The 57671-nt window shown below is 37.5% G+C and carries 51 protein-coding genes (1 of these 51 only partly in view); 39 read left to right on the top strand and 12 right to left on the bottom strand.

Annotation, left to right across the window (positions count from 1 at the left end; genetic code table 11):
- The first annotated feature begins 112 nt into the window (after positions 1 to 112).
- The 11 genes from rpsT (at position 113) to Q4534_RS19110 (ending at position 13433) form a co-directional block, all read left to right on the top strand.
- A complete protein-coding gene (gene rpsT, locus Q4534_RS19160) occupies positions 113 to 364 on the top strand; it encodes a 30S ribosomal protein S20 (protein WP_041934949.1) in 252 nt (83 codons plus the stop codon).
- Between the two features lie 174 nt (positions 365 to 538).
- Complete coding sequence (gene radC, locus Q4534_RS19155; RefSeq protein WP_303614763.1) at positions 539 to 1234, top strand: DNA repair protein RadC; 696 nt, start codon at positions 539 to 541, stop codon at positions 1232 to 1234.
- Between the two features lie 6 nt (positions 1235 to 1240).
- The gene (locus Q4534_RS19150; RefSeq protein WP_303614762.1) at positions 1241 to 1858 is read left to right on the top strand and encodes a DUF1684 domain-containing protein; all 618 of its coding nucleotides are present in this window, start codon (positions 1241 to 1243) and stop codon (positions 1856 to 1858) included.
- Positions 1859 to 1912: 54 nt separating this feature from the next.
- Positions 1913 to 4324 carry a phenylalanine--tRNA ligase subunit beta gene (pheT, locus tag Q4534_RS19145; protein WP_303614761.1) on the top strand — a complete coding sequence of 804 codons (2412 nt, stop codon included), beginning with the start codon at positions 1913 to 1915 and terminating at the stop codon, positions 4322 to 4324.
- Between the two features lies 1 nt (position 4325).
- Entirely contained in the window at positions 4326 to 4613 is a 288-nt protein-coding gene (locus Q4534_RS19140; protein ID WP_303614760.1) for a hypothetical protein, read from the top strand.
- 1 nt (position 4614) lies between these two features.
- On the top strand, positions 4615 to 4899 hold the full coding sequence (locus Q4534_RS19135) for a cell division protein ZapA (RefSeq protein ID WP_014018888.1): 285 nt from the start codon (positions 4615 to 4617) through the stop codon (positions 4897 to 4899).
- Positions 4900 to 4970: 71 nt separating this feature from the next.
- Positions 4971 to 6536 (top strand): ribonuclease Y, encoded by a 1566-nt coding sequence (rny, locus tag Q4534_RS19130; protein WP_149393957.1) that lies wholly within the window; start codon positions 4971 to 4973, stop codon positions 6534 to 6536.
- 514 nt (positions 6537 to 7050) lie between these two features.
- On the top strand, positions 7051 to 10152 hold the full coding sequence (locus tag Q4534_RS19125; protein ID WP_303614759.1) for an efflux RND transporter permease subunit: 3102 nt from the start codon (positions 7051 to 7053) through the stop codon (positions 10150 to 10152).
- A gap of 171 nt (positions 10153 to 10323) precedes the next feature.
- A complete protein-coding gene (locus Q4534_RS19120; RefSeq protein ID WP_303614758.1) occupies positions 10324 to 11517 on the top strand; it encodes a hypothetical protein in 1194 nt (397 codons plus the stop codon).
- A gap of 542 nt (positions 11518 to 12059) precedes the next feature.
- Positions 12060 to 12638 (top strand): hypothetical protein, encoded by a 579-nt coding sequence (locus tag Q4534_RS19115; protein ID WP_303614757.1) that lies wholly within the window; start codon positions 12060 to 12062, stop codon positions 12636 to 12638.
- Between the two features lie 246 nt (positions 12639 to 12884).
- Complete coding sequence (locus tag Q4534_RS19110) at positions 12885 to 13433, top strand: AraC family transcriptional regulator (RefSeq protein ID WP_303614756.1); 549 nt, start codon at positions 12885 to 12887, stop codon at positions 13431 to 13433.
- A 13-nt stretch (positions 13434 to 13446) separates the two neighbouring features.
- Here the strand turns inward: Q4534_RS19110 and Q4534_RS19105 are convergent, their stop codons facing one another.
- Positions 13447 to 14040 (bottom strand): porin family protein, encoded by a 594-nt coding sequence (locus Q4534_RS19105; RefSeq protein ID WP_303614755.1) that lies wholly within the window; start codon positions 14038 to 14040, stop codon positions 13447 to 13449.
- A gap of 333 nt (positions 14041 to 14373) precedes the next feature.
- Here Q4534_RS19105 and Q4534_RS19100 point away from each other — a divergent pair, with 333 nt between their 5' ends.
- A complete protein-coding gene (locus Q4534_RS19100) occupies positions 14374 to 15417 on the top strand; it encodes a ParM/StbA family protein (protein WP_262485333.1) in 1044 nt (347 codons plus the stop codon).
- A 4-nt stretch (positions 15418 to 15421) separates the two neighbouring features.
- Positions 15422 to 15982: a polymer-forming cytoskeletal protein gene (locus tag Q4534_RS19095; protein WP_303614754.1), complete on the top strand. Its 561-nt coding sequence runs from the start codon at positions 15422 to 15424 to the stop codon at positions 15980 to 15982.
- A 182-nt stretch (positions 15983 to 16164) separates the two neighbouring features.
- Here Q4534_RS19095 and Q4534_RS19090 read toward each other — a convergent pair whose 3' ends face one another.
- From Q4534_RS19090 to Q4534_RS19050, 9 genes are all read right to left on the bottom strand, one after another.
- Complete coding sequence (locus Q4534_RS19090; RefSeq protein WP_303614753.1) at positions 16165 to 17556, bottom strand: sodium-dependent transporter; 1392 nt, start codon at positions 17554 to 17556, stop codon at positions 16165 to 16167.
- A gap of 41 nt (positions 17557 to 17597) precedes the next feature.
- Positions 17598 to 18545: an SDR family oxidoreductase gene (locus tag Q4534_RS19085; RefSeq protein ID WP_303614752.1), complete on the bottom strand. Its 948-nt coding sequence runs from the start codon at positions 18543 to 18545 to the stop codon at positions 17598 to 17600.
- Positions 18520 to 19371 carry a peptidylprolyl isomerase gene (locus tag Q4534_RS19080; RefSeq protein WP_303614751.1) on the bottom strand — a complete coding sequence of 284 codons (852 nt, stop codon included), beginning with the start codon at positions 19369 to 19371 and terminating at the stop codon, positions 18520 to 18522. Before Q4534_RS19080 ends, Q4534_RS19085 begins: the two co-directional genes overlap by 26 nt.
- Entirely contained in the window at positions 19364 to 20302 is a 939-nt protein-coding gene (gene hemC, locus Q4534_RS19075; RefSeq protein WP_303614750.1) for a hydroxymethylbilane synthase, read from the bottom strand. The genes Q4534_RS19080 and hemC overlap by 8 nt, the downstream gene beginning before the upstream one ends.
- On the bottom strand, positions 20302 to 21210 hold the full coding sequence (rimK, locus tag Q4534_RS19070) for a 30S ribosomal protein S6--L-glutamate ligase (RefSeq protein WP_303614749.1): 909 nt from the start codon (positions 21208 to 21210) through the stop codon (positions 20302 to 20304). The genes hemC and rimK overlap by 1 nt, the downstream gene beginning before the upstream one ends.
- Positions 21207 to 21635 carry a RimK/LysX family protein gene (locus tag Q4534_RS19065; protein ID WP_303614748.1) on the bottom strand — a complete coding sequence of 143 codons (429 nt, stop codon included), beginning with the start codon at positions 21633 to 21635 and terminating at the stop codon, positions 21207 to 21209. Before Q4534_RS19065 ends, rimK begins: the two co-directional genes overlap by 4 nt.
- 56 nt (positions 21636 to 21691) lie before the next feature.
- Positions 21692 to 22813: a hypothetical protein gene (locus Q4534_RS19060; RefSeq protein WP_303614747.1), complete on the bottom strand. Its 1122-nt coding sequence runs from the start codon at positions 22811 to 22813 to the stop codon at positions 21692 to 21694.
- A gap of 11 nt (positions 22814 to 22824) precedes the next feature.
- Positions 22825 to 24030 carry a putative sugar nucleotidyl transferase gene (locus Q4534_RS19055; RefSeq protein WP_303614746.1) on the bottom strand — a complete coding sequence of 402 codons (1206 nt, stop codon included), beginning with the start codon at positions 24028 to 24030 and terminating at the stop codon, positions 22825 to 22827.
- Positions 24031 to 24102: 72 nt separating this feature from the next.
- On the bottom strand, positions 24103 to 24348 hold the full coding sequence (locus Q4534_RS19050; protein ID WP_014018871.1) for a type B 50S ribosomal protein L31: 246 nt from the start codon (positions 24346 to 24348) through the stop codon (positions 24103 to 24105).
- Positions 24349 to 24560: 212 nt separating this feature from the next.
- On the opposite strand from Q4534_RS19050, the gene Q4534_RS19045 reads away from it, so the two are divergent.
- The 5 genes from Q4534_RS19045 to Q4534_RS19025 all read left to right on the top strand — a co-directional run bounded on the left by Q4534_RS19045 (position 24561) and on the right by Q4534_RS19025 (position 30898).
- Positions 24561 to 26231, top strand: coding sequence for a hypothetical protein (locus Q4534_RS19045; protein WP_303614745.1), 1671 nt, complete (start codon positions 24561 to 24563; stop codon positions 26229 to 26231).
- A 261-nt stretch (positions 26232 to 26492) separates the two neighbouring features.
- Complete coding sequence (locus Q4534_RS19040) at positions 26493 to 28325, top strand: ABC transporter ATP-binding protein (RefSeq protein ID WP_303614744.1); 1833 nt, start codon at positions 26493 to 26495, stop codon at positions 28323 to 28325.
- A gap of 34 nt (positions 28326 to 28359) precedes the next feature.
- Complete coding sequence (locus tag Q4534_RS19035; protein WP_303614743.1) at positions 28360 to 28713, top strand: hypothetical protein; 354 nt, start codon at positions 28360 to 28362, stop codon at positions 28711 to 28713.
- A gap of 50 nt (positions 28714 to 28763) precedes the next feature.
- Positions 28764 to 30302: a YifB family Mg chelatase-like AAA ATPase gene (locus Q4534_RS19030; RefSeq protein WP_303614742.1), complete on the top strand. Its 1539-nt coding sequence runs from the start codon at positions 28764 to 28766 to the stop codon at positions 30300 to 30302.
- A gap of 134 nt (positions 30303 to 30436) precedes the next feature.
- On the top strand, positions 30437 to 30898 hold the full coding sequence (locus tag Q4534_RS19025) for a polymer-forming cytoskeletal protein (protein ID WP_303614741.1): 462 nt from the start codon (positions 30437 to 30439) through the stop codon (positions 30896 to 30898).
- Between the two features lie 2 nt (positions 30899 to 30900).
- Here Q4534_RS19025 and Q4534_RS19020 read toward each other — a convergent pair whose 3' ends face one another.
- Entirely contained in the window at positions 30901 to 32016 is a 1116-nt protein-coding gene (locus Q4534_RS19020) for a PLP-dependent aspartate aminotransferase family protein (protein ID WP_303614740.1), read from the bottom strand.
- A 54-nt stretch (positions 32017 to 32070) separates the two neighbouring features.
- A complete protein-coding gene (locus Q4534_RS19015) occupies positions 32071 to 32550 on the bottom strand; it encodes a DUF4293 domain-containing protein (RefSeq protein ID WP_303614739.1) in 480 nt (159 codons plus the stop codon).
- 23 nt (positions 32551 to 32573) lie between these two features.
- Here Q4534_RS19015 and truA point away from each other — a divergent pair, with 23 nt between their 5' ends.
- The 21 genes from truA to Q4534_RS18910 form a co-directional block, all read left to right on the top strand.
- The gene (truA, locus tag Q4534_RS19010) at positions 32574 to 33407 is read left to right on the top strand and encodes a tRNA pseudouridine(38-40) synthase TruA (RefSeq protein ID WP_303614738.1); all 834 of its coding nucleotides are present in this window, start codon (positions 32574 to 32576) and stop codon (positions 33405 to 33407) included.
- Positions 33408 to 33418: 11 nt separating this feature from the next.
- Positions 33419 to 35194 (top strand): ABC transporter ATP-binding protein, encoded by a 1776-nt coding sequence (locus Q4534_RS19005; RefSeq protein WP_303614737.1) that lies wholly within the window; start codon positions 33419 to 33421, stop codon positions 35192 to 35194.
- A 210-nt stretch (positions 35195 to 35404) separates the two neighbouring features.
- Complete coding sequence (locus Q4534_RS19000; protein WP_303614736.1) at positions 35405 to 35995, top strand: hypothetical protein; 591 nt, start codon at positions 35405 to 35407, stop codon at positions 35993 to 35995.
- Positions 35995 to 36513, top strand: coding sequence for a hypothetical protein (locus tag Q4534_RS18995; protein ID WP_303614735.1), 519 nt, complete (start codon positions 35995 to 35997; stop codon positions 36511 to 36513). The genes Q4534_RS19000 and Q4534_RS18995 overlap by 1 nt, the downstream gene beginning before the upstream one ends.
- A 129-nt stretch (positions 36514 to 36642) precedes the next feature.
- Positions 36643 to 37173 carry a hypothetical protein gene (locus tag Q4534_RS18990; RefSeq protein ID WP_303614734.1) on the top strand — a complete coding sequence of 177 codons (531 nt, stop codon included), beginning with the start codon at positions 36643 to 36645 and terminating at the stop codon, positions 37171 to 37173.
- A gap of 142 nt (positions 37174 to 37315) precedes the next feature.
- Positions 37316 to 37864 carry a hypothetical protein gene (locus Q4534_RS18985; RefSeq protein ID WP_303614733.1) on the top strand — a complete coding sequence of 183 codons (549 nt, stop codon included), beginning with the start codon at positions 37316 to 37318 and terminating at the stop codon, positions 37862 to 37864.
- 115 nt (positions 37865 to 37979) lie between these two features.
- Entirely contained in the window at positions 37980 to 39017 is a 1038-nt protein-coding gene (gene hemE / locus Q4534_RS18980) for a uroporphyrinogen decarboxylase (RefSeq protein WP_303614732.1), read from the top strand.
- A gap of 224 nt (positions 39018 to 39241) precedes the next feature.
- Entirely contained in the window at positions 39242 to 39934 is a 693-nt protein-coding gene (locus Q4534_RS18975) for a sugar transferase (protein ID WP_303614731.1), read from the top strand.
- 322 nt (positions 39935 to 40256) lie between these two features.
- Positions 40257 to 40964: a sugar transferase gene (locus tag Q4534_RS18970; protein WP_303614730.1), complete on the top strand. Its 708-nt coding sequence runs from the start codon at positions 40257 to 40259 to the stop codon at positions 40962 to 40964.
- A gap of 448 nt (positions 40965 to 41412) precedes the next feature.
- Complete coding sequence (locus Q4534_RS18965; RefSeq protein ID WP_303614729.1) at positions 41413 to 42213, top strand: polysaccharide biosynthesis/export family protein; 801 nt, start codon at positions 41413 to 41415, stop codon at positions 42211 to 42213.
- A gap of 68 nt (positions 42214 to 42281) precedes the next feature.
- Positions 42282 to 44648, top strand: coding sequence for a tyrosine-protein kinase family protein (locus Q4534_RS18960; RefSeq protein WP_303614728.1), 2367 nt, complete (start codon positions 42282 to 42284; stop codon positions 44646 to 44648).
- A 35-nt stretch (positions 44649 to 44683) separates the two neighbouring features.
- On the top strand, positions 44684 to 46060 hold the full coding sequence (locus tag Q4534_RS18955; protein ID WP_303614727.1) for an MATE family efflux transporter: 1377 nt from the start codon (positions 44684 to 44686) through the stop codon (positions 46058 to 46060).
- The gene (locus tag Q4534_RS18950) at positions 46048 to 47337 is read left to right on the top strand and encodes a glycosyltransferase (RefSeq protein ID WP_303614726.1); all 1290 of its coding nucleotides are present in this window, start codon (positions 46048 to 46050) and stop codon (positions 47335 to 47337) included. Before Q4534_RS18955 ends, Q4534_RS18950 begins: the two co-directional genes overlap by 13 nt.
- A gap of 77 nt (positions 47338 to 47414) precedes the next feature.
- Positions 47415 to 48608, top strand: a complete 1194-nt coding sequence (locus Q4534_RS18945) for a hypothetical protein (RefSeq protein WP_303614725.1) — start codon at positions 47415 to 47417, stop codon at positions 48606 to 48608.
- Between the two features lie 33 nt (positions 48609 to 48641).
- Positions 48642 to 49679, top strand: a complete 1038-nt coding sequence (locus Q4534_RS18940) for a hypothetical protein (RefSeq protein ID WP_303614724.1) — start codon at positions 48642 to 48644, stop codon at positions 49677 to 49679.
- 42 nt (positions 49680 to 49721) lie between these two features.
- The gene (locus Q4534_RS18935) at positions 49722 to 51053 is read left to right on the top strand and encodes a glycosyltransferase (protein WP_303614723.1); all 1332 of its coding nucleotides are present in this window, start codon (positions 49722 to 49724) and stop codon (positions 51051 to 51053) included.
- Position 51054: 1 nt separating this feature from the next.
- Entirely contained in the window at positions 51055 to 52062 is a 1008-nt protein-coding gene (locus Q4534_RS18930; RefSeq protein WP_303614722.1) for a hypothetical protein, read from the top strand.
- Positions 52063 to 52089: 27 nt separating this feature from the next.
- Positions 52090 to 54252 (top strand): bi-domain-containing oxidoreductase, encoded by a 2163-nt coding sequence (locus Q4534_RS18925; RefSeq protein ID WP_303614721.1) that lies wholly within the window; start codon positions 52090 to 52092, stop codon positions 54250 to 54252.
- A 222-nt stretch (positions 54253 to 54474) separates the two neighbouring features.
- Positions 54475 to 55563 (top strand): glycosyltransferase, encoded by a 1089-nt coding sequence (locus Q4534_RS18920; RefSeq protein ID WP_303614720.1) that lies wholly within the window; start codon positions 54475 to 54477, stop codon positions 55561 to 55563.
- A gap of 280 nt (positions 55564 to 55843) precedes the next feature.
- Positions 55844 to 57043: a delta-aminolevulinic acid dehydratase gene (locus tag Q4534_RS18915; RefSeq protein ID WP_303614719.1), complete on the top strand. Its 1200-nt coding sequence runs from the start codon at positions 55844 to 55846 to the stop codon at positions 57041 to 57043.
- Between the two features lie 78 nt (positions 57044 to 57121).
- Positions 57122 to 57671, top strand: partial view of a WecB/TagA/CpsF family glycosyltransferase gene (locus Q4534_RS18910; protein ID WP_303614718.1) — the 5' portion only. The gene runs 212 nt beyond the window's last position; 550 of the gene's 762 nt are visible here — the first part of the coding sequence; the start codon lies at positions 57122 to 57124; the stop codon falls past the right edge of the window.

The following is a 57671-nucleotide window of genomic DNA, read 5'->3' as shown; positions in this document are numbered from 1 at the left end:
GTAAAATCTTCTAATTCTTCATATTTAAGTAATTGTTTTGCAATTAAAAATAAAACAGCTAAATTTGCGATCCAATATTAAGCAAATAAGGAAAAAGTTAATTATATATAGTATGGCAAATCACAAATCGGCTTTAAAGAGAATTCGTGCAAATGAAGCCAAAAGGTTAAGAAACAGATACCAGGCCAAAACCACCAGGACTTTCATCAAGAGATTGAGAAATACTGAAGACAAGGCGGAAGCTCAGGAGCTCTTAAACCAGGTTAATTCCATGTTGGACAAACTGGCTAAGAAAAACGTTATTCATAAGAATAATGCAGCTAACAAAAAGTCCAAATTGACCAAGTTTGTTAACGCACTATAAGGTCTGTTTGCATTAGATATTTAAACCCTGCTTTTAAGTAGGGTTTTTTTTATGCCTATTTTTTTATATTTTTAATAGTATTCCCAAATAAATCAGGTGGTTAGCGTTTTTTTAGAAGCAGGGAATGGATTCTTTAAATGATTTTTGTGTCAATTTTATGTATTCTTTTTGCCTATGGATGATTACCGGTCAATAAGGATATCTGCCTTAGCTGAGGAGGATAGGCCTAGAGAAAAACTGCTACTTAGAGGTAAAGCCCAGCTTTCAGATGCAGAATTAATTGCCATTTTAATAGGTTCTGGTTCAAGAAATCTTAGCGCTGTAGATCTTTCCAAGTATATTTTGCAAAGTGTGAACAACGACTTGGCTCAGTTAGCAAGGTTGTCCGTAAATGATTTAAAGAAATTTAAGGGCATAGGTGAGGCCAAAGCTATAGGTATTGTAAGTGCCTTAGAACTGGGGAGAAGGAGAAAGGAATCTGAACCCCAAAAGAAAACAAAAATCACCTCATCGGCAGATGTCTACGCCTTAATGCGGCCGGAATTGTTAGATGAAACTATAGAGTTTTTTTACGTTTTGTTTTTAAATCGCAGCAATGTGGTTATCAAAAAGCAATTGATAAGTCAGGGAGGTACTTCAGCTACCATTGCAGATCCTAAATTGATTTTTAAATATGCCATGGAAAATCTGGCAAGTGCCATTATATTAGTTCATAATCATCCTTCTGGGAATTTGAAACCATCCGGTGCTGATATAAGCCTTACTAAAAAATTATCCTTGGTAGGTAAAAATTTAGAGCTTCCGGTCTTAGATCATGTGATTTTCACAGATGTTGGCTATTTTAGCTTTGCAGATGAAAGTTTGATCTAATTAACTATGAATAAAAAATCTTTATTGTTGGCCTTCGTTGGGGTGGTAGTCCTTGGTTCCCTGATATATACCTTTACAGGAACCACTGATCCTAAGCTGTATTTAGAGAATATTGCCGCAGAAAGAGAGCGACAGTTTAAGTTCTTAAAGTATAATATTGATTCACCATTAGAAGAAGACCAAAAAAAGGAACTTGACTCCTTGGATTTCTATCCGATAGACCCATCCTATAAGGTTAGGGGAAGAATAGTGCCGGTGCCAAACAAAAGGATAGTTGAGATCCCTATGACTGATGGCACTTTAGAAAGATATATCAGGCACTCATTTGTAGAATTCGAATTGCAAGGGCAGTCCCTTGAATTACTATTGTTGCAGGCAGAAGACGAAGTGGATTTGAGAAACTTTTTTTTGGCCTTTGCCGATGGGACAAGTGCGGATGAAACCTATGGTGGAGGACGTTATATCAATCTTCGTCAGGATGGATCCAATTCCATAACCATAGATTTTAATCTTGCATATAATCCATATTGTGCTTATAACCCCGATTTTGCATGCCCTATTCCACCAAGAGAAAATATTTTAGAAATCCCCATTAGGGCAGGGGAGAAAAATTACAATAAATAACCTTTAAGTAGAGGGCAATTATTGTAAATTTGTATCTTAGTCAAAACCGTAATAATGAAAATTTCGATCAATCGACTCAAAGATTATATACCGTTCAATCAATCTACTAATGAAATTGCCGCCCTGTTAACTGCCGGAGGCTTAGAAGTAGAAGGAATAACGACCTACGAATCAGTAAAAGGAAGCCTCAAAGGCATAGTAGTTGGAGAAGTGTTGAGCTGTGAGCCGCACCCCAATGCAGATAAACTTAGACTCACAACTGTAGACCTAGGGGTTGAGGTAGTGCCCATCGTCTGTGGAGCACCAAATGTTGCCAAAGGGCAGAAAGTGCCCGTAGCCACAGTTGGAGCCACCCTATATCCTTCCTCAGGCGAACCTTTTGTAATTAAAAAGGCTAAGATCAGAGGCGAAGTGTCTTTAGGGATGATATGCGCCGAAGATGAGCTTGGGCTGGGAGAAGGGCATGAAGGAATTCTTGTCTTAGATACCACGCTCCCAAATGGCAGTCCGGTTGGTCAGTTGTTTGATGTCAAGGAAGTAGACGTAATTGAAATTGGCTTAACCCCAAACCGAGCGGATGCTGCTTCCCATCTTGGAGTGGCCAGGGATTTGAAGGCATTGTTAAACAAAGAGCTGGAATTAAAAGGAGTAGAAAGTTTTGCTGTTGACAATGAGGAAAAAATTATTCATGTAAGCGTAGCGGACAGTAAAGATTGCCCAAGGTATGCAGGCCTGACGTTAAGCAATGTAAAAGTAGGGCCTTCTCCTAAATGGCTTCAGGATTACCTTAAAGCGATAGGCTTGGAGCCAATCAATAATGTGGTAGATGCTACCAATTATATTCTACATGATCTTGGGCAACCGCTTCACGCCTTTGATGCTGATAAAATTCAAGGAGATGAAATCCAGGTGAAAAGAATGCCTGAGGGGACAAAATTTGTTACCCTAGATGGTAAGGAAAGGACCTTGTCTGGGAAAGAGTTGATGATTTGTGACAAACAAGAAGGGCTTTGCATCGCAGGGACCTTGGGTGGGCTGGAATCAGGTGTAAGTAACGGGACAAGTACCATTTTCTTAGAAAGTGCTTGTTTTGGTATGGATGTCGTTCGTAGAGGAGCCCAATTTCATGGGATCAAGACTGATGCTTCTTTCCGTTTTGAAAGAGGTACAGATCCCAACATGCCTGTTTTTGCGCTGAAAATGGCTGCCATGTTGATCAAAGAGCTTACGGGAGCCCTTATTAGTTCTCCAATTGTTGATATCTACCCGGAGCCGGTAGCGGATTTTGAAATCCCTGTAAGTTATCGACATATTGATAGGTTGATTGGGGAAGAAATTGGCAAAGACCGGATTAAGCAAATACTGGAGGCATTGGAAATAAAGGTTATCAATGAAACAACATCCGGATTTGTGGCCATAGTTAAGCCCTATAGGGTGGATGTAACCCGGGAGGCTGATATCATTGAGGAGATTTTACGAATTTATGGATTTGAAGCAATCCCGCTAAAGGAAAATTATCAGGCAGACTTCTTGGCTGAGCATCCGGCAAAGGATGCCAATAAATTACAGTACCGAATTTCTGAAATGCTTGCAGGTATTGGTTACAGTGAAATGGTGACCAATTCTCTAAGCAAGTCTAGCTATGCGGAAAAAGCGACTTTCCTTGCTCCGGAAAAAGATGTCTTGATTTTAAATAAATTAAGTGAAGATTTGGGTGTGCTTCGCCAAAGCTTGGTATTTACAGGTTTAGAAGTATTGGCGCACAATATCAACAGGAGACAAAAAGACTTGAAATTATTTGAGTTTGGCTCGGTGTATGCTAAAGCATCCGAAGGATATGAGGAAGGGAAAATGTTGTCTATTTTTCTTACCGGTAATGCAAGTCATGAAAACTGGATGCATGCGGTAAAACCTGTTTCATTTACAGATTTGTACGCTGTGGTTGAAGGATTGTTAACAAAACTAAACATTCCACAGCCTGAAGTAAATGTCATAGAATCCAGCCCATTTTCTTTCGGCTTAACCTTAAAAGTTAACCAGCAGTCCGTAGGTGCAATAGGTCTATTATCTCCGGAGATTTGCAAGTTGGCTGATGTGAAGCAAGCCGTTTATTTTGCTGAATTAGACTGGAACAGGCTTAACAAATTGGCCAAATCTCAAGGGAAATTTCAGGAAATTTCGAAATTTCCTGAAGTTAGAAGAGATTTATCTCTTGTAATCGATCAGGAAGTCACTTTTGATCAGATCAGACAAATGGCTACTAAAGTAGGAGGTAAGTTATTGAAAAGAATCAATGTTTTTGACATGTACAAAGGGGATAAGTTGGATGAAGGAAAAAAGGCCTATGCGATGAGCTTTTATCTTCAGGACAATCAGCAGACCCTCACTGACAAGGTGATAGACAAGACCATGAGCAAATTAATGCATACTTTTGAGAAAAATGCCGGTGCTTTGATAAGGAAATAATATGAAGGTTTACGAGGAGCTTCAGCGGTTAGAAAACCTGGCAGAACAGGTAGAAAATAAAGTAAAATTACTTGAACAGGAAAATACTGCCCTCAAAAATCAACTTTTGGTCTATCAAAAGAAACTTTCTGACCAGGAAGAAGCACTCGAAGATTTTAAAAATCAAATTAAAATTAGTAAAATTGTAAGAAACATACCGGTAGAAAATAAAGCGTCTGCTGAATTGAGGGGGAGAATTGATGACTATATAAAAGAAATCGATAAAATTATTACTTACCTGTCTGAATAATATGGATACACTTTCGATACGAATAAAAATAGGGGATAGAGAATACCCAATGAAAGTGAAAACCGATGAGGAAGCCAGAATCAGACGGGTGGGTAAATTAATTAACGATAAAATAAAAAAGTACAGAGAGGAATTTGGACTGGAGGATCGTCAGGACTTGCTGGCAATGGTTGCTTTCGATTGCATGGTAGAGTTCCTGGAAATTAAGGAAGACCATACGGAAGGTAGCGAGCAGGTAAAGCAGGTACTCCAACATGTCAACAAAAACCTTGAATCATTGCTTTGATTCTTTTTAGTCTCTTTTGCCCAAACAAGGCAGTTACCCATTCTATCCGGTAGATAAACTCAAATAAATCTATGGGAATTTCAATATACATTATTATATCCGGCGCAATTGGCGTCTTGATCGGGGGACTCCTGGCAGGATTATTTATTAAAAATAACAGTAAGAAAATTGAGGAAGAGGCTCGGGAAAGAGCCAAAAGTCTTATCCGAGAAGCTGAAATTACAGCAGAAGGGACTAAAAAAGATAAAATTCTTGAGGCCAAAGAAAAATACCTTAAGCTAAAATCCGATTTTGAAGAAGAAGTAGGTAAGAAAAAGAACATCCTTATCACCAATGAAAATAAGCTTAAACAACGTGAACAGATCCTTTCCAAGGAAATGGAGCATGTTAAACGCAAAGAAGCGGAATTGGACAGCAAAAAGGAAAACCTCAATGCCCAACTTCATGCTGTACAAATTCGAAAAGATGAACTTGACAAGGTAACACACCAAAGGATTACTGATCTTGAAAAAGTAGCCTTGCTTACCAGAGAAGAGGCGAGAGAGCAACTGATTGAAATGCTTAAAGATGAGGCTGCCACCAAGGCTTCCTCTCACATCAAAGATATTTTGGATCAAGCGAAGCTTAGTGCGACCAAGCAGGCTAAGAAAATTGTCTTGGATACCATTCAGCGAACGGCTACTGAACATGCCATTGAAAACTGCGTATCTGTCTTCAATATAGAAAGTGACGATGTCAAAGGTAAAATTATCGGTAGAGAAGGACGGAACATCAGAGCGTTGGAAGCTGCCACCGGCGTGGAGATTGTGGTAGATGACACTCCTGAAGCCATTATTATTTCAGGTTTTGATCCGGTTAGAAGAGAGATAGCTAGGTTAGCCCTTCATAGATTGGTGCAGGATGGACGTATACACCCTGCCAGGATTGAAGAAGTGGTGGCTAAAACTGAGAAGAATATCGATGAGGAAATCATTGAAATAGGAGAAAGAACTTGTATTGACCTTGGGATTCACGGCCTACACCCTGAACTGATTAAGATGGTGGGAAGGATGCGTTTCCGTTCTTCTTATGGGCAAAACTTATTGCAACACTCCAGGGAAGTTGCTAAACTTTGTGCGACAATGGCGGCCGAGATGGGCTTTAATGCCAAATTAGCTAAGAGGGCAGGTTTACTTCATGATATTGGTAAAGTATATCCTGAAGAAGCAGAATTGCCACATGCCATCCTCGGAATGGAGCTGGCCAAGAAACACAAGGAGCATCCAGAAGTAATCAATGCCATAGGTGCTCACCATGATGAAATAGAAATGACTTCCATGTTATCTCCGATTGTCCAGGCATGTGATGCCATCTCCGGATCACGTCCGGGAGCACGTAGAGAAATTATGGACAGCTATATAAAAAGGCTTAAAGACCTGGAAGATTTGGCCTTGAGTTTTGAGGGAGTCAACAAATGCTTTGCCATGCAAGCTGGAAGGGAATTGAGAGTATTGGTGGATGCTGACAATGTGAATGACAATACTGCAGGTAATTTGTCTTTTGAAATATCTCAAAAGATTGAAAAAGAAATGCAGTATCCGGGCCAGATTAAAATTACTGTAATTAGGGAAATGAGATCAGTGAATTATGCCAAATAAAGGCATTTGACTGAAAATTAATATTGTGGTTTAAAAGGCAATTGTTCACTATGAATAATTGCCTTTTTTTTTAGTGTGGGTGATCAATGCGTGCGGATTTTTTAATTTTTAACCTCATACCGATTTCGGGTTAAATCATATTTTTTAGTAGGGAAAGGGTGGCAGCCGGTTAAACCTTAGATCTTGAATGCTTCCCAATTATCGCTTTTAGTTTTATTAATGAGCTAATATTTTTGATTCTGAAATTATTTCTTTAGTTTTAATAGAATAAGCTTTAAAGACTTTGTTGGAATGAAAACTATTCAGGCTGCTTAAGTAGAGCTGGGAAGCACCTGTTGAAGGTCGATTTAAAGATATGGCTGGGCATCTTTTTACCGATAGGAATATTCAATAACATGAAATAGAAGGGGGGAAGGCACTTTTATGCTATATTTCTATAAAATTGAATTGGAACAATTAGGAACAAATGGCACATATCAAATATTAGGTTAGGAACTTTACATAAAGGAGATAAATGACACCTTTTCGATTAGTAATCATCTTTTTTGTGGCCTCTATAATTGGGATTGCCTTAATCCCTAAATTATCTGTAGACCTAAATCCTCCGGAAAAAGAGCCTGTATTGAATATTAGCTTTACTGTTAGCAATGCTTCTCCGGAAATGGTTGAAAAACTAGCGACTTCTCCTTTGGAAGGGGCATTTACCCAGCTTTCTGAACTTAAAAAAACTACATCCACATCCAATTATAATAATGGTAATATTCAGTTACGTTTTGACAAGCGTACAGATATGGAGTATAAGAAGTTTGAGGTGGCAGCTTTAATCCGGCAAGTTTCCCCCTTACTTGACAGCAAGGTCAGCTACCCAAATGTAACCCAATCTTCTCAGAGAAGTATTCAAGAGAAAAAGCCGGTGTTAACCTATAGTATCAATGGCCCTTTCGCTTCTTTTGAAATAAAAAAAATAGCAGAAGATGTGTTGGTAACAGCGCTTAATGAAGTTGAGGAGATTGAAACCATAGAGATTAGAGGAGCAAATGACCTGTACCTTTATGTGGTATATGACATTCAAAAATTGCAGGCCTTAAAATTTTCAAGGGCTACTTTAGAGAATAGGATTAGAAATGCCTTTGGGCGGAATTATCCCGGCTTGGCCATGAATGTTTTAGGGGAGTCCATGTTTATGGAAATTGATCGATCCATTAAAGATAAAAGTGCATTGGAAAACCTTTTATTGGGGAGGGTAGAAGGAAAAGCCGTTTACTTGAAGGATGTGGCAACTTTAACTCTAGAAGAGTCAGCACCTCGGAGCTTTTACAGGATCAATGGCAATAACTCTGTAAACCTCACCATTACCAATAGGGACGGTGTAAACAAGGTCTTACTGGCACAAAAGATAAAGGAGATAATGGCTGCTTCTAAAATAAACCTTCCTGAAGGCTTTGATGTAAGACTAGAGTTTGATGACACTTCCTTTTTAGATAAGGAGCTCAATAAGATCTATAAGCGGTCAGGTTTGTCCATTTTGATTTTGGTGATTTTTATTTTCTTAATCAATAGGAATGTTAAGTACCTGATTACTCTGTTTTTAGGTATAATTGTAAATGTTAGTTTAACTGTGATTATTCTTTACTTGTTAAAAGTAAATATTCACATGTATTCATTGGCAGGCTTAACGATTTCTTTTGGTCTGATTGTGGACAACGCAATCATTATGATTGATCATTTGCACAAGCACAAAAACAGAAAAGTGTTTTTAGCCTTGCTGGCTGCATCATTGACCACAATTGTGGCCTTATTGATGGTCTTTTTATTACCTGAAGACGATAGGAGAAATTTAGGAGAGTTCTCAGTGGTTGTTGCTGTCATGCTTGGGGTTTCACTATTAGTGGCTTTGCTTTTCACTCCTGCCATGTACGATTTGCTTTTTGGAGAAAAGCAGAAATCCGCGAAGAGACTTACCGTTAATCAGTTGAGAAAAAGGGTAGTGGCTTTTTCCAAGTTTCAGCAGATGATTGGGTTTACAGCAAGATTTAGAAAAACCTTTATTGTCCTCCTTATTTTGTTGTTTGGCTTGCCGGTGTTTTATCTTCCTTCCACTTGGGAGGGGCAGGACTGGTACAACAAGACTGTAGGGAATAGCTTCTACCAAGAGGAGATCAGGCCTTATATAGACAAGTCTCTAGGAGGCTCTTTTCGGATGTTTGTTCGCGGAGTGTTTGAAAAGTCATCCTATCGAGAAGCAGAAAGAACGAGGCTGTATGTAAATGCCTCCTTACCATTTGGGAATACTTTGGAGCAAATGAATTTCATCATAAAGGAGTTTGAGGTATTTCTGAAAGGTGTGGAAGGTGTGGATAAATTTGTGACTACGGTAAGTTCTGGTCAAAACGCGCGCATAGAGATTACCTTTAAAGAGGAGCATGAAGCTTCTGCCTTACCCTATAGGCTTAAAGGCAAACTTGCCATGAAGTCTACTGATTGGAGTGGTGTACGTTGGGGGATATATGGCGTTGGTCAGGGTTTTTCGACAGGACCGGGAGGTGAGGGGATTCCTTCTTTTAGAGCAGAAATGAGGGGTTATAATTATGCGGAATTAGAAAAACAATCGGAAGTCTTGGCTGAGAAATTATTGGCACACCGCAGGATCCAAGAGGTGAATACCAATGAGCGTCGAAATTATTATGACAAGAAGACTGAGGAATATGTTTTAAGGTTTGATCAGCAAAGACTGGCCATGGCAGGTGCCAACCAATATGAAGTTGTTACTGCACTAAATGATTTGTCCCAACACGAGCAGCCATCCCTATCCTTGGAACTTGATAATGATAAATTTGGAGTCGTTGTTAAAGAGAAAAATTCCGATCGATTTTCAAAATTTGATCTTGAAAGGAGTAGTTTAATATCCAGTGATAATAAGATTTTTAAAGTTTCGGGTTTTGGTACTTTGACCAAAGAAAGCACCACCAATGCCTTACATAAAGAGGATAGGCAATACATTAGGTTGGTTTCATTTGATTATATGGGCTCAGCCAAGTTTGGGGGAGAATACCTGGATGAGGTGATTGAAGAAATGAAAGCTTCCATGCCTATTGGTTATTCGGTTAGCAGGCAATCCTATAATTGGAATTGGAACCAAGCCAAAAGGCAATACAGTTTGTTGCTGGTGTTAATCGTGGGTATTTTCTTCATTTGTTCAATTCTGTTTGAGAACTTTAAACAGCCTTTGTACATTATTTTTATTATCCCCATTTCTTTTATTGGCCTGTTTCTAATTTTTTCCCTGTTCGACTTCTATTTTGATCAAGGAGGCTATGCAGCTTTTGTTATGCTAGGAGGTTTGGCAGTAAATGCAGCCATATTTATAGTAAACGATCTCAATAATCGAAGAAAAGGCAACTACAACCGGAATGTTTTGAAAGCCGTGGGGGGAAAAGCAACTCCGATTTTATTGACAGTTCTTTCAACATGTTTTGGATTAATACCTTTTGTAATGGAAGGACAGGGAGAGATTTTTTGGTTTTCGTTGGCTATTGGCACCATTGGAGGCTTGGTGTTTAGCATGGTAGGGGTGTTCTTGGCCTTGCCTGTGTTTTTGTGGAAGAAAAATATTTAAAGGTGCCTGATTGTTCCAAAATTGGTAGAAATTTACTTTTTCCTGTTATGACTCTATCTGATTATCGTTATATATAATATAGTAGGCCTTGTCTTATTAGAAAACAATGAATTCATTGGGTATTTCAGGGTTATTTATACTGATAAAAATTTAAACCCATACGATCACAAAATGATAAAATTCCGCCATTGCTTAGTTTCTGCATTTATTCTGTTTAGTTGTTCTTCTGAAAACAAAGATCGAGGGCAAGGCCCGGAGCGTAAAATGGCATTTGTTTTAGTGGATAGTGTTGTAGTAGATGTTCTAGAACCCTTAGTTATTGACGATCAACAGCTAATGGGTGGAGCGTTTTTAATGAGAGGGAGAAATAGCAGAAATCCATATCTCGTGAATAAGAATGGTAAAGTCATTAAGGCCTACGATTTACTAAATGACAGTCCAAATGGAATTGGGTTCAATGGTGCATTTGGCTATAATTTTTTGGGAGTAGATAAGTGGGTGGGATTGTCTCAGTCTTTTTTTAAGCAATTCCACATCTATAATCTTGAAGGCGATAAAATTAAGGTGTTGGATACGATTGATTTAGGTGTTTTTAAACTGACGTTGAGTTTTTATCAATCCTTTTTTAGGGGATTGATAAAAGATGGAGAAGAAATTCTTTTTGGGATTGAGGATAATTTATTTGATCCAAATTCTTTGTCCAAAGAGAACAGAAATCAACCTATGTATTATGATTCCGTAAAAACGATTTTTTCCTATAGGGTAAAAGATCAATTTCTTAAGCAGTTTAATGCCTACCCTGAATCATGGGGTCCAAGGAAAGAGCGAAAGTATGTAGGGAATTCAGCCCCATTCATTGCTTATCATAGAAGCAAGCATCTGATGGCCGTACTCCCTAAAGTGAGTAATCAATTGTTTATTTATGATTTTTCCGGAAATGAACCTGTCCTTTTACATGAGGTAACCCTTACGCATAAGTATAGGCCTCAGATAATTCCTGAAATCGCTGAAGAAGCAGCGTATACATCATCTTACCCTCGGTTTACAGGACTTTGGTTTGTAGGGGACAGGGTTATTGCGGAGTTTAAAACCAGAATTCCCGAAGATATTTTGCAAAGTTTAATGGCTAAATCCCCGGTGAGGGTTGATGAGTTGCCGGAGTTCCAAGAAGCGAAAAAGAAATTTGTGAAGACTTTTTATCTGGTAATTGAGGATGGCAAGCAAATAGGCATGGTGGAAGGGTTGTCTGTTCCCGGTATGTTGGATTATACCTCAGAATCAGGTGAAATTTATGTAAATGATAACATAAATCCTGAGGTGGAGCGGGAGTATAATGTGTTTTATCGGTTGAAATTTGAATATTAGGTGTAAAAAATAACCTCATATTTTGAAAATCCTGTTAAAAACGGTTTTATCGGTGTAAAAAATAATTAAAAAAAATTAAATTTTGCTTTTTGGGTAAAATATGGTTGAAATCATACCTGATGCTTCATAGTATGGCTTTGTTTTTAGATTTTCCAAAATTTATAAATACATAATATTTTAAGTTTTTGTTATGCATAAGTTAATCATTGTATATTTTTATTGAAATATTTGCAATCTATTAATTGCTCAATTACATTTGTGTCATACTTACGTAAGTCATAAACATAGGAAAAACAAAAGGGATCAAAAGAAGGGGAGAACAATTTAACTCAGTTCAATTAAATGCAAAAAGCAAAATACTGCCGGCCAGGGGCTGAAGTGGTATCCGAAACTGATGTTTAAATAAATATAGCCTTCCGGAGATTATCGATTGCAATTTCTAGCTCAATTACCTGCCCAAAGTAATTAGCCTCAAAAAAGAAATGTTAGGAAGTTCCTGGCAGAGGTTTTTAAAGTTAACATACCTTTAAAAATTTACGATCATGAGATTAATTATTGCAACAATTCTCGCTTTTACAATTACGTCATCAGTGTTTGCTACTGCACCTGTTGAGAATCCAATTGTCACCCTTGAAAAAGTAGGGGATAACAAGTTTCAATTGAAATATATGGAAATTCCTGAGGGAAAGGTAACCGTTGCTATTAAAGATAAGTCGAATAGAATTATCTTCAGGGATGTAATCGAAGCTGAAAAAGTTTTTTACAAAAACTACAACCTCAACAAACTTGATATTGGAAATTACCAATTAGAAGTTTTTAATGGGAAAGATGGAAAATTGTCTGGTTTTGACATTGTTTTAGGAGACCAAATAGAAGAGAAAACTTTTTATGCTAAAATGATGGAGGTTGATGAAAAAACATTGGCACTTACCATGAGCAACTTGAATGGTAAAGAAAAGACACTTGAAATTTATGACAATGGAAGTTTGATCCATGAAGAAGCCATCACCGGCTTAACTTTCGGAAAGAAATTCAAATTTACTAACCTTGAATCTCTGGAAAACATTGACATTAAAATCGTAGAAGGAAACGGAGTAGGTAAATACATCTTCGCGAATTAATAAAATATTACTAACCACTAACTATCCAAAAGAGGCTGACACATCAGCCTCTTTTTTTTTTGTTTTAGGACTACTAATATTTCTTAGTAGTCTTTTTTGGTTTGGAAGCTAAGCTTGTTGTTAACTAAACCTTTATAGAATGGGCTTTAAACACTTGGTGAAAGAATTCTAGGACATTTAATATTTTTGAAATTTATTAAGGCGAAGAATTGTTGTAAGAGAATGGTTACAATTCCGATTACAAATATGGTTTGTCCCAGGTGTATCATGGCTGTGGAGGCAGTGCTAAATGAAATGGGAATTTCTTATCGTCAGGTTAGACTAGGTGCAGTAGAGTTTGCACGGGAATTTCCACCAAGTCGGATCAAGCAATTCGAAAAAAAGCTTTTGGAACTGGGCTTCTCTATAGCGAAAAGCAGGGAATTGGTATGGGTGGAGACAGTTAAATATACTTTGATTCAGCTTTTTGAGAATGAATCTTTGGAATTGCATGTTCCTATTTCCGTTTTACTTTCTGAGAAGACTAATGTTGACTATAGTCGTCTAAGTCAATTGTTTAGTAATTCTCAGGGTAAAACAATAGAGCAATATTTTATTGAGTTAAAGATTGAGAAAGCAAAAGAGTGGCTTAGCTTAGAGTTGTATAATATAAGCCAGATAGCTTGGAAACTGGGTTATGGCAGCGTTCAATATTTTTCCGCTCAATTCAAGAAAGTAACCGGGCAAACCCCAAGTGAATACAAGAAGTTCTCAAAAAAAGACCGTAAATCCTTAGATAGTTTGGGACAGCAATAAAGCCGGTAGTTTTTTAGAACAAGCGTATGCCAAGGGAAAGCATCAGTTGGTTTTGCCGCTGATCGGTCGGGAAACCAACATAGGATTCTCCCAATCTACCTAGAGCTCCTTCATATTTAAAATCTATGATTAGATTGGCAAGGTCAAGTCCCAAGCCTGCCTGATAGGCAATGGTGGCTTTGTTGTAATCAGGGGCTGCTGTTGTAGTGGCAGTGGAGCTCAGGTCACTATCAAGAATAAATGCAAGGGTAGGGCCTGCTTGCAGCCTAAAGAAATTGGCGATTTTAAATCCTGCCATAATCGGTACATCGATTTTGTCGAATTGAGCCGTGTAACTTACCGTGCTGTTGCCTTGAGTGCTTTTAAATTCTCCTCCTGTATTGGTATAGAGCACTTCAGGTTGGATAAAAATATGATTTCCGCCAAGTCGTGCAAATAACCCTGCATGGTAGCCCAATTTTTCGTTACTTGAACTGAACGTACTTCCATTGACTGAAATATTGCCTTGGGAAATACCAATTTTGGGGCCTATGGAAAACTCCTGAGCTGAAAGTGTAAATATGGTTAGAATTTGGGTCAAGAAGAAAATTATTGACATCCGTCTCATATGGTCTATGATTTGGTTGAATAACAAATCTAATGAAATTCAGACGGTATACGTAAAACTATGCTTGTACCCTGATAAAAAAAATTAACTTTGTGAGAAAATCTTCTTTTTTCAACCTTTTACAAAAAAATGGACATAAACTTCAAGAACTAGCTTGTTATTTCGCCAAGGTTCCTTTAATTTGTCTTTAAAGACAAGGTTTGATAAATGTATCCTTTTATCTAAATAAAACACTTGGAGTTTTAACGTGATTTTTAATTGGATATTTGGTATAGCCTTTGAGTATTGAGTTTGTTTTAATTGAAAAAATAAGGATAACTGTTTTAAAAAAGGATAAAAATAATTTCCATGATAGAAGTAATAAAGTACCCAAGTGTATTGGAAAGTAGTAATCTTGAACTCAGAAATGTAGCGAGAGATTTAGTTTCAGGGCTTAAAATATATCACGATAATATAGGTTATTTGGTTGGGGATTTGGCTTTATCCGAAGGAACATCTCCTCATAGAAATATTAACAGTTCGCCTGATGAAAATGATTATAGGATCTTTTTAAAAGCAGGTTTATTATTGGCCTCTCAAAAACTGGGTAGCCCTATCACTGTTACAACAGGTTTTCCTTTTTCTACATTTCAAGTGTTTAAAGAAAATGCCTACAGATTGTTAGAAAATGAGCATATAATAGAATACGATACGCAGACTTTCGGTGGTGGCGGAAAGAAAAAAATGGCTGTTGAAGTTGATAGGGTGGCTGTTATTCCTGAGGTTGTTGGATGTAGTATGGCTGTTAGGCAACTTTACAGTGATGCACCCAAAAACTTTTTCATGATCAGTTTAGGCTATGGTACCATGGAGGCAATTCTGAGTACTGAAGGAGGATTGGTTCAAAGGTCAAGTGTTTCTACTTTTGGCTTAAGGTATGCTATCAACCTTATTACCCGCGAACTTCAAAAAGACAATTATTTAGATTTAAAAACAGAGCATCAAATAGATCAATATTTTAGTGAAGGTTCAATAATTCTAAATAGAAAACGTTTAGACTTAAAAGAACTAAGGAAACAAGTAATAGAGCAGTACTATAACGATGTAATTTCCCCATCCCTTAGAAAGGCCTTTTCTGATAGTGATTTCGCAAAATCGGCAGATATCTATTTGGCCGGGGGTGGAGCCAATTATAGTGAACTCGTCGATTTATTTAAGGCTGAGTTTGATGGTTTGTTAAATGTACATGTCCCTGAGTCCCCTGAGCAAATGGCCTCTATAGGTTATTGTTTCAATAGCTTGGCCATTAATGCCGGTGCCAAAGATAAAGCAGTAGGTCTTGATTTAGGTAATAGTTCCACGATATTAACTACTTTTAAACAAGAAAAAGGAGAATGATAATATGAAATTTGGATCCAACAAGCAACAAAATAAAGAAGCCAATGTAGGTAAAGTAACTGTCCTTTCAATGGGATTTGAACTTACAGGTGATATTATTTCGAAAAGCGACATCAGAGCAGATGGTATACTCGTAGGTAGTATCCGAACGGATAAAAAAGTGGTGGTTGGAGAAAAAGCTTCCATTACCGGAGATATTATTGCCGAGGAAATAAGTATCAACGGAGAAGTAGTAGGAGACCTTTACATCAATGGGGATACAACCATTTATTCCAATGCCAAAGTGTCTGGAAATATCACAACCAGTTCTATTCATATCCACAAAGGTGCCCAGATCAATAGCGGTGTACAGGTGGTTGACCCTAAAGAGGTAGAAGAAGCTTCTAAATCCAGCAAAATTAATTCGGTAAGCAGAGAAGAACTCTACTCAATGCTGGATGAAAAGGCTGAAAAGAAAAAAGAAGTTCCTGTGAAGCCAATAGCAAAACCACAGGTAAGGTCTTATACAGATACCTCTTCCTCAGGAATAGAAGATAGTAATAAAGACCTGCCAAGAACATGGTAGGTAGCTTATAGATACATAACAAAAAAAGGCAACCAATACGGTTGCCTTTTTTGTTTATTCAATACTTTACAAAGATCATTTATAGCTTAAGTAAACTGATAACAGCTTAATTATTACCATTTGTTATTGAGCTGTAACCGACCTTTGAATTCTTGGGTTCAGCTGCTTAAGGCTGCATTTAGTTATCCGCCACTTCCAGGTTCTCCAAAGACTCCTACCATATTGAGTATAACCAATATGATCACGATTGGACATACCCACCTGATAAAAAACATCCATGCCTTTTTGGGGAGTCCATCAAAAGAAGTTGTGCCCAAAGTAAGTTCTGCAGCAAATGCTTTAATATTTTTAATCCAACCGGTGTAGAGGCTTAGCATTAAGCAAATGATGACAATAGCCAATGTTCCAAAGAAGAAATCCATAAGGTCAAAAAAGCCCACAATGTCTCTACCAAAGAAACTAAAGTGCATGACATTAAAAAAGTTACCTTTTACTGCAGATAAAGAGGAAGGGATACTTAAAAACATGGCTGCAATTCCTAATGTCCAAGCGGCTCTTTTACGTGACCATTTCCTTTCATCAATAAAATAAGCTACCGGTACCTCCAACATGGATATACTTGAAGTCAATGCTGCCACTAATAAAAGCAAGAAAAACATTCCGCCAATGATATTTCCAAATGGTTCAATTTGGTCAAAAACCCTTGGAAGCACGTTGAAGACTAGAGCAGGGCCTTCATCAGGGCTAACACCAGGTAATAAAGCAAAGAGGGCAGGGAATATCATTAGGCCACCCATAAGGGCTACGGTACTGTCCATACCGGCAATCCAAGCAGAGGATTTGATGATATTGTTATCTTTAGGCAGGTATGAGCCGAATGTAATCATTAGTCCCCAGCCTACGGACAAACTGAAAAATGCCTGACCAAGTGCTGATAATATTACCTTACCGTTGATTTTACTGAAATCAGGAGATAAGTAATATTCAATTCCCTTGGCGGCACCGGGCAAAGTTACAGCCCTTGCTGCGATGAGAATGATAATGATAAATAAAAGAGGCATCAAAAACTTTGCAGCTTTTTCAATACCTCCTGAAATGCCACCCAAAACCACAAGAATGGTCATGAGAATAAACAACATGCAAAGGGGGATAACGTAATGAGGGGTTTGTATAAAAACCTCAAAATCGATAGGTATGTTGATAAGCTCCGTAAAGATGTAACCTATGGTCCAGCCTGCGATTACTGAATAATAACTCAGCACAGCAAAGCAAACAACCACACATAGTACACCGGACGACTGCCAAAATTTACTTCCTCCGGTTTCCTTGATTGCACCTACGGGGTTTTTTCCGGAAATTCTTCCCAGTGCTACCTCATTGAGAAGCAAAGGTAATCCTACCAAAAGAACACATATTAAATAGACAAAGACGAACGCGCCCCCTCCATTTTGACCCGTGATGTAAGGGAATCTCCAAATGTTACCTAGTCCAACTGCTGATCCACCTGCAGCCATGATAAAACCAAATGAAGAACCCCATTGTCCGCGAGAGGGTGTTTTACTAGATTTTTGCATATTGTTGGGTGAGTTGATTAGATTTCAAAATAAAAAAATCGTTATATTTTATAATTAGCTAATTTAATTTGTTTTGCCATAATTTCAATCCCTTCTTCAAAAGTTTTAGGTTTGAAATCCAGAATATTTTTGGCCTTTGAAATATCAAGACCTGTCTTCAAAGGCCTGCTGGCTACCTGAGAAAAAACACTGGAGTCGGTTTTCTTAACTCCTTTTGGATCTAATTCAAAAAATTTGACTGTGAGCATGGCCATATCGTAGGGAGTAAGTAGCTCATCACCGGAAATATTGAAAATTCCGGTTGCATCCTTTTCTACGATAAGCAGACAACCCATAGCCAGGTCCTCTGCCAAGGTGGGCGACCTAAATTGATCATCTACTAAGCTAAGTTCCTTGTTTTGTTCCAAACCTTTCTTTACCCACAAAACAATATTGGATCGTGACATGTCGTGTGCAATCCCGTAGACTAAATTGGTTCTGACTATTGTCCAGTTGTGTTTGTATTTTTGAACTTCAATTTCTGTTTCGATTTTAGTTTTGCCGTAATAGTTTAGTGGGTTGGGTTTTGCCAGCTCATCATACGGGCCGTTCTTTCCATCAAAAATAAAATCGGTAGAAATGAATATGAGGTGAGATTGGGCCAATTCACATCCTTTCATAATGTTCAATGTAGCTGTTACATTTTGTTCAAAACAGGAATGTCGGTTTACTTCACATCTGTCCACGTCTGTCATTGAAGCGGCATGAATAACGTATTGAGGAGCATATGCTTTGAAAGTCGCCATTACCTCTGAGGTTTTGGTGATGTCCATCTCCTCGTAAACGTAACCTCCCCACTCTGTGGGTAGGCGACAGCTCCCTCTGCCGGTGGCTATGGCTTCATATTTTCCTTCAATAAGTATCTCTTTTATGATTTTCTGCCCTAATAAGCCGTTCGCTCCGGTAATCAGTATTTTCGGTTTTTTACTCTTGAGGATATTGATATCCATATTCTTTTGCTATTTTCTTTTTTGAAATGAGTTCGACATTTACTTTCATGTAAACTGGTGTAATTGGTAAATCATTACTCCCTGTTTCCAAAGAAGCAATTTCATCCAGAACATCAATACCTTTAATAACCTTACCAAATACAGTATAGGTGTCGTCCAGATGTGGTGTGCCTCCAACTGTAGTATAGGCCTGTACTTGATTTTTTCTTTTGTCCAATCCCAAATTTAAGTTAAAAAATTTTTCCAACACTACTTTATTGGAAAGCATTAATGAATTTATACTGTCGTATTCTCCTTTTTGGTATAGATCTGCGTATTTTTCTCTCAGTTCTAAATTGGTTTCCAGTTGAAGATATTTAGCGAAGGCTTGCTGAAGTTTTCTTAAATCTGTTGTTAATTCAGGTTCCTCATAAACCTTCCCTTCTACTATATAAAACTGGCAACCACTGGACCTCATTTCGGGGTTGATTTGGTTTCCTTGCCGAGCGGCAGCTATGCTTCCCTTTTCATGAATCAAGTTTTTATTAAATTCTGCAGGCAGCGTGTACCAGTCTTCCTGCTCCAAGTTTTCTTTGTTGAAAACATCCCCACCTTGAATCATAAAGTCTTCAATAATTCTGTAGAAGGTGGTGGAATCATACCTTCCTGCTTCTGCTAGGGAAATAAAATTCTCCTTATGAGCCGGTGTTTCATCGTAAAGTATGGCGTACATTTTACCATATTCTGTATCGATCGTAATGAGATAGTCTTTCTCACTAGCACAGGAAGCTATTGATAGGGTTATCAAAATTCCTGCAATTCTTCTTAATAATGAAATCTTAGCCATTTAGTCTTTGCTTAATTTCTTTTAATAGTAGGTCTCCTCCTTGAGATTTAATATCTTCAGCAAGCTTTTTGCCTAATAAACCAGCTTCCTCTCCGGTTCCACTATGAGAGGCAAAGAGTCTTTCTTTACCGTCAATTTGCATGAGTCCCCCTTCAAGTATTAATTGATCCCCTTCCCAGTGGGCAAGGGCAAAGGCCGGAATACTACAACCCCCTTCTAAGACGCTTAAAAAACTTCTTTCCGCTTCTAAACATGCCGCGGATTCGGGATGGTTAATAGCAGATTTTATAAGGGTTTTTAGCTCATGGTCCATGCCTTTATGGATTTCCACTCCTATACTACCTTGACCTACTGCAGGGATAAATTCTGTTAGGGGTAATTCTTTTTTGATCAGTTTGTCGTAACCCATTCGGTGAACTCCTGCATAGGCCAAAAGCAAACCATCACAAAGCCCTCCTTCCATTTTGCTTACCCTTGTTTGTAGGTTGCCTCTTACATCGACGGTTTTAATATGTGGGTAAAAATATTTTAATGTTGCCACCCTCCTGGTTGCTGAGGTCCCCAATACTAAAGGCTTACTCCTGTCATTTAGGTCAGGGAAATCCCCTTTGTGGCTGATAATGATGTCATTTACTTTTTCTCTTTCAGTAAAGGCAATTGTTTCGAACCCTTCCGGTAGACGTGAAGGTAGATCTTTGGCACTGTGCACGGCGATATCAATTTCTCCTGCCGCCAATTTGGCTTCCAGTTCTTCGGTAAACACGCCTTTGCTGCCAATTTTTGATATGGAAACATCCAATACCTTGTCCCCTTTGGTTTCTATTGTTACGATGGTGGTACTCAAGCCACTCTTGTTCAATAAATCTGCTACATAGTTGGCTTGGTATAAAGCCAATTTACTTCCTCTAGTTCCTATTCTTATTGATTTCATTACGAATCCGATTTCCTTCTTACTTGTTTTTTTTGAACAGCACTTTCTATAAATGAGACGATATTTCCGGCGATGTCCAAACCGGTGGCCTTTTCTATACCTTCCAGGCCGGGTGAGCTATTAACCTCTAATATCAAAGGTCCCCTGTCTGATTGTAATAGATCTACTCCGGCAACCGAAAGCCCCAAGGCCTTTGCCGCATTTAATGCAGCGGATTTTTCTGCCCGTGATAGTTTGATCACTTCAGCTTTTCCTCCTCGATGCAGGTTAGAGCGAAACTCTCCCTCTGCACCTTGCCTTTTCATTGCGCCAACCACTTTGTTGTTCACAACAAATGCCCGAATATCTGCCCCTTTGGCCTCTTTTATAAATTCTTGTACGATTATTCGTGCTTTCAGCCCGTGAAATGCCTCAATTACAGATTGTCCGGCTTTTCTTGTCTCTGCTAAAACTACGCCTAAACCTTGAGTGCCTTCCAGTAACTTAATGATTAATGGGGCACCGCCAACCATTTCCACAATTTGCTTTTCTCCACCTTTTGAAAAATTAGTGAATGCCGTTTTCGGCATGCCTAAACCTTCTCGTGAAAGAATCTGCAAAGACCTTAATTTATCTCTACTGCGTACAATTGCCTGAGAAGCTACCACAGAAAAAACTCCCATCAGTTCAAACTGTCTGACTACGGCAGTCCCATAAAAAGTCACCGAGGCTCCAATTCTTGGGATAATCGCATCAATTCCGGTGAGCTTTTCTCCTTTATAGATAATGTGTGGACCTTTTTGTTCAATTACCAAGTCACAAGCAGAATGATCAATGACCAAGGCTTCATGGTTGGCCTCCTGTATGGCTTGTACGAGCCTTCTGGTGGAGTACAGTTGTGGATTTCGAGATAATACCGCTATTTTCATTCTGCTTTTGTAAGATTTACCTTTTCAACATCTACCAAAAATCTGCCTGCCAGTATTTTGCGTCCTAATAATACGTTGTTTTTCATTTTGCCCCTATCAGAAAGCGTAAAACCTGCCTTGAACTGTTGCCCTCCAAGTGTCATCATGGTTTTGATTAAAAAACGCTTTTCAATTTGGCCAAAGGAGTTTTTCACCTTTTTTATTTTGTAGTTGATTATGTTAATTGTTTTTCCGGTAAATCTTTCGTCTTCAGGATCCAAAAGAATTACCTCTAGTTCTTTCCTATTATCTTTAAGTACCTCCTTCACAGAGGTGACATGAATAGAACAATTGTAGGCCCCGGTATCAATTTTTGCATTGATTGCTGTAATATTCCATTCAGGGAGGTCAATTTTTTCTTTCCTTCCGATAATTGTTTTTTCCATGACTCAAAGTTAAGCTTTACTTGAACAATAGTCATGCTGGATGCGCAATTATTGCATCAGGCAGCTTTGATTATACGTGCCAAGTTAAACCCTAAATCCAAAAATAAAATTTTAGGGTTCACATTCCTTTCAATGTGGTAATGAGCCTCATTTAAGGCTGTGTATATTTTGGTTAATTTTTCCTCGTTTAACACGGAATTGCTGAATTTGATTATAAATTCTCTATCCTCATCAGTTGTTCGCATCAATTCAGCCAACTGGGCTTTGTTTAATAAAGACTCTCTGATTACGTTTATTCCGGTTAATAATAAAGATCTTTGTCCTTCTTTTGAGAACCTTGTGATTTGTTCTGAAAAATTAACAAGTTCCTGAATTTTAACGGAATAGCAGTCCCTTAGCCAGTCTCTGAAAATCATGGTGTTTTTGTCTTCAGTGTTTTGGGATAGCAGCATGGCTTCTCTCAAGTTTCCATCTGCAAGAGGAGCAATTTGCTGGGCAGCTACGGCTGTGGCCAAGCCACTCTCAACGAGGTAGTCTTGGATTTCATTGTCTGTAAAATTCCTCACATGTACCTTTTGTGTTCTCGAAAGAATGGTAGTCAACAAACTTTCAGGCTGCTGGGTGATCATAAGGAAAAGTGTTTTTGCCGGAGGCTCTTCTAAAACCTTTAGGAGCGCATTGGCTGCAGCTACGTGCATGGTTTCCGGTGCCCAAATAAGCATCATTTTATACCCGCCTTCAAAAGATTTTAAAGAGAGTGTTTTGACGATCTGCTTGGCAGCTCCTTTTGTGATACTTAGTGGTTTGTTGATTGCCAAATGGTAATTCCAGTCCTGAAGGTTGCCATAAGGATTTTTCAATACAAAATCCCTCCAGGAAGAAAGAAGGTCGGTGGTTTCTTCCTCATCCTTTTTCTTAGCTGCAGGGAGAGGCATGGCGAAATTCAAGTCAGGATGCACCAATCTCCCCATTTTAGCACAAGAAGGACATTTTCCACAGGCATCGTCAGGCCCTGGATTGGCACAATTTATATAGGTAGCCATTGCCAAAACCAATGGCATACTAGGGCTCCCTTCTTTTCCATGGAATAATAATGCATGGGCCAAGTGATCATTTTTAATTGCATTGATAAGCTTGACTTTTGTTTCTTCAAGCCCTGGAATTGATGAAAAAAGCATGTTTTTTTTATTTAAAATTCTTTGTCCCAAATACGGTAAGGCCTGGTTATCTCAAACACTTTTTGCAATATAGCTCTTTCATTTTCATCAAACTCTTTGCCCTTTAATTCCATAACTTTTTGAGCAGTTTCTTCAAATTTCATAAGCTTAAAAGTACTAAAACCTGCTGAGCCGCCACCCCAGGCAAAGGAGGAAACAAATTTCCTGGGAAATCCTTCCCCAAATACGTTTGATCCAACGCCTATTACTGTACCGGTATTGAGTGTAGTCCCTATGCCAAGCTTGGTGTGGTCAGCCACCATTGATCCACAAAACTGTAAGCCGGTATCGCCATACCCCCCTTTGGTATAATCCCAAACCTTGACGGGCATTAGATTGTTCTTCATATTGGAGACCACAGTGTTAGCACCGAAGTTGCACCATTCCCCCACCACGCTATTTCCAATATAACCATCGTGGGATTTGTTGCTATGGCCAAAAAAAACGGTATTGGAAACTTCACCACCGACTTTACAATTAGGACCTACGGTGGTGTTTTCACGGATTTTTGATCCCATACTAAGAATAGCTCCCTCACATAAGGCAAATGGCCCCCTTATCATGGAACCTTCAGATACTTCAGTATTTTTACCAATATAAATGGGCCCATTTGTAGCATTTAAAATTGCCCCACGCACTTTGGCTCCCTTTTCGATAAAGATATTGGGTTCATTGTACATGTGTGTGTGGGGATCGTCTGTTCCCCAAGAAACCCTACGTTTGCTTATAAGGGTGAAATCTTTTTTAATTTCATCTCCATTCCATAGGAAAATCTGCCAATTTCTGCTAAGTAATCTGATGTCACTCTCAAAATCAACCCTTTTTTTTGTCGGTAAATGGTCGTTATGAAAGTCTTCAGGTTTGGTAAAAAATGCAGCCAATAAAGTGTCATGGTGCCAAAGGGCTTCGTTTTCATTGAGCGAATGAATGGCGTTTAGAAGGTCCTCATCGGGACATAATGCGCCATTAATATAGAGGGCCTTATGGCTTAAGGGAGGGTATTTTCCTTGTAAGTAATTTTGGGTCAAAAAGCCCAGGTCTTTGGCGTGAAGCGAGTTTTGCCACTTTTCACTGATTTTAAAAATGCCTATCCTTATTTCGGCAATAGGGCGGGTAAATGTAAATGGCAAAAGGTTGCCTCTACTCTTGGGGTCATCAAATAAAACGATATGGTCCATATTACAAAAATAAAAAAGTCTACCAGAATTATACTTCCGGTAGACTTTATCTCAAAGAATAATATGAAAAACTTACTTTTTCTTATATCTCCTATTAAATTTCTCTACTCTACCAGCAGTATCCAAAAGCATTTTCTTACCAGTATAGAAAGGGTGAGATGCAGAGCTAACCTCTACCTTTACCAATGGGTAATCCTCGCCATTTTCCCAAGTAATGGTATCATTTGTTTCAATGGTAGACTTGGTGATGAACTTATAATCACTAGAAGTGTCTAAGAAAACTACTTCTCTGTAATTTGGATGGATTTCTTTTTTCATTGTATAAACTATTATTTTTTTTCTTCTTCAAATTGAGGCACAAATTTACCCCTTTTTATAATTTTCTCCAAAACATTCCCTTTCAAATATAAAATACTTCGCTAATTTTATATCATAAATGGCCATTTCAGTCAATAGGCTAGTTTTCAGTAAAATCTAAAATGTGATTTTTTATCCACAATACTGTTAATTCAGTGTAAAATTAAGTTTTTATGAAGTACTTTTTCCTCTTTTTAATGTGTACAGGCTCCTTTGTCTCAGAAGTTTTAGCACAAAGTCCGTATTTGCCGTTCAATAGGGATTACTATTCTCTTTTGGAAAGGTACGAAATAAAAAATGGAGCTTTCAATGATTCTTTTCATACAGGTAGCAAACCTTACAGAAGAGATGAGGTGGTGCAGTATCTCGAGAAATACAAACAAACGGCCGGTTACCTGAGTAGCAAGGATGAGTTTAACCTCAATTATTTATTGCAAGATAACTGGGAGTATGCCACTGATTCTATCGCGCTTTCTAAGCATTCCATAGGGAAATACATTTATCAAAGGCCTTCAGATTTCTACGGTTACAAGAATAAAGATTTTGATGTACACTTAAATCCTGTCTTGTATTTACAAGGGGGGGCTGAACTCGATAATGATCAGACGCCTTTTCGGAATACCAGAGGGTTAGCCTTACATGGAAGTATTGATAACAAAATCGGTTTTTACACCATGCTGGCTACTACTGATTTGGTGTTCCCTTCTTGGGTAAACGATTATGTGGGAAGTCATGGGGCCATTCCGGGGCAAGGTTTTTGGAAAAGGTATGGTGACGGAGGCTATAATTTCTTCTCCGCGCGTGGCCATATTACCTTTTCGGCAACAAAACATGTAAACATTCAAATGGGGCATGATAGCCATTTTATAGGAGAGGGCCTTAGGTCTTTTGTATTGTCAGATTTTTCGAATCCCTTTGTGTTTGTGAAGGTAAACACAAAGATAGGTAAGGTCGATTTTACCAATTTATGGGGACAAATGACGGCCGATATTATTACTTCAAGGGGAGTGCCCACAGATGGGCGGTATCCGCAAAAGTGGTTTTCTTTCCACAGGTTAGGGATTAATTTAGGGAAAAGATTCAACCTAGGCGTATTTGAATCAGTGATGGCGGATAAAGCAAACTGGAATTATTTCAATCCCTTGATTTTTTATCGGTGGGTAGAGCACCAATTAGGCACTCCGGATAAGGTTATGCTCGGAACAGATATGAAATGGAATTTAGGTAAAGGAATGCAACTTTATGGGCAGTTTGTTCTTGACGAATTTGTCTTCGATGAGTTTTTTCATATCACCGAAAGTGGTTCCAGTAGAAACAAACATGGTGTCCAGTTAGGTTATAAATACATTGATATAGCCGGTATCAATAACCTTGACTTTCAGTTGGAATACAATCAGGCCAGACCCTTTACTTTTCAAGAGAAGTTTGACTATCAGTCTTATACCAATTACAGAATTCCGCTTACCCACCCAAGAGGAGCCAACTTCAGAGAACTCTTGGCAGTGATTGCTTACCAACCTTTGCCAAAATTGACGCTTCGAGGAACAATGATGTACCAAATGTATGGTGCAGACCCTACGGAGGAGGATAATTTTGGAGGAGACATCCTGAAAAATAGAAGCCAATCCAGTACAAGTTTATATGGTAACTATATTGGGCAAGGTCAAAAAAACAAGGTCGGTATGGCAACCTTACATTTACAATACATGTTGCGACATAACTTATTCATCGATTTATCTCAAACAATGAGACAAGTAAATGCCGATGGAGAGATGAATTCCAAAACTTCCTACGGTCAATTGGCGTTGCGTTTAAATATTTCAAGATTTGACCAACAATTTTAATTGGCTGTTATTAATTAGCAACCCTTCCATCTAAAAATTGGTAAATTGCGCCATTATTGTGGCATTTCGGAAACTTTAAATTAGCCGGGCTATGTTTAAAGTTTCCAAAATGCCCGTGCATATTAATTTTGAAATTAATTTAACGTACCAAAATAGTTTTGCTTATTTTCTTTAGGAACTGAAATTATCTAAGGATAACTGGATATTGGAATTCCCTCAATCCTATTCACCGTTGATTACAATTTGTATTAAAAATACCATATGAAGACTTACTTAAGAATCTTGGCCTATGCGCGCCCTTACCAAAGGTATTTGCCTGTGTATATTGCTTACGCGTTATTGGCCATCATTTTTGGATTGCTAAATTTCACCCTTCTAAAGCCACTTTTTGATGTGATATTTGAACAAGTGGGGAAAGAGGAGTTACAGGTGTATGCCAACAAGCCTGACTTCTCTTTGAGTGTAAACTATTTCATGCATTTATTTAACTACTATTTTCTACAAGTGGCCAATATTTATGGGCGGTTTGGGACTTTGGTATATGTCTGTATCATCATTGTGATATCGGTGTTTTTAAGCAATTTATTTGCATATTTATCAGGGGTGGTTTTGGCAAAAGTACGTGCTGATATTATACAAGGAATGCGAGTCCATATTTTTACAGCAGTGAGTAATATGCATTTGGGTTATTTTTCTGATGAAAGAAAGGGGGATTTGATCAGTAAAATGACCAATGATATTCAGGAGGTTGAGAATAGTATTGTTCAATCTCTGAGGGTGATTTTTAAAGAGCCTGTTACAGTTATCCTTTATTTTGCAGTTTTGTTTTTTATGTCTTATCAGTTGACTTTGTTCACGATATTGCTCATTCCGGTGTCGGGAGCCATCATTGGATATATTACCAAAAAACTAAAAAAGAAAGCGGAGCAAAGTCAAGAGTCTTTGGGAAGAATTGTGAATATATTGGATGAAACAATTGGTGGCATGCGGGTTGTCAAGGCCTTTGGAGCCAGGAGTTTTGTTCAAAATAAATTTGAGGATGAAACAGACTATTATGCTGAGGTGAATGTTTCCATGGCTAGGAAGAATGAGCTTGCATCACCCGTTAGCCAATTTTTAGGAGTTTCGGTTGTCGCTGGGATTTTATTATACGGAGGCAATTTGGTATTGAATAATACCTCATCATTAAGTGCCAGTGAGTTTATTGCTTATATCATATTGTTTACACAGGTACTAAATCCTGCCAAAGAGATTTCAAGAGCGCTCAGTAGCATACAAAGAGGGCTGGCCTCAGCCAGAAGGATTTTTGCAGTGGTAGATACCAAACCAATGATTGAAGATGTGACTTCCCCTCAAGCTTTGAAAGGATTTACACAATCCGTGGTTTTTAAAAATGTAGGCTTTGCCTATCACGAAAATGCCGTGTTGAATGATATTAATTTCGAGTTAAAAAAAGGTCGTACCATTGCATTGGTAGGGCCATCAGGTGGAGGAAAGTCAACATTGGCAGATTTATTGCCTAGGTTTTATGATCCAAGTCAAGGGGAGATAACCATTGATGGCATAGATCTTAAAAATTGCAGCATAGCAGATCTCAGAAGTTTGATGGGAATTGTTACCCAAGAGTCAATTCTTTTCAATGATACGGTTTTCAATAATATTGCCTTCGGTATGGAGGGGGTTTCTTTGGAGAAAGTTCAGGAAGCTGCTAAAATTGCCAACGCGCATGATTTTATTATGGAGCTTGACCAAGGCTATGAAACCAATATCGGTGAACGAGGGGGTAAATTATCCGGCGGACAAAGGCAACGCATTAGTATTGCGAGGGCTGTATTAAAAAACCCGGAAATTTTAATTTTAGATGAGGCCACATCAGCTCTTGATTCCGCATCTGAAAAATTGGTCCAGGAGGCCCTGTCTAATTTAATGAAAAACCGCACTTCCTTAGTGATAGCACATCGCCTGAGTACCATTCAACATGCAGATGAAATTCTGGTGATTGAAGGGGGACGTATAGTGGAAAGAGGGACTCATGATGAGTTGATTCAAAAAGGAGGATTGTATAATAAACTTTCCCAAATGCAGTCTGTTTAGTATATTGTGTAAACAAACCCATATAAAAAGCATTATGAAAAAAGTCAACGGTATATTTCAGTTATTAACAGCTTTATTTTTCGGAATAGGATTGGTTTATTTTCTCACCTATGAGAAAATGTGGGGAGGAACGCCAATGACAGGAGAAGTTGTTTCTTGGTTGTTGGCTGGATTGGTGATTTATCTGATCACTTGGGGAACAAGTTGGGGGTATGTAAGTAGCCTCAACAGCCGTATCAAAAAGATAGAGTTAGAGAAAAAGGATCTGAAAGCATTGGTCTTTGACCTTGAAAGGGGAGGGAAAGTTAATCCAGTCGAAAAGAATGTGGAAATAACCAAGGATGAAGCAGAATCATCCGTTATCAAACCAAGAGAGAATTTCAAATAGAAATTGCATGGGAGCTTGATATGGACAATCACACAGTTTAAAAAATAAGGATGGTAGCAAAAACTTTTGGTAGTGCAGTCTCAGGAGTAGATGCCAAGTTGATCACCATTGAAGTAAATGTAGGTCAGGGGACCAGTTTTTTTATGGTAGGTCTCCCGGATAGTGCCGTAAAAGAGAGCCAACAGCGTGTTGAGTCAGCTCTCAAATACTATGGCTACAGGATGCCTAGGCAAAAAGTTGTCATCAATTTGGCTCCTGCAGATATCAAAAAGGAAGGTTCATCTTATGATCTTCCTATTGCCATAGGTATAATGCAGGCCTCTGAGCAAGTGTTCTTTCCCGAATTGGAAGAGTACGTGATAATGGGGGAGCTGGCTCTTGATGGGAAGCTTAGAAGAATTAAAGGTGTGCTGCCCATAGCAATAGAGGCAAGGAAAAGAGGGTATAAAGGCTTTATCCTTCCCAAAGAAAATGCACAGGAAGCCTCTATTGTAAATAATCTTGATGTAATTCCGGTAGAAACCCTTCAAGAGGCCATTCATTTTTTGGAAGGGAAAGAAACAATAACTCCTCTAGTCACCGATACCAGAAACCTCTTTTATGATTCTATAGAAGAAAATGATTTTGATTTTGCTGATGTTCAAGGGCAGGAAAATATCAAGCGGGCGATGGAAATAGCCGCAGCAGGCGGACACAATGTAATCATGATAGGCCCTCCAGGTGCCGGCAAAACCATGCTTGCCAAGAGGTTGCCTTCCATATTGCCTCCAATGAGTTTACAGGAAGCATTGGAAACGACCAAAATCCATTCGGTAGCAGGTAAGTTGGGAGCCAGTTCTTCATTGATCGCTCAAAGACCTTTTCGCTCTCCACATCATACCATAAGTGATGTGGCTTTGGTTGGTGGTGGAGGAAACCCTCAGCCCGGAGAAATATCCCTGTCCCATAATGGTGTATTGTTTTTAGATGAGTTGCCTGAATTTAAAAGAACTGTTTTAGAAGTGATGCGACAACCGCTTGAAGAACGTAGGGTAACCATTTCCAGAGCAAGAGTTACAGTAGATTTTCCTGCGAATTTTATGTTAATCGCAAGTATGAATCCATGTCCATGTGGGTTTTATAATCATCCTGACAAAGAGTGTGTTTGTGGTCCGGGGGTAGTTCAAAAATACCTCAATAAAGTGAGTGGTCCTTTATTGGATAGGATAGATCTTCATGTGGAAGTGACGCCGATAAACTTTGAGGAAATGACTTCCGATAGAAAGTCTGAATCCAGTAAATCGATAAGAGAGCGGGTGTCGGTCGCAAGAGCTTTTCAACAAACAAGGTTTGATAAGACCCCTGAAGTACATTGCAATGCAATGATGCCATCTCACATGGTAAAAGAGGTGGTAAAGATTAATCAGGCCGGTAAAACTTTGTTGAAAACGGCCATGGATCGGCTGGGGCTTTCTGCCCGTGCATACGATCGAATTCTGAAGGTTTCTAGGACTATTGCAGATCTTTCAGGGTCGGAAGATATTAAAGCGGAACACTTGGCAGAGGCCATTCAGTACAGGAGTCTCGACAGAGATGGATGGGCGGGATGACACTTGGGGAAAAGCCAAGTTGCTTTTGCCCGTCAAAGTCAAATATGTTTTGCTTATATTTGCCTGACCATCTGTGAGATATTTATTTATACAGATGGTTTTGAATAGTATCAAGAATTAATTGAGTTGATTTTATGTGGACTAAAGAAACTAAAATTCAAGCAGAGATGGAGATGGCCAATTCAACTTCGGTATTTGCCCCTGGGTTAACAATCAAGGGAGATATTGAAGCAGTTAGTGATATAAGGATTGAAGGGGATGTTTGTGGAGATGTCTCTACCCCCAAAAAAGTCATCATTGGGATCTCAGGAAATGTGGAGGGGGATATTAAAGCATCTGAAATATGTGTAATGGGTAAGGTGCTGGGAGATGTCTTTGTTGAAGGTTTGGCCAGGTTTACCTCTGAAGCTAAAATGAGAGGTAAGGTTTATTCTGAAAAAATAGAAATAGAATCCGGAGCCGATATGGAAGTGATGGTTGCCAAATACAAAACTTATCTGAGCCAAGAGAAGGAAAAACAAACTGACTTGCACAGATCAAACCCATTGATCAATGAAAGGTTATTTGATCAACCCATGGCTAAGGTGGGTGAATAGTCTTAAGAATTAAATGTTACTTTGAAAGCTTGATCCAAGTCCTCTATTAGGTCCTCATGGTTTTCAATACCTACAGACATTCGGATAAGTTGATCAGGTATTCCAGGGTCACCCACTTGGACCTTCGATCTTCGCTCTATTAAGCTTTCTACTCCCCCAAGACTAGTCGCATTACTAAAAAACTTGAGTTTCCCTATTAAATGATCCGCATCATTGGCGTTTCCTTTAATTAGAAAAGATAACATTGCCCCAAACCCTTCCATCTGAATCTGAGCAGTTTCAAAACCTTTATGACTGGAAAGCCCGGGGTAATAGACCTTTTCTACCCAGGGGTGATGGTCTAAAAATTCTGCAATTCTTTTTGCATTGAATGCATGCGCCTTCATTCGGTAGGGAAGGGTTTTTATACTTCTAGTAAGAAGGTAGCAGTCCATTGGAGAAGGTACAGCCCCAGCTAGGCCTTGCACATTTTTAATGTGCTGCCAAAAGTCATCCTTTTTCTTTGTAACCAGTATTCCGCCTAAAATATCACTGTGCCCACTAATGTATTTGGTGCTGCTATGCATGACAATATCTGCACCCAACTCTAGAGCCTGCTGATAAACAGGTGTAGCAAAAGTACTGTCGCAAACCACTTTTACATTGTTCTCTTTGGCTATGGATGCCAAAGCGCTGATATCAGAGATTTTTAAAAGTGGATTGGAGGGTGTTTCTATCCACAATAATCCGGTATTTTGTTTGATGGCATTACGGAGATTCTCCTTGTCAGTTAGGTCAATGAATTGCACTTCAAGCTTACCGGCATAAACGGTTTGGAGTAACATTTTCATCCCGTGGTACATGTCATCCGGAGCGATGAGGTGTGTGCCAGCCGGCAAAGCTTGAAAAACTGCATTTCCTGCAGCATTCCCAGAGGCGAATGCTGCAGCATCAGTCCCTCCCTCAAGTGATGCCATTACAGTCTCAAGAGACTTTCTGTTAGGGTTTTCTAACCTTGTGTACAACATTGAACCCTCTTGATGCTCAAAAGTTGTAGAAAGCGTGATGGGCTGAATGATAGGTTTCAATGTGTCAGTGATCACATTTCCTCCATGAATAGCAATGGTTTCTATTTTCATCTTGAGTGGAAATTAAATGCCGGCCAATTCAATTGTACCAATCGGCCAGTTAATTTAACGAATTCTATCTACCGAACGGATGAGCATTTCGTCTTTTCTAATGAACCTATTGGCGATAAGATTCATGATTAAGCCGAATACAATACTGTAAAACCCTATTAAAAATGCCCCCCCTGCAGTAGGGTTGAAGTTTTCGTTGGCCTGAAAGCTTGTATAAACAGCTAAGCCCAAAGTGGATCCCATCAACAGGGCATTGATCATGTTGACTAGCAATTGTTTTTTTCGATTTTTATACTGCAGTAGGCTGTAAATGGCCATTCCGGCAGAGATTAGGGCCAATATTCCAATGTAAATATTATTGGATTGAGAAATAATGCTTTCTTCAATAATATCGGTAGTGGTGGTAAACCATGCCGTCATCTCCATGGATTGGGTTTGGTCTGGATTAACTTGTAACCAAATGGGAAATAAGGTGGAAGTAACCATTGAAATAGCCACCAATAGTAAAAATACACTTTGAATTCTTTGAATCATCTTTAAATCTTTTGACAAAGAAAATGGGTTATTTGAATTTTCGCAAGGAATATTCAAAATCCAACTTGAAATTAGGGTATATTTTTATCTTTGCAGATGAAATGAACGAATCTCCCCGCTATTTTATAGAGCTGTCCTATGATGGAAGCAATTACCATGGCTGGCAAAAGCAAAAGAATGCTGTTTCTATTCAAGAAGAATTAGAAAATGCCTTGTCAACCCTTTTTCGATGTCCCATTAGTATTATGGGGAGTGGCCGGACGGATGCTGGAGTCCATTCCTTGCAACAATTTGCTCATTTTGATGTTGATTTAGATTTCACCAAGGAATATTTTCTAAAAAGAATTAACGGCTTATTACCGGATGATATCGCAGTTTTTGATGTTATTCCTGTAAATGAAAAGGCACATGCACGATTTGATGCCAATTTTAGGAGGTATGAATACCATATAACATTTAGGAAAGATCCTTTTTTAATAGGAAAGGCTTGGCATTGTTATTATGACCTTGATGTGGAGGCAATGACTTCAGCAGCCTCTTTACTGATTGGGAAACAGGATTTTGAATGTTTTAGCCGAAGGAAAACGAATGTTAAAACCTTTGTATGTGAAATTAATAATGCTTCTTGGGAACAAACGGGTAACGGATTGGTCTTTCATATAGAAGCCAACCGATTCTTGAGAGGGATGGTTAGAGCAATTGTGGGAACCTTGGTTAAAGTAGGCAGGGGGCAGTTAGAAAGCAGTGATATGTCGGATATTATTATAGGCAAGGACCGAAACTTAGCAGGAAGCTCAGCACCTGCACATGGCTTGTTTTTAAGTAAAGTAAATTATCCGGACCGAATTTTTAAGTAAAATCTACCATATTGGGACTTGAAAAAGAAAATATTAAAAGTGGTGATATAATTGACACCAAGGTGTTGAAAAAGTTATATACTTTCGTAACACCTTATAAAGGAAGGTTTTATCTTTTAGTGGGGCTTACCTTATTACTGGCCTTATTGGCGCCGACTCGACCTTTGTTAATTCAGAAAGCTATCGATGATTATGTTACTATCGGTGATGGGGCCGGCTTACTGAAGATGACTTACTTGCTAATCGGTTTATTACTGGTTCATGCTGTAGTTCAATTTGGACATACCTACCTTTCCGGATGGATCGGTCAGGTGATAATCCGAGATATACGGGTGAAATTGTACAGGCATTTGTTGAAAATGCGCCTGAAATATTTTGACAATACCCCAATTGGTCGGTTGGTTACCAGGAATATTTCGGATGTAGAGTCCCTCTCTGATGTTTTTAGTCAGGGGTTAGCTGAAATTATAGGTGATCTTTTGCAGTTAGTGGCTATTTTGGGAGTGATGTTTTATGTGGACTGGCAGCTTACTTTAGTAAGTCTTTGTACCCTGCCGCTTCTAATTATTTCCACCTATATTTTTAAAGAAAAAGTAAAAATATCGTTTAATGATGTTAGAAATGCGGTATCTAACTTGAACTCTTTTCTTCAGGAACATATTACCGGGATGAATATCATTCAGGTTTTTAATAGGCAAGAAAGAGAGTATGAGAAGTTCCAAACAATCAATAAAGAACACCGAAAGGCTCACCTTAAGTCTGTTATGTACTATTCTATCTATTACCCTGTTTCTGAAATTATTCAGGCAATGGGGATTGGATTGGTGGTTTGGTATGGAGCTACCGGTGTTTTTGACCTTGAAATAAAAGTGGGAGTCCTCATTTCGTTTATCATGTATTTGCAGTTGTTTTTTAGGCCAATAAGAATGATTGCTGACCGGTTCAATACCCTTCAAATGGGTGTAGTTAGTTCTTCTAGGATTTTCAGTATCTTAGAAAATGACGGGCAGATTCCGGATGAAGGCAGCGAATCGCCGGAGAAAGTTAAAGGAGACATTGCTTTTGAGAATGTTTGGTTTGCTTACAATGAGGAAGACTGGGTATTGAAAGACATTAGTTTTAGAGCAAACCATGGTGAAACCATAGCTTTGGTTGGCGCAACCGGGGCAGGAAAGTCCTCTGTTATCAATCTTATCAGCAGGTTTTACGATATCAATAAAGGCGCCATACTTATTGATGGAAGTCCTATTAAAGAATTTGATTTGGCCACACTTCGCAAACATGTGGGAGTTGTGTTGCAGGATGTATTTTTGTTTTCAGACACCATTTTCCAAAACATTACTTTGGGAAATCCGGATATTACCAAGGAACAAGTGTTGTACGCAGCAGATTTGGTGGGAGCTAGGAGGTTTATAGAGCGCTTACCCGGAGGCTTGGAATATGATGTAAAGGAAAGGGGAGGGACATTGTCTGTAGGTCAACGCCAATTGATATCCTTTGTTAGGGCTATGGTATACGATCCTGAAATAATTATACTAGACGAAGCAACTTCCTCTGTGGATACAGAAACAGAAGAATTAATTCAGGCTGCGATAGAGAAAATGATGCATGGAAGGACTTCTATCATTATTGCACACCGGTTATCCACCATCCAAAAAGCTGATAAAATAATTGTTTTAAATAAAGGGAGGATCGTGGAACATGGAACACATGATGTATTGCTAAAGAAAGAGGGCTTTTATTCACAACTGTATCAGATGCAGTTAAAATCAGTTGTAGTTGATTGATAAGGAGAGGCTTTTTCGCAAGAAGTGATTCTTACTGTTTTTTTATCCTTAAAAGGAAAGTCGAGTTGAATGAAGAATCAAAACTTGCCTTATTCGGGATATGTATATTGGGTTTAATTCTTAGGTAAATTATAGGATAAACTGTAACTTGTTTGGAAGGGTCGCCGTAAGTATGGAATTGTTAAAGGAATTCAAATTTAGTTAGAACATATGAAATACGTATTGCCTTTGCTATTGATGCTCGTTTCTTTCTCATCCTTTGGTCAACAGCATCAGTTGGGCTTGAGGTTGGGTGATCCTTACGGAATCACCTATAAGACTCCGGTTAACGATAAATTTTCGTTTGAAGGTATTTTGGGAAGAGGAAGCCAAAACAGCGGTCAATATTACAGGCGTACATTTGAGAATAATCGGCCTGTAAGTTCAGCTCGATATTTTGCTCACCAAGTGTCGGGGGCCATTTCCCTTCAAGCAAGAGGGATTTATGAGGAGTCTTTTTCTGAGGACTTTAATATTTCTGAAGGAGAATTGACTGTCTATGCTGGTTTAGGACTACAAGTACGGTCTGTAAGTATCGATTACTTTTACAATACTCCCAATGCCACTGAAGGTGCTACAGAATTAATAGAAAGCCGCTCAAATATCGATTTCGGACCGGAAATTTTTATAGGTTCGTCCTATTATTTCGAAGATTTGCCAATATCTATATTTGTTGAATTGGGCTTTTTGACAGAAATTGTAGACCGACTGCACCTTAAAGGTCAAGGGGCAATTGGAGTAAGATACTTATTTGGAAATTAATGGCTAAAGTAAAAATTGTAGTATCACTCATTGGTGTTTTATTGCTTGTCCTGACCTTGGCCTATTTTTACCTGGGAGGATTCAACCCCATCAAAACCAGTCTTACCGATTGTAATCAAATTAATTTGATAGGAGTGGAATTTATAGGTACGCCCCAAGATAAAAAGATAGGTGAACATTTTCAAATGGTTGAAGAAGCAAGGGAAGACAGTCCCCTGTATACCATATACTATAAAGAGCCTGAGGGGAAACGGGATACTTTACATGTTTTTATAGGGTATAAGCCTAAAATTCAAGAGGAGGAAATTGAAAAGCCTTGGAGTTACCTGCCCATTTCCTGTACCCAGGCCATTGTGGCCAGATTGGAAATGAATCGCTTTGTAATGCCAGGGCCGGAAAAGACCAAAAAAGCAATCCTAGCATTTGCAAAAGAAAAAGGGCTTGAGGTAGAAGGTGTTTTTATTGATAAAATTATTTCTAGTGATTGTGTCGAAGTTTGGGCACCAATCAAACATTAAAAATGAGGGATAAGGATAGCTTTTAAATCAATAGTATTCCACTGAAATTTTTATTGTGTTTGTGCTTTTTTGGTATGGTTTTGGATTTCAAAATTAAAATAGGGTCAATTAAATTTTAAAATTATGAGTATGAGCAATTATTTATTAAGCACTAAAATGTTTTTGGTTTTTGTCACAGCCTTTGTATTGGTAAGTTGTGAAGGTCCCGTTGGGCCAACAGGGCCTGCAGGTGCAGATGGGGTAAATATTGTGGGGGAAGTTTTTGAAATCGAAGGGGACTTTAATCAAGCCGGTAATTTTGGTGTTAGTGGAGAGTACGGTTTCGATATCCTAGAATCTGACAAAGTGCTTATTTATAGATTGGCAGGGTTAGACCAGGATAGCAACGATATATGGAGATTGATTCCCCAAGTTGTTTTCCATAGTAACGGTATATTCACCTATGATTATGATTTTACTTTTTACGACTATGCGATTTTTTTGAATGGAGATTTTGATCTCAACACTTTGGAATCCGGTTATACCGATTCGCAAGTGTTTAGGGTTTTGATTGTGCCTGCAGATAGAATAGATGTAAGGATGGATTATTCAGACCATGACGCAGTATTGGAAATGCTTGGGGTAGAAGAAAAAGACATTACAAGAAGGGTTTTGAATTAAATATCCTATAAAAGGGTGTATAAAGAGATTTAAACAGTTTGCCTAGGGGTGGACTGTTTTTTTTATGTTTTGTTGTAATTCGGGATTTTACACATTATCTTTCATAAAATGCTTGGTAAAATATTGATTTAAATTAAGTTCTATGAAAAAAATTGTATACCTAATTGCCTTGGTGACCATAGCGGTTCTGCCGGCATGTGAAGGCCCAGAAGGGCCACAAGGTCCTCCCGGGGTTGATGGGATTGACGGTGAAGATGGAGTAGACGGTGTGGATGGGATCTCCCTTATAAATCTTGTTGTTGAAGCTGAGGTTGATTTTACTGAAGAAAATAGCTTTTCGAATTCTTTTGGATTTGAGATAGCTGATAGTGACAACCTTTTGGTTTTTATGTTATGGAATGTAATTGATGACAAACCACTGTGGAGACCTCTGCCAAACACTGTCTTTCTAGATGATGGAATTACATTGATGTTCAATTACCAATTCACGGCAGATTTCATCAATGTTTATATGTCGGGAAATACGGATTTAACAACGGTTTCTGAGGATTGGACCCTAAATCATTATATTAGGATTGTTTACTTGCCGGGAGAATATTTGCAAGACAATGCCAAATTGGATTTAAATGATTATGAGGCTGTGACAAAGGCTTTAGGTGTTTCTGAATCTGACGTGGTGAGAATTGATTGAGAAATAATAACCTTAATGAATTATTTGAAAAGGCCATCCCTGAAATTTTAGGGATGGCCTTTATTGTTTATGCCCTCTTGTTCTTTTTTGTAGTAAGTTGGATTATATTTGTGGCATGCAAATAAAGAATGATTTACTTCTAAGGGTTATCAAAGGTGAAGAGGTGGAAAGGACTCCCGTTTGGTTGATGCGTCAGGCTGGGAGGATTTTACCTGAATACAGAGCTGTAAGAGCGAGTGTTAGCGGTTTTATCGAGTTGGCTCAAACACCGGAGTTGGCGGCAGAAGTTACCATACAACCTGTTGATCTTTTGGGAGTGGATGCAGCCATTATTTTTTCTGATATTTTGGTTGTTCCGGAAGCTATGGGGCTTCCTTATAAAATGATAGAAAAGAAGGGCCCTTGGTTTTCTGAAACCATTGGTTCTGCAGCTGACCTTAAGCGTTTGCAAATTGCAGATCCTGATGAGTCCTTAAATTATGTATTGGAAGCCATTCGCCTAACCAAGAAAGGATTGAATGGTCGTGTGCCATTAATTGGCTTTGCGGGCGCTCCTTGGACGATATTTGCTTATATGGTGGAAGGGTCAGGAAGCAAAACTTTTTCCAAAGCTAGGGCGATGTTGTATCAAAACCCTGAATTGGCGCACCAGCTTTTAGACAAGATTACAAAAACAACCATTAAATACTTAAAGGCACAAGTGGTGGCTGGAGCCAACTTGGTGCAGGTGTTTGACAGTTGGGCAGGAATTCTCCCTCCCCATCAATACCGAGAATTTTCAATGGAATATATCAAGCGTATTTGTGAGGCCATCACGGAAGTACCGGTGACCGTTTTTGCAAAGGGAGCATATTTCGCTTTAGAAGATATAAAAAACCTACCTTGTGATGTCGTGGGACTTGATTGGAACATGGATATTCGAACGGTAAGTGCACAAATGGAAGGAGAAAAGGTACTTCAAGGTAACTTAGATCCGGCAGCCTTATACGCTTCAGATGAAGTCCTCATCAGACAAACTAAAGAAATGCTTGATCAATTTAAGCAAGATAGGCATATTGCTAATCTTGGTCATGGCGTGTACCCCGACATTTCTCCAGAAAAAGTGAAACTCTTTATTCAAACTGTAAAGGAGTATTCGAGCAGCATTTCCTAGAGGTAGATACGGCAAAAAGACAAGGTTTTTCATTCGAATTAATAGTTAGGCCCAACTTATAGGATCTAATCCTGAAAACCCACCCATATATCTAAGGGTGGGTCGGATTATTATTCTATTAAATTATTTGTAAATCCCGAGTTTGCTGAATATATTTGCTTTATTGTATTTCAAATACATTAAAACGATTTATAGTTTTTCACCGGTGGTTTACAAGTCATAGTATGGAGAAATTTTTACGAGAAGGGGGTGAGCCGGAATTTTTATCAAGAAGATTAAGTGGCTATATCACTCCCGATGGAAGGATTTTTCTCAGTGATGGTTTTAACCTTTTAATAAAGCGAGGATTTGATCTCGTTTTCTCATTGTTTTTTATCGTTTTGATAATGTCTTGGTTATTTCCAATAATAGCGCTAATTATAAGGTTAGAGTCTAAAGGCCCCATTATTAATAAGCAACTGAGGCATGGGAGAGGAAATAAAACTTTTAGGTGTTACAAGTTCAGGACCATGGTAAAGTATCAAGAAGATGCTGATAATCGGGTTACTCAAAATGATTTTCGTATTACTAGTTTTGGTAAATTTTTAATAAAGTCAAGTTTAGGTGATATTCCTCAGTTTATCAATGTCTTTTTAGGGGATATGTCAGTGATAGGGCCTAGGCCTCATGCAGTACCTATGAATTATATGTATTCAAAAGACATAAGTAATTATATGTTTAGACATATTGTGAAGCCTGGAATTTCTGGATTGGCTCAGGTTAAGGGTTTTAGTGGAGAGATATCTAGCTTTTATGATATTTATGGCCGAATAAAATTAGATCATTTTTATATTAGGAATTGGTCATTAATGTTGGATTTCAAAATTTTGTTCTGGACTATTGGTTCCTTTTTTAAGATGAATGGGCATTCCTATTGATTTTTGTGACTATTGTTTGTAAATATTTCTTTTAGGTAAATCTTATGTTTTACTGTTTTAATTAGAAATAAAGTACTTGTTTTTATTCCAAGGTCTTATGTTTCTTTTGGATCTCATTTCATTTACAGTTGATTGATGCACTTTTAAATCCATAAAAATGAATTTTAAATACAAAAAAAAGAATTTTAATAAATTTTTTTGCTTAAAATCCTTGCATTGCGAAAAATGCTTTATATATTTGTAAAAATGTATTTCAGATATACATAAATGTTTTTTAAATAAGTAATAAGGTTTTTGTGAGGATTCGTAAAGATTGTTAGAGATGGAAAATGTTTTAGTAGACCAAAAATTTGGTCGAACCTTAGAAGAGAAAAATTTTGTAAAAGCTCCAATCCGTAAAGAAATTGAGATTCTGTATGGTCAAAACGACAAATACAGTAAAAAAATGTTAAAAAGGATTTTTGATATTGGGGTTTCTATTTTTACTTTAGTATTTGTTGTGTCTTGGCTATTTCCAATTATTGCAATTTTAATTAAGTTGGATTCCAATGGGAGTGTTTTTTTTAAACAATTAAGGCACGGTAAAAACAACCAGTTGTTCTATTGCTATAAGTTTAGGACAATGGTTAAAAATAATGATGCCGATACCAAGCAAGCTACGGTAAATGATGCCAGGATTACTCGAATTGGGAAGTTTTTGAGAAAATCAAGCCTTGATGAATTGCCCCAGGTTTTTAACGTGATCTTGGGAGACATGTCAATTGTTGGGCCTAGACCTCAAGCAGTTCCTATGAATATTGAGTTTGCTAAAGAAATAGACAATTTCATGTCCCGACATCAGGTTAAGCCTGGTATTACAGGATTGGCTCAAAGCAAAGGCTATAGAGGGGAGATTTCAAGTTATAGTGAATTGTATTCTCGATATAGGTTAGATAATTTTTATGTAAGAAAATGGAATCTAATTTTTGATATAAAAATAGTTGTTGAGACGGCAGTATCTTTGATGTCTAAAAGCGACAAAGCATATTAAGCGATTTTTGAAAGAATGTAACAGCTAAAAAGTGATTAAATTACAATTCATATTTTTTTTTAAAAGTATCTAAATCATATTTGGGGAATTAAAAGAAGCGTTTACGAAAACCAATAAGCCCAAAATGATAAAATAGCTTGAAGTGGAGATGAGGCTGGTTTACCATAGTACTTTATAGGAGAGTCTTAATTTGAGTTTCATCGTGGTGATTATTATTTTACTAGGATTTAAGTTTAGGAGACAGGATTGGATTTTTTAAGTACCAAGTGAGTAATGGTAAAAGCCGAATAAGCCATTATTCTATTAAATTATTTATTCTCAGTTCTTATTGTTCTGATAATTAAGTAACTTGCGGGGTGTTTAAAGAATTGTCTATTATAATATTTTTGACTTTTTTCCCAATTTGATCATTTAGTAGCTTGAACCCATTAAACAGTTTTATTAACAAATGAGATACAATAGCTTAATTAGAATTCTGACTTTTATTATTTTCTTTTCGGGAATATTTGGTTGTGCGAAAAGAAACTTGGTTTATTTCAGTGATATTGAAACTGGAAGTAGTTATTCTACAAATATTAGTCAAGTTGAGGAACCGATTATCCAAAGTGGTGATTTAATTAAAATTGTGGTAAGCACTCAGAGTCCGGAGTCAAATTTACTTTTTAATTCAGGTGTGATTTCAAATGACTCGCAGAGTAGGATGATGAATCAGCAATTGCCTACGAATGAAGGATATCTTGTAGACAAAAATGGACAAATTAACTTTCCTGTATTAGGGAAAATTGATATTGCAGGTTTTACGAGGGAAGAAGCTACCTTGAAAATGACTGAGCTACTAGAAGAATATGTAAAAGATCCAATTATCAATATCCAATATCTGAATTTTAAGATTACGGTAATTGGCGAAGTAACTAATCCCAACACCTTCACTTTGGCTACAGATAGAATCAGTATCCTAGAAGCCTTAGGTTTAGCGGGAGATATGACGCAGTATGGTAAGAGAGAAAACGTGCTTTTGATTCGGGATCAAGATGGTGTAAGAAAGGCAGTTAGGCTAAACTTAAATGACAAAGCAATTTTAAATTCCCCCTATTTTATGCTTCAGCAAAATGACGTTTTGTATGTAGAGCCGGATAAAATCAAATCTGTTCAAGCAAGCACCAATCAACGGTCTTTGACTATTTTGAGTATTTTGGTATCTTTTGGAGTTTCACTGATGTTTAATTTACGGTATATCCTTAGCGAGTAAAAAGTTTTACCACATCTTTTTTATAAAATTAACCTGGTTGTAAACCATCGGTTCAAATTGTGAACCTTATGAAAAAATCTGATATTTTATCCGATCTATTGTTGGATGGATTTATTGACCAAGACGCAAGACCTATGGATTTTAAATTGATAATATTGAGCTACTTAAAATATTGGTGGTTGTTTTTGCTATCCGTTATTTTATTTTTAAGTCTGGCCTTTGCATACTTGTTCTTTTCTACACCTTTATATAGTATATCTAGCTCTATCCTTATTAAAATTGATGGGGGATCCGATTTCACGCAAAATACAGTTTACAGCGAATTGGAGGCTTACGAGACTAACAAACAGGTGGAAAATGAAATGGAAATATTGGCTTCTTATAGCTTGATGAGAGATGCCGTTGAAGAATTGCCACTTGACTATTTTTTCTATACTGAAGACAAATATTCTAGGATGAAGGAGCTGTATGGGGCCAATGTGCCTGTTACAGTAAAAACATTGTTAAAAAAACCGGATGTTGGTCAGTATCCGGAAGAAGTAAGAATAAGTGTAAATTTGTTTGACGACCATCTTATTTTAATTCAAGAGGATGAAAAAAAGAAAGCTTACCAATACGGTGAATTAATTGAAAACTGGTATGGTGAGATAAAAATAAATAAATCGGAGAATTACCAAGGTGAGATGCCGGAACTTCTCCATATTTATTTTAAAAATAAAGACCAAGTTGCAGGATTGTACAAGGGTAGAATACAGGTTAATTTATCTCAAAGGTTTGCCTCTGTTTTTAATATCTCATTGGTAGATGCTGTTCCCGAAAAAGGGCAAGATGTATTGAATAAGTTGATCGAACAATATAATCTTCAGGCAGTTAAAGAGAAAAACGTTACAGCTAGTAATACCATTGATTTCATAAATTCTCAGTTGGATACTTTAATGAAGGAATTAAATAGTATTGAAAGGAGAATTGAAGAATATAGAAGGTCCAACAATATATCTGATATGGGAACCGAGAACTCTCTTATGGTTCAAAATAGTAAAGATATTGAAACGCAACTTTCAGATATTAAAACCCAAATGGAGGTTTTGGACTACTTGGAAGAATATCTAAGGGACCCCGCAAGCTCTGGTATAGAGGTAGCTTCAAATTTATCCATTATTGATGAGACATTGACGAATTTAGTTGATGAGTTTAACCGTCTTCAAAATGAAAGACAACGCTTATTACGGACAGTTCAACCAAACAACCCTTTGGTAACGACCATTGAAGGACAACTTGAGAACCTGAAGAATAATATTGGTACAAATATCTCCAATATGAAAAACGGTTTAAGAATTGAAAGTCAAAATCTCAAATTTAATTTGGATCAAATCAATAGTAGAATTTCAAATGTACCTGAAATTGAAAGGGGTTTATTAGAGTTGTCAAGGGAGCAAAGTAGGAAACAAACACAGTACAATTACCTTCAATCCAAAAAAGAAGAAGCAAATTTATCTTTGGCAACGACAACTGTTTCAAATGCCCGAGTGATAGATAAAGCCGCCTCAAGTGGCTCTCCCGTCAAGCCAAATAAAATGGTGATTTTGGGAATGGCTCTCATTGTAGGATTTATTTGTCCCTTAGGAATTGTTTATATAAAAAATGCATTGAATAGTAAAATTACCCACAAGTCTCAGGTACAAGATATTACTGAAGTTCCCATTTTATCCGAAATAAGCAACTACCCTAATGGAGGGGAGTTACTGGCTATTTCTGAAAAGAGAAGGACACCTATTGCTGAGCAATTCAGATTGCTAAGAACAAATCTAAAGTTTGTGTCTGATGGAAAAAAGGAAAGGGTCTTAATGATTACTTCTAGCATAAGTGGAGAGGGAAAGACGTTTTTTAGTTTAAACCTCGGTGCAAGTTTGAGCATTGCCAAAAAGAAAGTGGTAGTGCTAGAGTTTGATCTGCGGAAACCTGCTCTTCTCAAGAGTGTAAACATGAAAACAAAGCTCGGGATTGCTGATTATTTATCGAATGATGATGTTAGCATAGATGATATTATTCTTGACTTTAAAAAAGTGGATGGGCTATCCCTAATTGGATGTGGAAATATACCTGAGGATCCTGCAGAATTGACTTTAGGGGATAAGGTTGAAGTACTAATAAATCACTTGAAAGAAAGATTTGATTATATTATTATAGATACAGCTCCTGTGGGAACGGTGACAGATGCCTTCAATTTAGCTCCCTATTGTGACAGGACTTTATTCATGGTTCGATACAATTTTACAAAAAAAGAGAACCTTATTTTTATGGAAGACATTGACATTAAAAATAAGCTAAGAAATACTTCATTGGTGATGAATGATGCCAAACAAACCAATGGCTATTATGGTTACTCATACGGTTACTATCCAGAGGATAAAAAGACTGCGAAAAGTTCTGTGTGATTTTTTAAGCTTTTATTTATATTTTTCTATTTCGAATGAAAAAATTATTTTCATCTATTTACCAATACTTTAACAAATTTCTTGTTAAAGGTAATGCTCGAACTGTTCTTGCTAAAAAGAATATTATTGGTTCTATATTGATTAAAGGAGGGAGTATTGCTGTTAGTTTGGTAATGGTACCCCTAACCATTGACTATGTAAATCCTACTAGGTATGGAATATGGTTGGCATTAAGCTCTATTGTAGGCTGGTTTAGCTTTTTTAATGTTGGCATGACCCATGGTTTAAGAAATAAATTTGCTGAAGCCAGAACTAAAGGGGATAAAGAAGCTGCTAGGATGTATATTAGTACAACTTATGCGGTATTAACGATAGTGTTCACTTCCGTTTGGTTGGTGTTTTTAATCATAAACCCCTTCTTAGATTGGGTTGAAATTTTGAACGCTTCCTCTGAGATGAGGATGGAACTGTCCATTCTAGCCATCATTATTTTTACTTATTTCTGTATGCAATTTGTATTGAAAATTATCAATACATTAGTAACGGCAGACCAGGCTCCTGCAAAAGCTTCACTTATCAACTTCCTTGGCCAAATTATTTCATTGCTGGTAATCGTAGTGTTGGTTTATACTACCGAGGGGTCACTTGTTAATCTTGGCCTTGCATTATGTATTGCTCCTGTAGCAGTACTTATTTTAGCCAACTTTTTCTTTTTCAAAACGGACTATAAAGAGTTTAAGCCATCCATTAAGCATGTCAATTTATCCCAATCCAAAAATTTATTTAGTTTGGGCCTAGTGTTTTTTGTAATTCAAATAGCGAGTTTAATTCAATATCAAACATCCAATATAATAATTGCTCAAAGTTTCGGGCCATATGAGGTGACGACCTACAACGTAGTCTATAAGTACTTTAATGTATTAGGGATGGGTTTTGGTATATTTCTGACACCTTTTTGGTCAGCCTCTACCGATGCATTTTTTAAGAATGATATCAATTGGATAAAAAAAGCAACGATTAAATACTTGCAAATCGGATTATTATTTGTCTTGGGTGGAGTAATAATGTTGTTTGTATCTGATACGGTTTACAGGGTTTGGCTAAAAGGGCAAGTTGACATTGATTTTACACTTTCATTGTGGGGGTTATTGTTTTTTACCTCCTTTATGTTTGCTAGTATATTTGTGAATTTTTTAAACGGGATTAGTGCACTTAAGATACAGTTTTGGGCAAGCCTTATTAGCCCATTGGTATTTATTGGCTCGGCTTATTTGCTGATTGATTATTATGGTATGGGAGTACACGCACTTTTTATCTCCTCCCTTATAGCCAGCTTTAATGGAATAATTGTTGCCCCACTGCAATATTACCTTATTATATACAAGAAAAAGAAAGGAATATGGATCAGGTAGACGGTGAAATGACTATGACAAAATCAAATCAATTGATAGACGGGGAGCAAAAGAAGCGTGTTGTTCATTTGCAATATGGTTCTAGTCCATCGGGTAACTATGTATTAAGGTATCATGAAGCTTTTTTAGAGCGCGGTTTAGAATCGTATGTACTCTCTTTAAATTCCAATGTTCATGGTGATCCAAGGGTTCAAACCGTTGGAAAAAAAGGAGTACTCATAAGAAAAGTAAATCAAAAAATTCAGGATTTTGTTACCAGAAAAAGAGATAAAAAAACCGGAGGGTTTGCCCTATCTTTATTTGGGAGTGATATAAGCAAACATCATTGGATAGAAAAAGCGGATTTTATTTATGTCCATTGGATTCTTGGAGGATTTTTGAGTATTGATGGTTTAGAGAAACTTGCCAAATTAAATAAACCAATGATTTTGGTTATGCATGATATGTGGACCATTACAGGGGGCTGTTTTCATAGTTTCGATTGTCAGAAATTTTTAACCCATTGTGGGAACTGCCCCATGTTTCCGGAGGAGAAGGAAAAAGACTTGTCTTATAAACAGTTTGATGAGAAACTGAAATTTTATTCTGACTATGATAACTTATTTTTTGTTGCACCAAGTAAGTGGCTTTATAATCTTGCCACGAAAGGCGCATTGCTCAAGAATAAGCCTGTATTTCGAATCCCAAACCCATTGGATACAAACCTATTCAAGCCATTTGAAAAGAAGGTTGCCAAAAAGGTTTTGAACATTGACAAATACCAACATGTGATTTCATTTGGTGCCAATAAAATTACTAGTCCTTATAAAGGTTGGAAATACCTGATGGAGGCATTAAAAAATTTAAAAAACAACAATCCCGATCTTGATGTATGCCTTTTAATTTTTGGTAGTGGGCCCAATAAAGAAATTCAGGAGGCCATTCCATATCCATGTAAGTTTATGGGCTTTATAACTGATGATTATACAACAAATCTTGTTTATAATGCCTCAAATGTGTTTGTCGCTCCTTCTTTGGCAGATAATTTACCAACAACCATCTTAGAAAGTTTGGCTTGTGGAACTGCTGTGGTTGGGTTTGATGTTGGAGGAATTCCGGACATGATTGCTCACAAGAAAAATGGGTACTTGGCAAAGTATAAAGATGAAAAAGATCTATCTAATGGATTAAACTATTGCCTTTCTAATGAACTGGGGGGATACTTGTTACCGGAGTTTCAAAAAGCTGAAGTAATAAACCAGCACATTAATCTAATGCAAAAAGCCGCCAAGAATTAAGTTTTGTGGGAAAAGTAGAGAAATATAATGACTCATTAAAGCAATTTTTGCAGTACGATAGGAACGAACTTATCGCAATGAATGTATTTTGGCTCGGATTCATTACCTATATCGCTAGTTCCACTATACTTTCTACTAAGGAAATGCCTTTTATGCTGTTTCAGCCCCTTCAATTGTTGGGTCTGGTCGCCATATTTGCCTCTAGTACCTATCTTATCAAGCCTTTTTTTGAGACAGAATACCTTAAAATATTTTTCTTCCTTTTTGCTTTTTGGGCTATAATAATCTTGTTAAGAGGTGTTTCCTTTAACAAAGACGTTTTGAAATTGATTTTCCTAAACCCATGGTTTGGAGGGATGTTTTATTTAGTGCCTTTGATCTTATTGTTTAGAAGAAATTTCTTGTTGTACAAAAAGGTTTTCTCGGCAATTCTTATTCTAAGTGTTATTTTTCTTTTGTATAGCTTAATGTTTCGGGGAATATTAACAGAAGTAATTCCTGATGATAGAAACCGAAGTGTAGTGGAATATTTCACTAAATCATTGGGAATTACGGCCCTGTTTATTCTTTTTACTCAAATGTACCATTCAAAATCCAAGAACCTAATTGCTTTTGTAACAGTTTTGGTTGTTTTGGTTTTAGGCGTATTTCAGGCAAGGAGGGGAGTTTTATTTATGGGGGTGTTGGGATTGCTTTTTGCCGGATACCTTTATTTTATAAGTGCCAAGTCTAAGCTTTTGTCCGGAACTTTGCTTGTAGGCTTGCTATTAGCTGCCATCGTTGGTGGGGTTTATGTTTTTTTTAATGTTGAACTTGAAGCCTTGTATTACTTGCAAGATAGGGGAGTGACAGATACCCGAACCGGTATTGAGGTTTATTTCTATAAGGATATGCAAGGCTTAGATTGGGTAATAGGCAGAGGTATGCTAGGTGAATATTATTGTCCGACAATGGGGCAAGGTAATTATAGAGGAACAGTGGAGACCGATTATCTCAATATGATCTTGAAAGGTGGTATTCTAAACTTAGGCTTATTATTGGTAATTCTTATTCCAGCCATATTTTTAGGATTGTTTCATTCCAAAAATTACTTAACAAAAGCATATGCATTGTGGATATTGTTCTGGTTAATTAATACACACCCTTCAACAGTCCAAGTATTTACAATGAACTATTTTCTGGTATGGATAGGTGTGGGTGTATGTTACTCCTCTTTCATTAGAAGTATACCTGAAGAATTGATGAAATCCTATTTTAAACCCGCAGAATAATTTGAGGGTAATTTGAAAAAAGATAATTTTAAAATGAAAAAGATTGCTATAGTTACCAAGCCGAATTACTCTAGTCCTAGAATTTTGGCCAATTGTTTACAGGCTGTTTTTTCTCAAACTGAGGGGATACAATCTGAAGTATTCCATAAGCTTTTTGTGTTCAAAAGACTTCTTGAATATAAGCGTGTGGCAAAGAACTATAATTTTTTTACATGGAAAGCCTATCAATTGATACATTATATTCAAGATCAATTGTTCCTTAGTAAATTGAAAAAATTCGATGCAGTAGTTATTGTTGAATGTAGCCCAAAGTGTTACCTTAATGATACTTTTGACTTTGTAAAATTAAAGCAAGAGTTAAAAGATATACCTATGATTTATCACGGGGTGTACTATTTAGGGAATGCACCCACAATGGTTTCTTACTTGGACGCTGGAGGCCATCATCAGGAGGATATTTTTGATTGGCATCTTGCAGTGTCTGAAGTTACGGAAATTAGAAGTAAGCCCAAGGCTCCATGGAATCAAATAGGTCTTAATTTAAAGAGTACTGGTTTAGTCCCTGTTCCAAAAAAGGAGCACCTTGCTCTTATAGATTTTTATCGACCCGGTTATGAAGAAGCTAGAAATGAGCAAAAAAAGGCGCTCGAAGCAGTAGGGATTCCATATATTGAGTTGTCCGGTTCTTATACCATTGATGAGATAAGGGAAGTGTATAAAAAGGCTACGTTTTATTTTTTACAGTTCCCGGAGTCTTTTGGCTTGCCTATTGCAGAATGCTTAAGTTGTGGTGCCTATGTATTTACTCCCGACACCTCATGGGGAATGGCTTGGAGGCAAGATGAAGAAGTGGAAGTTCATGGTCCTGGTAAACTTGCTGATTGTTTTGTAGTGTACGACGGGCAGGAGGATTTGCAAAAGAAACTGTTACAATACAAAGCTGAATACGATTTAGAAAAAACACCGGAAGAAGTTTTTCAAATATTTACAGAGAATTACCCGGATTATTATTATGGAAATAAAAGAGAGTTGGATCAGTTTATCGACAAGTTGAAAAGTGGAGGGTTCTGAAAAAGCTTAACCTTCTTTTATTAATAATCAGTTTATTTTTATATGTATTTTCCAAAAGTATTAATTCTTAATCAACCATTTAATAATGTATCCGGAGGAGGGATTACCTTGTCTAATTTGTTTAAAGGTTGGGAGAAAGATCATCTTGCAGTAGCTTGTTTGGGGACTCTTTTTAACGAAAAGACGAGGATAGATATTTGTGATCAATACTATCAACTCGGGGAAAAGGAACATATCTGGAGGTTTCCTTTAAGCTTGATGAAAAGGAAGTATCCATCAGGGCCTATAAGAATAAATAAAGAAAAGAAAAATGTCCAAACTATTCAGAAATCACCTCTTCGGGTGAAACTTCTTAAAGAATACATCAACCCTGCTTTAAATTGGTTGGGAGTATCTGATTGGGCATCAACTATTCAGCTATCCCCTGAACTAAAAAAATGGCTTGATACCTATAATCCCGATGTGATTTATGCACAAGCCCAAAGAAGGGAAGCCATTATATTTTGTACCCTCGTCCAACAGTATTTAAATAAACCAATGGTATTCCATATGATGGATGATTGGATAGAAGTTTTACCAGAATATGGCATGCTTGGAGGGTATTGGCATAAAGTAGTCGATCAGGAATTTAGGGAAATGTTAGGCATTTGTGCCAGACATTTTAGTATTAGTGAGCCGATGGCTGAAGCTTATCAAAAAAGGTATGGTTATTCTTTTTCTACTTATCATAACCCCATAGAACTTGATTTTTGGAGTAAAAGTCAGCGGACAAACTTTGAATTTGGAGATAAAATCCAAATATTATATGCAGGTAGGATGGGCTTAGGGATTCAGAGTTCTCTAGAGACCATGGCAAAATGTCTGGAGGAAATTAACAAAGAAAGCTCAAGGTCTATTGAATTGGTGCTCCAGGTAGGACAGAAGCCAGATTGGATTGACAAATACAATTGTGTTATTCATCGGGGTTTCGTGCCTTACGAGGAACTGCCAAACCATTTTTCAGAAGCTGATATATTGTTTTTGCCCTATGATTTCACCCCATCTGCCAATGCTTTTATAAAGTATTCTATGCCTACAAAAGCATCAGAATATATGATTTGTGGCACACCGGTTTTGATTTTTGCTCCTGAAGATACCGCTTTGGTTACTTATGCGAAGGCCTACCAATGGGCCCAAGTAGTAACCAAAAATGAGGTAAAAGCTTTAAGGGAAGGCTTGTTGGAATTGATCAACAAGAAGCCTTTGCGGGAGGGGATTTCAAAGGCTGCTATTGAAATAGCAGAAGAGAGACATGATGCAACTAAGGTGAGGAAACAATTTAGGGAAGAACTTTCTGAATTAGTGAATCAGGAAAATCAATTAAAACCGTCTTAAAATGGCAGCTATTTTTTTATATCCAAAGATAGATAGGGTGATTGGGTCTCCCAATCCTTATATCTTCAATTTTCAAAAAGCATTGGCTAAAAATCACAATGTGGTAAATGCCAAGTCACCAAATCGGGGTATATTAAGCTTTTTTATACACTTTTTTAAAGCAGATTTATTTATCCTCAATTGGCCTGAAACCATTCCGGAGAAAAAGTTTGGAGGTGTTCAAAAAAAACTCTTCATGTTGTTTTTAAAGTTGGCAAAAACATACTCTAAAAAGGTTGTATGGATTTTACATAACAAAGGTTCTCACCATAAGGGGGATAACCCAGTGACAAAAAACATGTTTGATGTTCTCATGTCCCATTCAGATTATATAATTACACATTCCTATGCGGGTAAAGACTTCGTTTCGTCTGCTTATCCAAATTATATTTCTAAAGTACATGTTATTCCTCATCCTTTGACAGAAAAACTTGGGGAATACCGGCAAGGAGAAAAAACGTTTGATTTTCTTATTTGGGGGTCTATTTTCCCTTATAAGGGCATCGATGTGTTTTTAGATTACTTGAGAGAAACACCGGAACTAAAAAACGCAAAAGTATTAATAGTTGGAAGATGCTCTGATGCAAAATATAAAAGTAAAATTCTTTCAATTTTGCCCGAAAATGCTGAATTTAAAGATGAATTGTTGAGCTTGGAAGATATTACAGCTTATTCAGCTCAGGCACGATTTACCTTATTTACTTATAAATCTCAAACAGTAATAAGTTCCGGTTCATTAATAGACAGCATACGAATGGGGGCCATTATTTTAGGTCCGGATCACGGGGCATTTAAAGACATGAAAGATTTGGCATTTATGCACACCTTCACAGATTTTAATGAAATTCCTAAGATAATCTCTGAGTTCAATCCTGGTGATGAACAAATAGAAAGAGATAGAAACACTTTTATGAATCAAAACACCTGGTCTAATTTCGTTGAGAAAATTGGAAATATTACAGGTATCTAAACATTATTTAATTTATTCTTTAAAGCAATGAAACAAGTTATTCAAAATTTTAAAACTGGAGAGCTTTATGTAGATGAGGTTCCTGTTCCTGCAATTTCTGAAGGGATGGTATTGGTTGAAAACGAGTATTCACTTATAAGTGCCGGTACCGAAAGAAGTACTGTTAAGGTGGCCCAGGCAAGTTTGATAGGGAAGGCCAAGCAAAGGCCTGATCTAGTGGCTCAAGTTATTCAGAATATCAGGAAAGAAGGTTTTTCTGCTACGATGAGTAAAGTTAGAACCAAGCTTGATTCATTAAAGGCTTTGGGGTACAGTACTTCCGGAAAAGTAATTGCCTCCATGGATAATAATGGGGCATTTAAGCCCGGTGATAGGGTTGCTTGTGCCGGTGCAGATTATGCTTCTCACTCTGAAGTGATTTCTGTTCCCCAAAACTTGGTAACCAAAATACCGGAAAATGTAAGTTCGGACGAGGCTGCTTTTACTACCTTGGGTTCCATAGCTCTTCAGGGAGTTAGACAAGCTGATCCTAAGTTAGGTGAAAAAGTTTGTGTGATTGGTTTAGGTTTACTTGGTCAAATTACTGTCCAACTACTAAAAGCCAATGGCTGTTCAGTTTTTGGAATAGACATGTCTGAAAAGCTGATAGAATTGGCCAAAGAATCAGGTGCAGGTCAGTCCATGCACAGAAATGATTCCAATTTAATAGCAGCCTGTGAGAATTTCACTAACGGTAGAGGTTTTGATTCTATAATCATTACTGCTGCAACGCCAACAAATGATCCCATTGTGCTTTCTACTGAAATTGCAAGGAAAAAAGGTAAGATAATAGTGGTGGGTGCAGTGAAGATGGAAATCCCTAGAGAACCTTATTTTTATAAAAATGAGCTTGAACTTAAAATTTCATGTTCTTATGGGCCGGGAAGGTACGATGTGGATTATGAGGAATTGGGTAAAGATTACCCTTTTGCCTATGTACGCTGGACCGAGCAAAGGAATATGGAAGCATTCTTGGATTTGATTGCTGCGAAAGCCATTAATATAAAACCACTGATTACCCATTTATTTGATATCGACGAGGCGGAGAAAGCCTATGATATTGTGATGGGAAAGGTACAAGAACCACATATTGGGATATTGTTAAAGTACCAAGAATCTGCATCCAAGCTTGAGTCCATAACGAAAGTAAATAATGAACCTATTAAAGAGATCAATGCAGGCTTTATAGGTGCAGGAAGCTTTGCACAGAGTTATTTGATTCCGAATGTTAAATCTTGGGGAGGTTCATTAGATGGTGTGGTTACTTCTAAAGGAATAACTGCCAAGAGTGTCTCTGACAAGTTTAAGTTTAATTTCTGTTCTTCTGATGGAAAGGATGTGTTGAGCAAAAAAGATATCAACACTATTTTTATTGCTACACCACATGTGTCTCATGCGCCATATGTGATTGAAGGATTAAAATCCGGAAAAAACGTTTTCGTAGAAAAACCTTTGGCAATGAACATGGAACAACTGAAAGAAGTAGTCCATGCAGAAAAATCAGCAGATAAATTATTGATGGTAGGTTTTAATAGGAGATTTGCTCCTGTTTCTGTTGAGCTGAAGAAAGAATTCATCAACACCGGGGAACCTCTTGTAATTAATATTAGAGTAAATGCCGGTTTTATACCAAAAGACCATTGGTCCCAGATTCCTGAAATTGGAGGAGGTCGTATTGTAGGAGAAGTTTGTCACTTTATTGATTTGATGCAGTATTTTACGGATTCTGAACCTGTTAAAGTGTATGCTGACTCCATTAATACTTCAAACGAGCAAATTACTTCTGCAGATAATATGGCAGTGACTGTCAAGTTTAAAAATGGTTCGGTTGGAAACTTAACCTATTTAGGTAATGGAGATAAGTCCTTGCCTAAGGAGAACATTGAAGTTTTTTCCGGAGGAAAAGTTGGGATAATCAATGATTTTAGAGCAGGAAGTCTTCATAAAGATAATAAATTGATTAAGCTTAAGTCCAGTGGGAAAGGGCATTTGGAAGAAGTACATCAATTTCTAGATCATGTGAAGGCAGGTAAAGAGAGCCCGATTTCTTTTGAATCGATCTGTCTCACCACACTGACTACATTCAAAATCTTAGACAGTCTCTCTACAGGGATGCCTCAAGATATAAGCCTTGAAGAAATACTGTCATAAAAGAATTCACATTTAGTGGTTTAATAAATTAAACAATAACTAAGGATGTGTTCCAAATTTTTGGGATACATCCTTAAGTTTAGTTTGATTTTTTTATGAGATAAGCGAGACAGTTTTAAAAATTACCCGATCACCCTATCGTGTCAATTTTTAGAAATTCAGAATGAGTAGGGAACTAGAAAAATAGAAATAATTTTTTGAACGAAGAATGAAATTAAACTGATGGAATTTATTGTTTACACCAATACCGAATGGGATGGACCTCCTAGAGCGAGACATCAATTATCTAATGCCTTGGCCAAAAGGTTTAAAGTGACATTTGTGGCTGCAAACACCATAGGTTTACCCGGGTTAAAAAGTGAAAAAGTTAAGGGTAATTTTGAATTGCTTACACCTTCTTTTCCATCGAGTTTTAGGTTAAGGTACCGTATGCCTGTTTTGAATGAAGCCTACCAGGTTTGGTTGTACCAAAAACTTAAAAAACATTTTGAAGGCAAGGATGTTATTTTTATTTGTACAGATTTTGGCGGACACCTGATCGGTAGATATTTCGAGAAATTTATCTACATGGCGAATGACGATTTTATCAACAATGTCAAAGTTCCGGGATGGATGAAAGCTTATACAACGTTTACACAGTCTAGGCTGGTAAAAACTGCAACATTTAATTTGGCCACTGCAAAAAAGCTGGTGAATGACTTTGCGGAAATTAATCCTAAATCTTATGAGTTACCCTTAGGAGCTCCCGAGTTTTCAAAGGTTGATATCAGCCAATTATCATTGGATAGGAAAGATGAAAAGGTGAAGGTGGTATTGCTTGGTTTCATTGATAAGAAAAAAACACCTCTGGTACTAATCAATAAAATACTAGAAATAGAAAATGTGGAGTTGCATTTGATTGGTCCCATCAAGGATGATTTTCTAGAGCATCTTGCTAAGACGGAAAAAGTAAAGGCTCACGGAGTGATGACGGGAGATCCTCTAAGTCTAAAATTATTGGAAATGGATGTGGCCATAGCTCCCTACTATATGGATGATCCTAATACAGGTAGGACGCCCAATAAAATGTGGCAATATTTGGCTACCGGGAGACCTGCTGTGATAACAAACTTGCCGAACGTAAGGCATTGGGAGTTTCCTGAAGGCACCGTTTACAAGGCCAATAATGACGAAGAATTTGTATCCTTCATTAAGCAGGCCTATCAGGAAAATACGATGGAATTGATAAAAGAAAGAATAAGCATAGCTTCTAATAATTCTTGGAGCAAAAGGGTCGATCAACTCTTGACTTATATAGAAAAGTATTATTAAAAGCTTGTATGGAATAGCTTAGTAGTGAATTGGGTTTTAATGAGATGAATGGCTTGACTCTTTCATCCATTGTTTCCATTGATTTAAGATAACTTCTCATTTGGCGAACGCTTAAGTGTTTTAAAAGGGGCCTCATGAATGGAAAATACTTGTATTGAATTGAGGATAAGAAGACTAAGGTGTGATGCCGTATGTTTTAACTTAAAAAAAATATTGTCCTAAGGAATGTTTTCTATAGGAAATGAGCAAATATTAACAAATGCTACCAAAAAAAAATACAATGAGTGAATCAATTGATTTTTTCAACTCCTTTAAGCAATTGTCTGCCTTTTGTTCCCGGGAGGAGTATAAGGGATATGACCCTTATGATAGTTTAAATAGTAAACTGTTTCAGGCAGTTCCTTTGCTCTCTAAATCAAGGTTTGCAAAACTTGCTTGGACTCAATTCTTTAAAAGAGCGCCTTTTAATTTAAGGCCTTTGGTTGGGGTGCCAAAAGAGTATAACCCAAAGGCATTGGGTTTATTTCTAACAAGTTATTGTAATTTGTATGAAATTGATTCCCAATCTGATTACTTGGACCAAATCAATTTCTTTGGAGATAGAATATTGGAACTTCAATCCAAAGGATGGAGTGGAAGCTGCTGGGGGTATAATTTTGATTGGCAGGCTAGGGCGTTTTTTCAACCAAAATATACACCGACGGTTGTTGCTACCACCTTTATCGCTTGTGCTTTACTTGATGCTTTTGCCATCACCAAACGAGAGGAGTTCTTTAAAGCTGCAAGAAGTGCTTGTGATTTTGTGTTAAAAGATTTGTACCGTACTTATGATGACAAAGGAGACTTTTCATTTTCCTATTCACCTTTAGATAAGAGTGTTGTGTTTAATGCTTCACTTTTAGGTGCTCGCCTCTTAAGTCGAGTGTATTCCATCTCCGGAGAAAAGGAATTGTTTGAGGAAGCAAAGAAAGCAGTCAATTTTGCATGTGGCTATCAGCAAGAAAATGGTGCTTGGAGTTATGGTACCTTGCCATTTCATCAATGGATTGATAATTTTCACACCGGTTATAACCTTGAATGTTTGTCTGATTATGCAAAGTTCACCGGGGACCAATCATTTGATGGCTATTTGAAAAAAGGCTTTGATTATTATATTCAAACATTTTTCACTGCTGAAGGAATTTCAAAATACTATAATAATAGTACTTATCCTGTCGATATTCATGCACCTACTCAATTACTAATTACGTTGAATAAGTTAGGTCAGTTTGAAGAATATAAAGAATTGGCCACTAGAGTCATGGGATGGACCATAGAAAACATGCAATCTCCCAAAGGGTATTTTTATTACCAAATCAACAAGCATTTTACATCGAGAATTCCATACATGCGCTGGGCCCAAGCTTGGATGTTTTTATCATTTACTGTTTTGTTTAAAAATGATAAGCGCCTTTATGGTGGTAATAGTGATGGCAATTGATTAACCATATCATATTTTTATAATAAGCCCAGAGTAAATTAATAAATAGATTGTTTAGATTATTAAAACTGAAGTCTGATGAAAGAGGTAAAAAGAATTAGTATTTGTAATGTCCCTGTGGATTCCCTTACGATGGAAGAAACAGTTGCATTGATAGATCAAAGCATCAGGAGAAAAGAAAATTTACATCACGTGGTGGTGAATGCAGCCAAACTAGTGAATGCTCAAAAGGACCCTGAATTGAAAGCATCAATAGTTGAGTGTGATATAATTAATGCTGATGGTCAATCCATTGTATGGGCAGCGAAATTTCTTAATGAGTATTTACCTGAAAGAGTTGCTGGTATAGACCTGATGGATAATTTGGTTGGGCTGGCAGCTAGGGAAAATTACAAGATATTTTTTCTTGGAGCCAAGGAAGATGTTGTAAACAAGGTGGTCAAAATTTATTCCGACAAATATTCACCGGAGATTATTGCAGGTTATAGGAATGGCTATTTTGGGAAAGAAGAGGAATTGGGAATTGCCAAGCAGATCAGGGATTCAAAAGCGGATATCCTATTCGTGGCCATGAGTTCTCCTAAGAAAGAAATTTTCCTAAATAAATACAAGGATGTCATGAATGTGC

It is taken from the genome of Cyclobacterium sp. 1_MG-2023 (assembly GCF_030546805.1).
In the GTDB taxonomy this organism is placed as follows: domain Bacteria; phylum Bacteroidota; class Bacteroidia; order Cytophagales; family Cyclobacteriaceae; genus Cyclobacterium.
The sequence above is the reverse complement of the archived record's forward strand: the minus strand, read 5'-3'. Positions and strand labels throughout refer to the sequence as shown.

Bases quoted from the DNA above. Each gene is read 5' to 3' on its own strand.
- Q4534_RS19000 (WP_303614736.1), top strand. From the start codon at position 35,405: ATGAAATACGTATTGCCTTTGCTATTGATGCTCGTTTCTTTCTCATCC.
- Q4534_RS18940 (WP_303614724.1), top strand. From the start codon at position 48,642: ATGAAAAAGATTGCTATAGTTACCAAGCCGAATTACTCTAGTCCTAGA.
- rpsT (WP_041934949.1), top strand. From the start codon at position 113: ATGGCAAATCACAAATCGGCTTTAAAGAGAATTCGTGCAAATGAAGCC.
- truA (WP_303614738.1), top strand. From the start codon at position 32,574: ATGGGTTATTTGAATTTTCGCAAGGAATATTCAAAATCCAACTTGAAA.
- Q4534_RS19125 (WP_303614759.1), top strand. From the start codon at position 7,051: ATGACACCTTTTCGATTAGTAATCATCTTTTTTGTGGCCTCTATAATT.
- Q4534_RS18930 (WP_303614722.1), top strand. From the start codon at position 51,055: ATGGCAGCTATTTTTTTATATCCAAAGATAGATAGGGTGATTGGGTCT.
- Q4534_RS18935 (WP_303614723.1), top strand. From the start codon at position 49,722: ATGTATTTTCCAAAAGTATTAATTCTTAATCAACCATTTAATAATGTA.
- Q4534_RS19105 (WP_303614755.1), bottom strand. From the start codon at position 14,040: ATGAGACGGATGTCAATAATTTTCTTCTTGACCCAAATTCTAACCATA.
- pheT (WP_303614761.1), top strand. From the start codon at position 1,913: ATGAAAATTTCGATCAATCGACTCAAAGATTATATACCGTTCAATCAA.
- Q4534_RS18920 (WP_303614720.1), top strand. From the start codon at position 54,475: ATGGAATTTATTGTTTACACCAATACCGAATGGGATGGACCTCCTAGA.
- Q4534_RS19110 (WP_303614756.1), top strand. From the start codon at position 12,885: ATGGTTTGTCCCAGGTGTATCATGGCTGTGGAGGCAGTGCTAAATGAA.
- radC (WP_303614763.1), top strand. From the start codon at position 539: ATGGATGATTACCGGTCAATAAGGATATCTGCCTTAGCTGAGGAGGAT.
- rny (WP_149393957.1), top strand. From the start codon at position 4,971: ATGGGAATTTCAATATACATTATTATATCCGGCGCAATTGGCGTCTTG.
- Q4534_RS19035 (WP_303614743.1), top strand. From the start codon at position 28,360: ATGAAAAAAGTCAACGGTATATTTCAGTTATTAACAGCTTTATTTTTC.
- Q4534_RS19055 (WP_303614746.1), bottom strand. From the start codon at position 24,030: ATGGACCATATCGTTTTATTTGATGACCCCAAGAGTAGAGGCAACCTT.
- Q4534_RS18925 (WP_303614721.1), top strand. From the start codon at position 52,090: ATGAAACAAGTTATTCAAAATTTTAAAACTGGAGAGCTTTATGTAGAT.
- Q4534_RS19030 (WP_303614742.1), top strand. From the start codon at position 28,764: ATGGTAGCAAAAACTTTTGGTAGTGCAGTCTCAGGAGTAGATGCCAAG.
- Q4534_RS19060 (WP_303614747.1), bottom strand. From the start codon at position 22,813: ATGCTTTTTTCATCAATTCCAGGGCTTGAAGAAACAAAAGTCAAGCTT.
- Q4534_RS18945 (WP_303614725.1), top strand. From the start codon at position 47,415: ATGAATGTATTTTGGCTCGGATTCATTACCTATATCGCTAGTTCCACT.
- Q4534_RS18960 (WP_303614728.1), top strand. From the start codon at position 42,282: ATGAAAAAATCTGATATTTTATCCGATCTATTGTTGGATGGATTTATT.
- Q4534_RS19080 (WP_303614751.1), bottom strand. From the start codon at position 19,371: ATGGCTAAGATTTCATTATTAAGAAGAATTGCAGGAATTTTGATAACC.
- Q4534_RS19025 (WP_303614741.1), top strand. From the start codon at position 30,437: ATGTGGACTAAAGAAACTAAAATTCAAGCAGAGATGGAGATGGCCAAT.
- rimK (WP_303614749.1), bottom strand. From the start codon at position 21,210: ATGAAAATAGCGGTATTATCTCGAAATCCACAACTGTACTCCACCAGA.
- Q4534_RS19135 (WP_014018888.1), top strand. From the start codon at position 4,615: ATGGATACACTTTCGATACGAATAAAAATAGGGGATAGAGAATACCCA.
- Q4534_RS18990 (WP_303614734.1), top strand. From the start codon at position 36,643: ATGAGCAATTATTTATTAAGCACTAAAATGTTTTTGGTTTTTGTCACA.
- Q4534_RS18985 (WP_303614733.1), top strand. From the start codon at position 37,316: ATGAAAAAAATTGTATACCTAATTGCCTTGGTGACCATAGCGGTTCTG.
- Q4534_RS19120 (WP_303614758.1), top strand. From the start codon at position 10,324: ATGATAAAATTCCGCCATTGCTTAGTTTCTGCATTTATTCTGTTTAGT.
- Q4534_RS18995 (WP_303614735.1), top strand. From the start codon at position 35,995: ATGGCTAAAGTAAAAATTGTAGTATCACTCATTGGTGTTTTATTGCTT.
- Q4534_RS18950 (WP_303614726.1), top strand. From the start codon at position 46,048: ATGGATCAGGTAGACGGTGAAATGACTATGACAAAATCAAATCAATTG.
- hemE (WP_303614732.1), top strand. From the start codon at position 37,980: ATGCAAATAAAGAATGATTTACTTCTAAGGGTTATCAAAGGTGAAGAG.
- hemC (WP_303614750.1), bottom strand. From the start codon at position 20,302: ATGAAATCAATAAGAATAGGAACTAGAGGAAGTAAATTGGCTTTATAC.
- Q4534_RS18955 (WP_303614727.1), top strand. From the start codon at position 44,684: ATGAAAAAATTATTTTCATCTATTTACCAATACTTTAACAAATTTCTT.
- Q4534_RS19095 (WP_303614754.1), top strand. From the start codon at position 15,422: ATGAAATTTGGATCCAACAAGCAACAAAATAAAGAAGCCAATGTAGGT.
- Q4534_RS18970 (WP_303614730.1), top strand. From the start codon at position 40,257: ATGGAAAATGTTTTAGTAGACCAAAAATTTGGTCGAACCTTAGAAGAG.
- Q4534_RS18965 (WP_303614729.1), top strand. From the start codon at position 41,413: ATGAGATACAATAGCTTAATTAGAATTCTGACTTTTATTATTTTCTTT.
- Q4534_RS19140 (WP_303614760.1), top strand. From the start codon at position 4,326: ATGAAGGTTTACGAGGAGCTTCAGCGGTTAGAAAACCTGGCAGAACAG.
- Q4534_RS19085 (WP_303614752.1), bottom strand. From the start codon at position 18,545: ATGGATATCAATATCCTCAAGAGTAAAAAACCGAAAATACTGATTACC.
- Q4534_RS19020 (WP_303614740.1), bottom strand. From the start codon at position 32,016: ATGAAAATAGAAACCATTGCTATTCATGGAGGAAATGTGATCACTGAC.
- Q4534_RS19115 (WP_303614757.1), top strand. From the start codon at position 12,060: ATGAGATTAATTATTGCAACAATTCTCGCTTTTACAATTACGTCATCA.
- Q4534_RS19050 (WP_014018871.1), bottom strand. From the start codon at position 24,348: ATGAAAAAAGAAATCCATCCAAATTACAGAGAAGTAGTTTTCTTAGAC.
- Q4534_RS19090 (WP_303614753.1), bottom strand. From the start codon at position 17,556: ATGCAAAAATCTAGTAAAACACCCTCTCGCGGACAATGGGGTTCTTCA.
- Q4534_RS19045 (WP_303614745.1), top strand. From the start codon at position 24,561: ATGAAGTACTTTTTCCTCTTTTTAATGTGTACAGGCTCCTTTGTCTCA.
- Q4534_RS18915 (WP_303614719.1), top strand. From the start codon at position 55,844: ATGAGTGAATCAATTGATTTTTTCAACTCCTTTAAGCAATTGTCTGCC.
- Q4534_RS19040 (WP_303614744.1), top strand. From the start codon at position 26,493: ATGAAGACTTACTTAAGAATCTTGGCCTATGCGCGCCCTTACCAAAGG.
- Q4534_RS19150 (WP_303614762.1), top strand. From the start codon at position 1,241: ATGAATAAAAAATCTTTATTGTTGGCCTTCGTTGGGGTGGTAGTCCTT.
- Q4534_RS18975 (WP_303614731.1), top strand. From the start codon at position 39,242: ATGGAGAAATTTTTACGAGAAGGGGGTGAGCCGGAATTTTTATCAAGA.
- Q4534_RS19015 (WP_303614739.1), bottom strand. From the start codon at position 32,550: ATGATTCAAAGAATTCAAAGTGTATTTTTACTATTGGTGGCTATTTCA.
- Q4534_RS19065 (WP_303614748.1), bottom strand. From the start codon at position 21,635: ATGGAAAAAACAATTATCGGAAGGAAAGAAAAAATTGACCTCCCTGAA.